This is a genomic window from Vibrio tasmaniensis, from assembly GCF_024347635.1.
GTDB lineage: Bacteria > Pseudomonadota > Gammaproteobacteria > Enterobacterales > Vibrionaceae > Vibrio > Vibrio tasmaniensis.
The window spans coordinates 57,672-115,342 of sequence record NZ_AP025510.1 but is presented as its reverse complement, the minus strand read 5'-3'; the positions used below and the strand labels follow the sequence as shown (position 1 = coordinate 115,342).

General features: G+C 46.0%; 37 protein-coding genes, 3 tRNA genes and 9 rRNA genes (2 of these 49 cut by a window edge). 13 read left to right on the top strand and 36 right to left on the bottom strand.

Translation table 11 applies throughout. The features are described from left to right. On the top strand, nt 1-134 hold the 3' end of the coding sequence (locus OCV44_RS00510) for a DUF2500 domain-containing protein (protein ID WP_139685696.1). It extends 196 nt beyond the left edge of the window; the window shows 134 of its 330 coding nt (coding positions 197-330); its start codon lies off the left edge, out of view; the stop codon is at nt 132-134. A gap of 60 nt (nt 135-194) precedes the next feature. Here OCV44_RS00510 and OCV44_RS00505 read toward each other — a convergent pair whose 3' ends face one another. The 7 genes from OCV44_RS00505 to rhtB form a co-directional block, all read right to left on the bottom strand. Beyond that, a complete protein-coding gene (locus OCV44_RS00505) occupies nt 195-1,208 on the bottom strand; it encodes an acyltransferase (protein ID WP_139685697.1) in 1,014 nt (337 codons plus the stop codon). Nucleotides 1,209-1,392: 184 nt separating this feature from the next. After that, nucleotides 1,393-2,613, bottom strand: a complete 1,221-nt coding sequence (arsJ, locus tag OCV44_RS00500) for an organoarsenical effux MFS transporter ArsJ (RefSeq protein ID WP_139685698.1) — start codon at nt 2,611-2,613, stop codon at nt 1,393-1,395. A gap of 97 nt (nt 2,614-2,710) precedes the next feature. After that, on the bottom strand, nt 2,711-3,217 hold the full coding sequence (locus tag OCV44_RS00495; RefSeq protein WP_139685700.1) for a cyclin-dependent kinase inhibitor 3 family protein: 507 nt from the start codon (nt 3,215-3,217) through the stop codon (nt 2,711-2,713). Nucleotides 3,218-3,240: 23 nt separating this feature from the next. Beyond that, a complete protein-coding gene (locus tag OCV44_RS00490) occupies nt 3,241-4,242 on the bottom strand; it encodes an ArsJ-associated glyceraldehyde-3-phosphate dehydrogenase (RefSeq protein ID WP_139685701.1) in 1,002 nt (333 codons plus the stop codon). A 101-nt stretch (nt 4,243-4,343) separates the two neighbouring features. Then, a complete protein-coding gene (locus tag OCV44_RS00485) occupies nt 4,344-4,685 on the bottom strand; it encodes a metalloregulator ArsR/SmtB family transcription factor (protein ID WP_009848223.1) in 342 nt (113 codons plus the stop codon). 98 nt (nt 4,686-4,783) lie between these two features. After that, nucleotides 4,784-6,004 (bottom strand): EAL and HDOD domain-containing protein, encoded by a 1,221-nt coding sequence (locus OCV44_RS00480; RefSeq protein ID WP_139685702.1) that lies wholly within the window; start codon nt 6,002-6,004, stop codon nt 4,784-4,786. 45 nt (nt 6,005-6,049) lie between these two features. Next, a complete protein-coding gene (gene rhtB / locus OCV44_RS00475) occupies nt 6,050-6,667 on the bottom strand; it encodes a homoserine/homoserine lactone efflux protein (RefSeq protein ID WP_009848221.1) in 618 nt (205 codons plus the stop codon). An 81-nt stretch (nt 6,668-6,748) separates the two neighbouring features. Between rhtB and OCV44_RS00470 the strand changes: the two genes are divergently transcribed. Further along, on the top strand, nt 6,749-7,729 hold the full coding sequence (locus tag OCV44_RS00470; protein ID WP_139685703.1) for an alpha/beta fold hydrolase: 981 nt from the start codon (nt 6,749-6,751) through the stop codon (nt 7,727-7,729). A 186-nt stretch (nt 7,730-7,915) separates the two neighbouring features. Next, on the top strand, nt 7,916-8,743 hold the full coding sequence (locus tag OCV44_RS00465; protein WP_139685704.1) for a Cof-type HAD-IIB family hydrolase: 828 nt from the start codon (nt 7,916-7,918) through the stop codon (nt 8,741-8,743). Nucleotides 8,744-8,835: 92 nt separating this feature from the next. On the opposite strand, the gene OCV44_RS00460 is transcribed toward OCV44_RS00465, so the two are convergent. Then, a complete protein-coding gene (locus tag OCV44_RS00460) occupies nt 8,836-9,303 on the bottom strand; it encodes an EVE domain-containing protein (protein ID WP_139685705.1) in 468 nt (155 codons plus the stop codon). 39 nt (nt 9,304-9,342) lie between these two features. On the opposite strand from OCV44_RS00460, the gene OCV44_RS00455 reads away from it, so the two are divergent. Both OCV44_RS00455 and OCV44_RS00450 read left to right on the top strand, forming a co-directional pair. Further along, nucleotides 9,343-10,887, top strand: coding sequence for a COG3650 family protein (locus OCV44_RS00455; protein ID WP_139685706.1), 1,545 nt, complete (start codon nt 9,343-9,345; stop codon nt 10,885-10,887). 2 nt (nt 10,888-10,889) lie between these two features. After that, nucleotides 10,890-11,486, top strand: coding sequence for a tRNA-uridine aminocarboxypropyltransferase (locus tag OCV44_RS00450; RefSeq protein ID WP_139685707.1), 597 nt, complete (start codon nt 10,890-10,892; stop codon nt 11,484-11,486). Nucleotides 11,487-11,666: 180 nt separating this feature from the next. Here OCV44_RS00450 and OCV44_RS00445 read toward each other — a convergent pair whose 3' ends face one another. The 8 genes from OCV44_RS00445 to lptM all read right to left on the bottom strand — a co-directional run bounded on the left by OCV44_RS00445 (nt 11,667) and on the right by lptM (nt 21,637). Further along, nucleotides 11,667-14,147 carry a bifunctional diguanylate cyclase/phosphodiesterase gene (locus OCV44_RS00445; RefSeq protein ID WP_139685708.1) on the bottom strand — a complete coding sequence of 827 codons (2,481 nt, stop codon included), beginning with the start codon at nt 14,145-14,147 and terminating at the stop codon, nt 11,667-11,669. A gap of 192 nt (nt 14,148-14,339) precedes the next feature. Further along, a complete protein-coding gene (locus OCV44_RS00440; protein WP_139685709.1) occupies nt 14,340-16,838 on the bottom strand; it encodes a bifunctional diguanylate cyclase/phosphodiesterase in 2,499 nt (832 codons plus the stop codon). A 170-nt stretch (nt 16,839-17,008) separates the two neighbouring features. Continuing rightward, nucleotides 17,009-17,725: a 5-amino-6-(5-phospho-D-ribitylamino)uracil phosphatase YigB gene (gene yigB, locus OCV44_RS00435; protein ID WP_139685710.1), complete on the bottom strand. Its 717-nt coding sequence runs from the start codon at nt 17,723-17,725 to the stop codon at nt 17,009-17,011. Between the two features lie 15 nt (nt 17,726-17,740). Continuing rightward, entirely contained in the window at nt 17,741-18,673 is a 933-nt protein-coding gene (gene xerC / locus OCV44_RS00430; RefSeq protein WP_139685711.1) for a tyrosine recombinase XerC, read from the bottom strand. Next, complete coding sequence (locus OCV44_RS00425) at nt 18,642-19,340, bottom strand: DUF484 family protein (protein WP_086048530.1); 699 nt, start codon at nt 19,338-19,340, stop codon at nt 18,642-18,644. The genes xerC and OCV44_RS00425 overlap by 32 nt, the downstream gene beginning before the upstream one ends. 43 nt (nt 19,341-19,383) lie before the next feature. After that, on the bottom strand, nt 19,384-20,214 hold the full coding sequence (gene dapF, locus OCV44_RS00420; RefSeq protein WP_139685712.1) for a diaminopimelate epimerase: 831 nt from the start codon (nt 20,212-20,214) through the stop codon (nt 19,384-19,386). 11 nt (nt 20,215-20,225) lie between these two features. Then, nucleotides 20,226-21,479 (bottom strand): diaminopimelate decarboxylase, encoded by a 1,254-nt coding sequence (lysA, locus tag OCV44_RS00415; RefSeq protein WP_009848209.1) that lies wholly within the window; start codon nt 21,477-21,479, stop codon nt 20,226-20,228. 41 nt (nt 21,480-21,520) lie between these two features. Further along, a complete protein-coding gene (gene lptM / locus OCV44_RS22325) occupies nt 21,521-21,637 on the bottom strand; it encodes an LPS translocon maturation chaperone LptM (RefSeq protein ID WP_407829960.1) in 117 nt (38 codons plus the stop codon). A 75-nt stretch (nt 21,638-21,712) separates the two neighbouring features. Here lptM and cyaY point away from each other — a divergent pair, with 75 nt between their 5' ends. Continuing rightward, entirely contained in the window at nt 21,713-22,027 is a 315-nt protein-coding gene (gene cyaY, locus OCV44_RS00405; protein ID WP_139685713.1) for an iron donor protein CyaY, read from the top strand. A gap of 71 nt (nt 22,028-22,098) precedes the next feature. Here cyaY and OCV44_RS00400 read toward each other — a convergent pair whose 3' ends face one another. After that, entirely contained in the window at nt 22,099-24,627 is a 2,529-nt protein-coding gene (locus OCV44_RS00400; protein WP_139685714.1) for a class I adenylate cyclase, read from the bottom strand. A 344-nt stretch (nt 24,628-24,971) separates the two neighbouring features. On the opposite strand from OCV44_RS00400, the gene hemC reads away from it, so the two are divergent. The 5 genes from hemC to OCV44_RS00375 all read left to right on the top strand — a co-directional run bounded on the left by hemC (nt 24,972) and on the right by OCV44_RS00375 (nt 30,935). After that, nucleotides 24,972-25,910, top strand: coding sequence for a hydroxymethylbilane synthase (gene hemC / locus OCV44_RS00395; RefSeq protein ID WP_009848205.1), 939 nt, complete (start codon nt 24,972-24,974; stop codon nt 25,908-25,910). A 2-nt stretch (nt 25,911-25,912) separates the two neighbouring features. Next, nucleotides 25,913-26,641 (top strand): uroporphyrinogen-III synthase, encoded by a 729-nt coding sequence (locus OCV44_RS00390; RefSeq protein WP_139685715.1) that lies wholly within the window; start codon nt 25,913-25,915, stop codon nt 26,639-26,641. Nucleotides 26,642-26,660: 19 nt separating this feature from the next. Beyond that, on the top strand, nt 26,661-27,887 hold the full coding sequence (locus OCV44_RS00385; RefSeq protein WP_139685716.1) for a uroporphyrinogen-III C-methyltransferase: 1,227 nt from the start codon (nt 26,661-26,663) through the stop codon (nt 27,885-27,887). After that, nucleotides 27,887-29,068: a heme biosynthesis protein HemY gene (locus tag OCV44_RS00380; RefSeq protein WP_139685717.1), complete on the top strand. Its 1,182-nt coding sequence runs from the start codon at nt 27,887-27,889 to the stop codon at nt 29,066-29,068. The genes OCV44_RS00385 and OCV44_RS00380 overlap by 1 nt, the downstream gene beginning before the upstream one ends. Before the next feature lie 831 nt (nt 29,069-29,899). Then, a protein-coding gene (locus OCV44_RS00375; RefSeq protein WP_157665725.1) for an IS630 family transposase occupies nt 29,900-30,935 on the top strand; the annotation gives its coding sequence in 2 pieces (ribosomal slippage) (nt 29,900-30,358 and nt 30,360-30,935; 1,035 coding nt in all). 138 nt (nt 30,936-31,073) lie between these two features. Here the strand turns inward: OCV44_RS00375 and OCV44_RS00370 are convergent. From OCV44_RS00370 to trxA, 18 genes are all read right to left on the bottom strand, one after another. After that, nucleotides 31,074-31,150, bottom strand: a tRNA-Asp gene (locus OCV44_RS00370). A gap of 67 nt (nt 31,151-31,217) precedes the next feature. Further along, nucleotides 31,218-31,333, bottom strand: a 5S ribosomal RNA gene (gene rrf / locus OCV44_RS00365). Nucleotides 31,334-31,433: 100 nt separating this feature from the next. Continuing rightward, nucleotides 31,434-34,327, bottom strand: a 23S ribosomal RNA gene (locus OCV44_RS00360). A 300-nt stretch (nt 34,328-34,627) separates the two neighbouring features. Continuing rightward, nucleotides 34,628-34,703, bottom strand: a tRNA-Ala gene (locus OCV44_RS00355). Nucleotides 34,704-34,724: 21 nt separating this feature from the next. Next, nucleotides 34,725-34,801, bottom strand: a tRNA-Ile gene (locus tag OCV44_RS00350). 68 nt (nt 34,802-34,869) lie between these two features. Beyond that, nucleotides 34,870-36,424 (bottom strand): 16S ribosomal RNA (locus tag OCV44_RS00345). Nucleotides 36,425-36,813: 389 nt separating this feature from the next. Beyond that, nucleotides 36,814-36,929 (bottom strand): 5S ribosomal RNA (gene rrf / locus OCV44_RS00340). Nucleotides 36,930-37,052: 123 nt separating this feature from the next. Further along, a 23S ribosomal RNA gene (locus OCV44_RS00335) occupies nt 37,053-39,946 on the bottom strand. 403 nt (nt 39,947-40,349) lie between these two features. Then, nucleotides 40,350-41,904 (bottom strand): 16S ribosomal RNA (locus OCV44_RS00330). Between the two features lie 389 nt (nt 41,905-42,293). Continuing rightward, nucleotides 42,294-42,409 (bottom strand): 5S ribosomal RNA (gene rrf, locus OCV44_RS00325). Between the two features lie 100 nt (nt 42,410-42,509). Continuing rightward, nucleotides 42,510-45,403, bottom strand: a 23S ribosomal RNA gene (locus tag OCV44_RS00320). A 355-nt stretch (nt 45,404-45,758) separates the two neighbouring features. Next, nucleotides 45,759-47,313 (bottom strand): 16S ribosomal RNA (locus OCV44_RS00315). Together the 16S, 23S and 5S rRNA genes with 3 tRNA genes alongside form the textbook arrangement of a ribosomal RNA operon. 564 nt (nt 47,314-47,877) lie before the next feature. After that, nucleotides 47,878-48,591: an NAD(P)H-flavin reductase gene (gene fre / locus OCV44_RS00310; protein WP_139686179.1), complete on the bottom strand. Its 714-nt coding sequence runs from the start codon at nt 48,589-48,591 to the stop codon at nt 47,878-47,880. A gap of 20 nt (nt 48,592-48,611) precedes the next feature. Then, nucleotides 48,612-48,881: a 2Fe-2S iron-sulfur cluster-binding protein gene (locus OCV44_RS00305; RefSeq protein WP_017081534.1), complete on the bottom strand. Its 270-nt coding sequence runs from the start codon at nt 48,879-48,881 to the stop codon at nt 48,612-48,614. Next, complete coding sequence (gene ubiD, locus OCV44_RS00300) at nt 48,878-50,719, bottom strand: 4-hydroxy-3-polyprenylbenzoate decarboxylase (protein ID WP_139686180.1); 1,842 nt, start codon at nt 50,717-50,719, stop codon at nt 48,878-48,880. The genes OCV44_RS00305 and ubiD overlap by 4 nt, the downstream gene beginning before the upstream one ends. Before the next feature lie 98 nt (nt 50,720-50,817). Continuing rightward, the gene (locus tag OCV44_RS00295) at nt 50,818-51,813 is read right to left on the bottom strand and encodes a hypothetical protein (protein WP_139686181.1); all 996 of its coding nucleotides are present in this window, start codon (nt 51,811-51,813) and stop codon (nt 50,818-50,820) included. 110 nt (nt 51,814-51,923) lie between these two features. Continuing rightward, nucleotides 51,924-53,183, bottom strand: coding sequence for a transcription termination factor Rho (gene rho, locus OCV44_RS00290; protein ID WP_009848197.1), 1,260 nt, complete (start codon nt 53,181-53,183; stop codon nt 51,924-51,926). 199 nt (nt 53,184-53,382) lie between these two features. Beyond that, on the bottom strand, nt 53,383-53,709 hold the full coding sequence (trxA, locus tag OCV44_RS00285; protein WP_009848196.1) for a thioredoxin TrxA: 327 nt from the start codon (nt 53,707-53,709) through the stop codon (nt 53,383-53,385). Between the two features lie 111 nt (nt 53,710-53,820). On the opposite strand from trxA, the gene rhlB reads away from it, so the two are divergent. Together rhlB and gppA are read left to right on the top strand one after the other, a co-directional pair. Continuing rightward, nucleotides 53,821-55,131 (top strand): ATP-dependent RNA helicase RhlB, encoded by a 1,311-nt coding sequence (gene rhlB, locus OCV44_RS00280; RefSeq protein WP_009848195.1) that lies wholly within the window; start codon nt 53,821-53,823, stop codon nt 55,129-55,131. 6 nt (nt 55,132-55,137) lie between these two features. Then, on the top strand, nt 55,138-56,631 hold the full coding sequence (gene gppA / locus OCV44_RS00275) for a guanosine-5'-triphosphate,3'-diphosphate diphosphatase (RefSeq protein ID WP_139686182.1): 1,494 nt from the start codon (nt 55,138-55,140) through the stop codon (nt 56,629-56,631). Nucleotides 56,632-56,685: 54 nt separating this feature from the next. On the opposite strand, the gene OCV44_RS00270 is transcribed toward gppA, so the two are convergent. Then, nucleotides 56,686-57,671, bottom strand: a protein-coding gene (locus OCV44_RS00270) for an IS3 family transposase (RefSeq protein ID WP_139686333.1) whose coding sequence is annotated in 2 segments (ribosomal slippage) — nt 56,686-57,551 and nt 57,551-57,671 — 1,239 coding nt in all (it continues 252 nt past the right edge of the window). Because the reading frame shifts where the segments join, the coding sequence is not laid out codon by codon here.

Below are 57,671 nucleotides of genomic sequence, written 5' to 3'. Positions count from 1 at the left end.
TTCAACGTGGTGTGGTTGGTCCAAAACGAGAGTTCCAAGTCGGAATCCACTACTTCCACGCCCTGAACCCTGGCGACAAAGGTACCTTAACCTACCAAGGCGATAAGTTCTTACACTTTGCATTGAAGCGCTAAACATTAGGTACTTCAACTGTATCTTCTAAGCAATCCATCAGAAAGCCTTAGCACCCACCGCTAAGGCAATAACCAACGTGTTTTCTCTGACTTAGAGACCAACCAGCTCATCCATAACGCGCCAGCTCCGCTGATCACGATCCATAATGGAATAACCCAAGCAGGGTGTCCTTGGTACCAACCGAACTCTTTCATTGGCCATAAGAAAATCGGGTGCAGCAGATAAATACCTAAGCTGTGTTTACTGATAAAACCAACCACTTGATTGCTCTTCTCAGACAAGCCTTCACCATAGTAACGGCACACCATAAACACCATGCTCGCCGCTAATACGGTGTTCAACGTCTTGTAAGATAACCAACGCCCTACCGTGTACTCTTCTGCGACCAAACTTGCATCAACCACCATATAAACCGTGGTCAGTAACGCTAATCCACCAAGTAACACACTCACGCCGACAGTCATCTTGTTAAGTGGAACCATCTTATACAGCAGGTAACCCAACGGTAAGTACCCGGTGTACAACCACAACTCGTGACTCCAAGGGCCATCGATTTTCAATAAGAACAATAGCGTTGTGAACAACCATACAGCCGTAAAGGCATAGACAGATCTATCACCGTACTTTCTGACCATGATCTGTAAAAAAGGAATCACAAAGTAGAGTGGGATGAAGTAATAGAAGAAACCAAGGTGATAGTACGTGTAGTGATGATAACTATTGAGCAAAACCTCCCAACTGACGTCCGCATCAAAACCCATTAGCGACCAACCTGATAGGTAGGTATAGAAAAGCGACCAAACAATGAATGGGATCAGTACCTTACCCAGACGGCGCTTGAGGTAGTATTTAGCGTCAAACGGGCGCTGATCACTCAGCATCAATGCACCAGAAATCAAGATGAACACAGGCACTGCCCAGCGACTGAAACCATTCACCGTAATGGCAGTCAGCCACTCACCGAAAGGAATGGAGCTTAATTCATTACGATAAGGCGCCAAAACATGAATCGCGATAACAGCTATGGCCGCGACACATCGTGCTAAATCAAAAAAGAAAATTCGCTGCTTCATGTAAATGCCTGATTAATATTCAATCATTCTACTATAGCAATAAAAAAGCTGACCGGAATAAATACCAAGTCAGCTAAGTGTTAAAGAAGATACTTATCGCGAATTTAACTTATTCGACTCTAAGTTATCCGACTTAAGCTTATGCGACTTTCACTCTTACAAATGAGGCTCATGCGGCTGAAGCTTATGCCGCTGAGATTTGCGGCACTTTAGGTAAACGCAGAGAGATCACCGTTGTTATCGCTAAGAATACGAAGGATACCCACAGACACGCAGACAAACCGGCCATTTGGAATACCAAGCCCGACAATATCGTGCCAATCAATCGACCCATCGCGTTTGCCATGTAGTAGAAACCGACATCAAGAGAAACCCCATCGCCTTTCGCATAACTCACAATCAGGTATGAGTGAAGTGATGAGTTCACCGCAAAGATGGCACCAAATACCATCAATCCACCGATGATAACTAGCTCTGGTTGCCAGCCAATTTGCACCGCATAGGCAATACCGGCAGTCACGATAGCCAATGCACCCGCCCACAATAGCGCTGCATGTCCATCTGGCACCTTGCCTTGCGCTTTACCGGTAATCTTAGGTGCGATGCCCTGTACAAAACCGTAAGCAATAGTCCAGGCCGCCAAGAAGCCACCGACCCATGAGTGGTCCCAACCAAACACGCTGCCCAGATAAATCGGTAGAGCAATCACAAACCACACGTCACGAGCACCAAATAGGAACATACGCGCCGCCGATAGGATGTTGATGGATTCAGACTTAGAGAAGATCTGTTTGAATTTGGGTTTGGTTTTCGCTTTACCCATGTCTGCTTCTAAGCTCACCAAGCTACCTATGAAAACTAATGTCAGCACAGCAGCCATTGCTAGCACTGCGTATTGGAAGCCAATCGTCGAAAGCAGTAAACCTCCAATAAAGAACCCTGCACCTTTGAGTGCATTCTTAGATCCAGTCAGAATCGCAATCCACTTATAAAGCGCACCTTGTTGTTCATCAGGGACTAAGGTTTTGATTGAGCTCTTAGCACTCATCTTATTGAGGTCTTTAGCAATACCAGACAAAGCCTGCGCCGCCATAACCCAAGGGATAGTCAACATTTCGGTTGGCACCGCGAGCATACCCAAGGCGACGACTTGCATCCCGAGCCCAATATTCATGGTTTTATTGAGGCCAAGACGTGCCCCTAACCAGCCGCCAATTAGGTTAGTTACCACACCAAAGAATTCATAGAAAAGGAACAGTGAGGCGATCTCTAACGAGCTGTAGCCAAGGTCATAGAAATACAAGACCACCAGCATACGAAGTGCACCATCAGTAATGGTGAAGTTCCAGTAGTTAAAGGTCACCAACATGTATTGGCGAACGCTCTTACTTAGATTTGAAAACATAACGCTATCTCTGCAATCTAAACAAAAAGAGCTTTTGGATCATGATAAGTTCAACACTCCAGATACCAAAAGCCCCTTGTATAACAACAATGGTTTATTAGCTGTTCGCTACGCCATTAATGTATTCAACCTGAATGGGCTTAGTAAATGCGCCCGGACGCAGTGCCTGCACCTCTTGAACAATCTTGTTCATGTCCCAGCTCTTCTCTAACAACAGGTGTGCAGCCAGTAAACCAGTGCGGCCAGAACCGCCCATGCAATGCATCGCTACCTTACCGCCGTTATCCACAATTTGGTGTAGCACAGGGCTCACCGCTTGCCATTTCGCAGCAAAATCGGTACCCGGTGCACAATCGTCTTCGATTTCGATTTGGAACCACTGCATGCCTAGCGCACGTGTCTTCTCACCAAGTGCCGCAACGTCTTTGCTTGCAAGCTCATGGTCATCAAGTGCTGTCACGATAGCTTCAACGCCTTGTGCTTTCAGTTGCGTTAACGATGCATCGAGATCAGCGCCTTTAGTGCCTGGGCACGGAGTAAGCACTAACGCACCAGTTTCTAGATCTAGTTGCCATGTTGGGTGTACTTGAGAGTTTGTCATCATCTATCTCTTAAAAATCTTGTAAATTAAGCCAGACCAACGGTGCGAACTAACTCAGCAGTACGTGTTGCGTAGCCCATCTCGTTGTCGTACCAAGCGTAGATCTTAACCATGCGCTTACCGACTAGCATGGTTGATAGCGCATCTACGATCGTTGAGCGTTGATCGCCTTTGTAATCGATAGAAACCAGGGGACGCTCTTCAAAGCCAAGAATGCCTTTCAATTCATTCTCAGACGCTTCTTTCAGCATCGCGTTGACTTCTTCAGCTGTGGTGTCTTGCTTCACTTCGAAGATGATGTCGGTCAGAGAAGCGTTCGCTAGTGGTACACGAACCGCATGGCCATTAATACGATTTTCAAGCTCCGGGAAAATCTCAACAATCGCTTTTGCACTGCCCGTTGTTGTCGGGATAAGGCTCATGCCACATGCTCGTGCACGGCGTAAGTCTTTATGGGGCGCATCAAGAATAGTTTGCGTATTGGTGAGATCGTGAATAGTGGTAAAGGCTGCGTTTTCGATACCCAACTTCTCGTTAATCACTTTAACCACTGGCGCGAGACAGTTAGTTGTACAAGATGCTGCGGTTACGATTTTATGTACTGCTGGATCGAAGATAGCGTCATTCACACCAACTACGATGTTTGCAATGCCTTCTTCTTTTACTGGTGCCGATACCACAACACGCTTCACGCCTTGCTCTAGGTATTTATTAAGGAAAGAGGTTTTACGGTGAACACCGGTCGCTTCAAGAACAACATCGCAACCAGACCAATCAACAGCATCAATATCGCGCTCTTGCGTAGTTCTAATGCGTTGACCATTGATGATCATCTCATCGCCTTCAACCGTGACTTCGTGGTTCCAGCGACCTTGAACCGAATCGAACTCAAGAAGGTGCGCCAGTGTTGCTGTATCGCCTGCTACATCGTTAATTTGAACAAACTCTAGCTCAGCCCAATCGAATGCTGCGCGAAGTGCTAGACGGCCGATACGGCCAAAACCATTAATACCTACTTTGACTGTCATACTCTTTTCTCTCAGTTAATTGCCTTCATATCTGAAGCCGCAGCGTTGTTGTCTATGCCTAACTGCAATCTCAACGATTTTGGCAATAAATTTAAATGTATTTAAACGCAACATTGAGGGCGTGAAGTCATGGCTTCTAGGCGCTCAATATCCTGTTGGTATTCAGTTTTCAAACAGTTCGATGCGATAAGGTCATCAATTAACTTTAGCATCCAACCCGGTAAATCTTGTGACAGACGGTAGAACACCCACTGCCCTTGGCGAACGTCAGTTAAAATTCCGTTTGAACGCAACTGCGCAAGATGACGGGAAATCTTTGGCTGACTTTCTTGTAATGCCTGAGTCAACTCACCAACAGATAGGCACTCTTGGCGCACAATCAACATTAAGCAACGCACTCGCGTTTCATCAGACAGTAATTTAAAAAATTGGTGAGGAAGCATAACTACATACTCATATATGGATATGCATATATATTAGTTGTAAAAAAACGCACGTCAAGGCGTGCGTTTTCATTGTCATAAAAGTTTAACGAAGAATATCAGAGTTTGTTGGTAACAATATGGCTCCACCGTCGCGCTTCGGTAAGCTCTGTTTTTACTTGCTCGACATTAAGTCCTAGATCAGCGCAATGCTCATCAATTTGTTGCCAATCTGCATGTTCAAAACTTTCTTCAAGTGCCAGTAGGGTGCCGTATGGCCCCTCTCTTCGAAGCAAAGCAACCTTGATACTTGCGCATAACGGTAATTGTTCAATTAAGTTCTCTAACGACAGATCGAGCAACGCATCAAGTAATGAGAACAAACCAATCATAAAGGCTTGTTCAGTATGCCCTTTAAATACTTGGTAACGAGACATCCGTTGGCAAAACTGCGCACGTTGCAAAGACAGGCCATACAGCTCTTTGGGCTTTTTATCAGAGACATAAGACGCTACTGCTAGCGAGACAAACATTTTCAATTTCTCTTGCCCTAAATAAACCAAGGCCTGACGAAATGAAGAGATGGTGACCTCAAGGCGGGGTGACATAGTGTTCACAAAGCGCAGAAGCTTATAGGATAAGGCAATATCTTTCGCGACGATGCTTTCAACACGTTGGAAGTCGACATCCGGCTTACAGACCTCTTGGAATAGCTCCATCGCTATCACTTGCTCTGGGCTAATATACTTAGTCTTTATAATTTCGGGCTTACTAAAGAAATAGCCTTGGAAAAACTTAAACCCTGCTTCTTTCGCTTGTTGGAACTCTTGTTCCGTTTCAACCCGCTCAGCAAGAAAACTATACTTCTTCCCTTCGTGCTTTTTGACTAACTCACACGCCGAATCCAACCCCATCTGCATGATATCAAGCTTAACAATATGCGTATATTGAAGGAAACGTTCCCACTCAGGTGTCGAAGTAAAGTCATCTAGGGCAATCATATACCCTGCTTGATAAAGCTCTTTGATTACCTCTAATAGCTCATCGGTCGGTTGGCAGGTTTCAAGAATCTCAACTACGACCTTATCTTTCGGTAAGCTCATTGGAAGACGACGAATCAAGCTTTGATACGGAAAATTAATAAAGCAGCGTGAAGATGGGATCGAAGGGTTAAGCCCAACTGACAAGAAGTTTTCAACGATCAGGCGATACGTTGCTCGGTTAGACTCAATATGCGCGGGGTAGGCATTCCTATCACCGTCACGAAACAGCAGCTCATAACCAAGCGTGTTCTTGTTACGGTTTAAGATAGGTTGTCGAGCAACGTACGTAGCGGTCATTTATTGATAACTCTAATTAATTTAACTATAACTCTGTTACTTTCATTAAGCTTTGGCAGCAGCCAGCAAAGCGCCGCAGCCCATGAACATACCACCAAATATTTTATTTATCTTACCCATTATGCGATCTGAGCGAATAAAACGTCCCATTTGTGAAGCTAATGAGGTGTAACCCAACATAACCACGCTATCAATAAATACAGTGGTCACTCCGAGCACCAACAACTGCGGTGCTTGCGGTTGTGTCGGATCGATAAATTGCGGAAACAGAGCAACTAAGAACACGATAGATTTTGGGTTAGTCAAATTGATAAGCACTGCATTTCTGAGCAGCTTGCCACTCGATAGCGTTGATTTTTCTTCTGAAGCCACCAAGCTAGACTTATCACGCCACTTTTGAATGCCTAACCATAGAAGATAAACCACGCCCACCCATTTGATGATGGTAAATGCCAAGGCGGATTTTGCCACTAGTGCACCAATACCCGCTCCCACCAGCATAATATGAAATGCAAGACCGAGCTGTAAGCCTACGATCGACGCAAGTGACTTCTTGGTGCCATAGCTGAGCCCATTGCTGATTGAGTTAACGGTACCTGAGCCCGGTGCCAAACTAAACAAAATCGCCGTGACGACATAAGCAAGCCAAACATGAGTATCCATTTGCATTTCCTTACTAGTTCTTTAATCTAACAACATTAGTAGCGATGACGCTCTCACATGCATCAGTTCAGGTAATTTCCCATGGAAAACCACAGTCCCACCCTGTTTTCATACACGCAAGAACCTGAGTTCGAGCAAGCGATTAAACACCCGATCTCCACCCTTTGGCAACAACGAAAGGATGGTTATGTTACATCATCTGGTAAAAAAAGATTGTACTGGTGTAGCTTAACTTCTCCGACACACACCAAAGCTATTGTTATTTCAAATGGTCGCATCGAGTGCTGCTTAAAATACCAAGAGCTCTTTTATGATTTCTATCAGCAAGGTTATGACGTTTATTCATTTGACCACCAAGGTCAAGGTCAGTCGGAACGTATGGTAACAGACTCTGACATTGGTCACATTCACGAGTTTGATGATTACGTATCAGATATGTCTGACATTATTGCCAGTTTTGATCTTAGCAAGTATTCCAATCGCTACCTGCTCGCACATTCGATGGGCAGTACAATCGCCACTCGCTACTTGCAAACTCATCCCAACCACCCGTTTGACAAAGTCACTCTGTGCGCTCCGATGTTTGGGATCAATACTGAATGGTACTTCAAGCCTATCGCAATGCTTGTTGGGCAAGCACTCACCGCTTTCTATGCCAAGCCGACTTATGCACCCGGGCAACAGGCGTACTACTCGAAGCCCTTCGAAAATAACTTACTAAGCCACAGCAAGGTGCGTTATCAGTGGTTCCGTTGCTTATATGACGGTTCCCCTTCTTTGCAGGTTGGCGGACCAAGTACTCGCTGGGTATGGCAAGGGTTAATGGCAGCCAAGCAGGCGATACAACAAACTCGTCAAATCAAGATCCCTCTGCTATTAATTCAAGCTGGGGAAGAAAAAATTGTCAGTAACGATGCTCAAATGAAGTTCATCAATAAGCTGAAAAAAACCAACTCTGATTGCCAGTTTAAGGTGATTGAGGGCTCTCGACATGAGGTGCTGTTTGAGCAAGATAAATATCGCAATCAGACACTGGATGCTATCAATCAATTCTTTGCTTAACGAGGACGATTAAAAAGACAAGCCTTTAAGAATTGAGGTGCTAAAGAGGAAGAGAAGTAAGCAAGCTTTGCCCTCTTTTCTTACGCAAATTTGGCATACAATTTCCAAGTAAAGATATTGTAGTTAAAGAGAATGCTAGCGTTGGCTAGTGTCGATTTTAGTTAAGCATTTTGCAATGAGGGTTAAATGACTATTCCTGCACTAAAAGATTCCGTGAAAATTGTTGCCTCCGATTTAGATGGTACGCTGTTAGCGCCAAACCATCAGCTCAGCGACTTTACTAAGCAGACACTCACGAAGTTACATGGACAAGGTTATACCTTTGTCTTCGCTACTGGCCGACACCATGTTGATGTTGCAGGCATTCGTAAACAGACAGGCATCCCCGCTTACATGATCACCTCGAACGGCGCGCGTGTGCATGATCAAGACGACAACCAGATGTATGCCAAAAACCTGCCAGTGGATCTTGTACAAAGCGTAGTTGATGTTCTCAAACAAGACCCTGAGATCTTTATTCATATCTACATGAACGATGAATGGTTGCTAAACCGTGAAGACGAAACCATGAAGAATTTCCACGATCAAACTGGTTTTACATACCGACTGTATGACGTCGACAATGCGCCGACCGAAGGCATTGCTAAAATCTTCTGTACTCACCCAAATCAAGAACATGAACACCTTGTTCCGTTCGAAGATAAATTGAACGAGCAGTTTGGTGACAAACTGAATATCGCCTTCTCAACACCTTGGTGTTTAGAAGTGATGGCCGCTGAAGTGTCTAAGGGTGATGCGCTACAAGCCGTTGCACAATCTATAGACCTAGAACTTGAGAACTGTATTGCCTTTGGTGATGGCATGAACGATGTCGAACTCCTTTCAATGGCTGGAAAAGGCTTAGTGATGGGTACATCGCATGAGAAAGTCCTCAAAGCTTTGCCACACAATGAAGTAATTGGCAGCAACGCAGACGACGCCGTTGCTCACTACCTAGAAAAGCACCTGCTATAATCTTGTCTTGTCTCGTCGAAGAGATCTAAATAAATAAAATGGCAGCCAGTGGCTGCCTTTTTTGAACCTTACGCTAAAAGCTTCCTCTAACGCTAACGAGAGCCGAGTACTTCTTTTCCTAAGATCGCCTGCCACTCCTGTTCAGTAACAGGCATGATGGATAAGCGGTTGCCTCGTTTAACCAGAGGCATTTCGGCGAGCTCAGGCATAACTTTAAGCGTCGCCAGAGGGATCAAGCGCTCAGTCACTCGCACAAACTCGACATCCACCATAATCCAGCGCGGATTATCGGGTGAAGACTTGGCATCGTAGTAATCACTCTCGGGATCGAATTGAAAATGGTCTGGGTAGGCTTCTCTGGTTACCTTTGCGATCCCTGCTACGCCAACTTTTTTGCATGATGAATGGTATATCATCACCAGATCGCCAAGCTTGACGTCATCACGCATCATGTTTCGAGCCTGATAGTTGCGTACACCCTCCCAACAAGAGGTTTTTTGCACTCTAAGAGTCTGAATAGAGAAGGTGTCGGGTTCTGTTTTAAATAACCAATATGCCATAATAAATCCAATTAACGGTTGCTCCGAGGAAGATATAACATGAAGGTAATGAAAAACCCAATGACATGGCTAGTCGCATTCGCTTTACAAGGCTGTGTATCGGCGCCAGATACGCCACAACAACCTGAATTACCACCAGCAACCCTAGATGAACCACTGAGCATTCAACCGCAAACCTTCATCATGCGTGGTCAAGTTGTGGTTGGTCATGAAAGTAGAACTTTCACGCCTTGCGGCAGCCAACAACAATACTGGTTAGATTTATCACCAGAGTTAGCGCTAGAAGCACAAGGGCTGACTACTAGACCTTATCAAGCCTTATACGGCGAGCTTATCGGCCATCTCACCGTGCCGAGCCAAACGGGATACAATGCCGATTTCACCGCACGCTTCGTGGTTGATCAAGTGAATATCCTAACCGCAGAAAACCCTAATCGTTGTGACCAACCACTGCGTTCAACACGAGTATTCGGTAATGAACCCTTCTGGTCAGCAACCTTCGATAAAGATCAGCTGAAATACACCAAGATGGGCGAACAGCCACAGAACCTCGATATTGAATCAAGCCGCACCACACCAAGCAGTCGTGATTACCAATTAGAAGGTAAAGCAGCGCAAGGCAAACTCAACCTTACCAAAGAGAGTTGTAGCGACGGCATGAGTGATTCTATCTATGGATGGCATGCCAAGCTTAACCTCAATGACAGTAACTATAATGGCTGTGCGACAGTCTCTAACCAAGACTCAACGCTGGACTGGAGTGGGCTCTACTTCGCGATCTCAACGCAGAACACTGGATTCTCTATCAACCTTGAGCTCAACGATGACCACAGCGCCATTACGACATACTCTTACAGCAATGGAGACCCTTCTATTGTTGAACAGGGCTTCTGGCAGCAACTGAACCAAAATCAGGTACAAGTGGTTATGACTCGCCACCAGCAACAGTATTTGATCTCTGAGCGCATCTTCACGCTCGATAAAGGAAAGCTCGTCGCTGAGAAAGAGAAAGTGGGCAACGTGGTATATCCGATTGCCAATGGCGGTCTGGTGCTATTCGAAGCTAAGAGTGCGCAAGCGCAAGCAAACACCCCCGCTAACGTTGATCTAACCGCTAAGCAGGTCAACTCCAGTGATCAACTTGATCCAAAAGTCGACCAAGCGATCCGCGAGTATTTTAAGATCAACAACAGCTCACCTGACGACACCAAATACCGCTGGTTAACTTACGACCTCAACGGCGACGGCAAAGAAGAGCTGTTCGCCCAGCTCGATTGGTGTGGTTCTGGTGGCTGTACCCTGCTAATTTTCGAAAACCATCAAGATAACTGGCGCTTCAATAGCCGAGTGACACTGGTTAAGGGCGACATACGCTTAGGTAAATCGCAAAACCACGGCTGGCAGGATCTGATCTTCAATGTCAGCGGCGGCGGTGCAACACCTGCGAAACACACATTGTCCTACTCTGGTGTCAGCTACCCGCTAAACCCAAGTGTTGCTCCAATTGCAAATGATGCTGATATCAGCGATGTGGTTTTGTTTGCTGATGGTATCTCACCCGCACAAAGTGGAGTGAAGCTGTAAACATGAGTAACCAAAAAGCTTGCCATGGTTGTGGCTTCACTCACCAGTGCGTTTGTCATCTCATACCGACGGTCGAAAGCCAAACCGATCTTGTACTATTAACTCATGAGAATGAGCTGTCACGAGACACCAACACCGGAAAGTTGCTTCAGCAATCCCTTGAGCAGTGTCAGTCCTTGGTATGGCAAAGGAAAACACCACAAGCAGAGCTAGTGGCACTGCTTGAAGATGAAACACGACAACCATTTCTTTTATTCCCAAGTGACAAGAGTATTGAGTGTCAGCAAGCAGTGATGACCCAACCCATGAGTCGAAAACCGCTATTCATTATCTTGGATGGCACATGGCAAGAAGCGAAGAAGATGCTTAACAAGAGCTCGTGGTTACAAGCTGTCCCACAAGTTCACCTCGACATCACCAGCGAATCCTCTTACACCTTGCGCCGCAATCAAGACAGTGGCCATTTGTGCACTTGCGAAGTGGGCATTGAATTGCTCAAATCTTTAGGTGAAAGCGAACCTGCCAAGCTCATTGATGACTACTACCAACAGTATCTAAAAGTTTTCCACGCCGACAAATGTGGCCATGCTCTCAAATAGATCAAGCAAGAGCGCGGGAAGACAATAGACACATTTCAGGAAGGGACAAATACTGAAAACAAAAAGGGTGAGCCATGAGCTCACCCTTTTTACATCGTACTTTAATCTACTGAACCATTTAGTGTTTCACGTGAAACGCACACTCTGGCTGTTCGTTGAAAAGAGATTTTACTCTCCCTATCAGAATAAGCGTTGAGGCTGACCAAAGTAGTAACCTTGCAGGTAATCGACACCCATATCCTCTGCGATTCGACACACCTGTTCATTATGTACGAACTCCGCAACTGTTTTAGCGTTCAGTATCTGGCACAAACTCACCAGTTGCTGAGCGATCTTACGCTGTTTCTTATCTTTATCAATATTCCGAATTAAACTGCCATCAAGCTTTATGACTTGTGGTTCCAGTTTCAATATCTCATCAATGTTCGAGTAGCCCGACCCAAAGTCATCGACAATAATATTCACACCAAGATCTCGGAAGTGATTACACACCTCGATCAAGCGACCGTAATCCTGAATTTGTTCGGTTTCTAACACCTCTAAACCAATACGCTGTGGGTGGCTGATTTTTTTGATGGCTTGTTCAAGGTGAAGAATGGTTTTCTCATTGCTGAAGCCTTGTGGCGCTAAATTAATTGAGAACGAATCGGTTCGCTGACTCATAAAGTCAAAGGTGCGCGTTATCATCTGACGACTCAGACGTGTATAAAGATGGGTACCTTCAATGATTGGCAAGAACTTACCCGGCGCAATCAACTGACCATCCTCTTCAATTCGAACTAAGCACTCATAACTTTCTACCTGATGACTGTGCGCTGAGACAATAGGTTGGGAACACGCCACAATATTCTGATTGAGCACCGCGCGACTGACACACGACAGCCAACCAAGCTGTTCTTGCCGATGCTTCTCCAATTGAATGAGCGTCTTGGCACTCACTAGATGCTTATTCTGACTCACGGCACTGCGCCTTGCATCAATCGCCTTTAACAATAAGTCATCAATAGAGGTCGTAGGAAAATCTCGACGGCTGGCAATACCTGCACAAACCGAAACCGAAAGATAATCGATATCCGGTAATCCCGTTGGTTCAAAATTCACATGTTCGGTTTGATCTGCAAATTCCGAGAATCGCTGATGAATATGTTCTTGGCTCGCCCAGCTATCAAACACCACCGCCCACTCACCAATACCAATGCTATAGAGCTGGCATCCCTCATCAAAGAACTGCCACAGCGCCTTTTGAAAATACTCGCTTAAATCATGCAGAAGCTTGTCACCGACTCGATAGCCATACTTCTCATTGATTTGGCCAAATGTGGTGACTTTCAAAGCCAACAAATGACTATCGGTACTCATTTTTGACAGTTTTTCACGCAGTACGCTTCGGTTAGGCAAACCAGTACGGTGATCAATTCGGTAGCTCGCAGTCAATGCCGTTGCTTGGTGTTGAATCTTACTCGCCATACTGTTGTTCATGTCATCAACATCAAGCAGAGCATTTCGTATCAATGAGAACAGAGGAGAAATATTGGTCGCGGGTTGTGTCTCTAATGGCAATACCGCCTTGCCTACACCTTCCCTCAGTGCAAGATATGTGAGGCTATGATGCAAGATTCGTTGCTGGCCATTATCTTGATAAAGCTCTCCCATGCAATACACACCATGTGTGTCCGCCAATGTTTGGAAAACCTCAACCTCTTGGTTGCCATCAATGAAATCAATACGAGAGGTACAGTTGTAGATAAAAAACTGTTGTGGTTTATGGGAAGCAACCTGTTGAACGCCCAATCGGACTTGCTCTAGGGTCAATGACGGGTGGTCATAACAAAACCGGACCTCATCACCAATCTGAAACGACCCACTGAATTCTATCTCTCCACACTCTGTCACCTTGAGCGGTAAGTAAGTGTTCTGGTCCTTTGGATCGCCAACCATCAAGGGGAAGTTATACAGTTGCTCAAAAGGAATTTCGAGACCATCAGCGAGATAGCGGTTATAGACTTCTCGGACTGGCATGCCGTCCAATTCAGCAAGCCGATTATCTTGAGCACCAGTCACTCGGAAGGTACGGCCGATCGGGTTCCATTCGCAGTAATAACCTTTACAAATTGCGAGATCAACACTGTGCAGCGCCAACATGACATAGGCATTTTCATAGCAAATACCGTCTAGCATCACCCATCGCCCATGATCTGTGATAGTCGATGCACCACCACAAATAGGTAATGAATATATCGACTGCTCAAACGCTGAAAATAGATCTTGGTTATTTATCTGTAAGCGATCGGCGAAACAAATGATGCTTTGAGTATCAGCATTACATTCAAGCTGCTGCCACATCGCTTGGCTATCTCGTCGAGGCTGCTCGCTATATTCGACAACACCATAAGTGTAAGACGTCGCCTCAAAGCGAGTAATAATAACATAGAGACCTTGATGTAGGATTTCACCTTGGCTGATGTAGTGATTAGCACTACAACCAATCAATTTAGCATTGGGGAAATTCGACTGAATTACTTGGCAGGCAGCCAACACCGAATCTTTCTCGAAAGAAGAAAACACCTGAATCAGTAGATCTTCATGTTGATGAAAATCTATCTTTTCCAATTCACGCTGGGTGTGCTTAATGTCTTGTATCTGGAAAGAGGTCGATTGCATATTCACATTAATCGTTACGTTAATGATTTGTTATTGTGCTTATTATAGATAAAGCTTGCACGGAATACTTACAATCGTCTTATAAATAATGTGACGTTAGTTAGACATCATTCATTTCACTAAAAAGCCACCATCTGTACCAGTGAAGCACTTTAAAAGCAAGTAACGTTAACGTCTTGATAGCTTTAATAACTAAAACAGTCGCTTAGGCTCACCAAAGTAATAACCTTGTAGATAATCGACACCCATTTGCTCTGCAATCTCACAAACCTGTTGGTTATGGACAAATTCGGCAACTGTTTTGGCGTTAAACACCTGACACAAGCGTACTAACTGAGAGGCGATATTTCTTTGCTTATGGTCTTTGTCGATATTGCGAATCAGGCTGCCGTCGAGCTTAATAATCTGCGGTTCAAGCTTAATGATCTCATCAATATTAGAATAACCAGAGCCAAAGTCATCAACAATGATTCTCGCCCCGAGAGCACGGAAGTGATCACACACTTCTATCATGCGACCATAATCTTTGATCTGCTCAGACTCGAGAACCTCTAGGCCAAGTCGAGTAGGATCGTTCATACCACTGATCGCGGACTCAAGAACTTCAAGCGTCTTGTCACTCAGCAAATCTTGTGGGGATAGGTTGATTGAAAAAGAGCTTTGCTTATTCGCCATGTAGCCAATGGTGTTTCTAATCATGTGTCGGCTAAGGCGCGTATAGAGATGTGTGTCAGCAATGATAGGCAAGAACTTACCTGGTGGCACAATAGTACCGTCTGACTCCATGATTCTAACCAAACACTCTTGGCCAATCATTTCGTGAGAACCAGACGCCACAATCGGTTGTGAGTAAGTGATGATGTTCTGATCTAAGATTGCACGGCTTACACAGCTCAGCCAGCCTAGTTGCTCTTTACGGTCTTCCTCGCTCACCTGAATATTTTTAGCATTAGTGATGTGAGTATTATTCCGCACCCCGTAGCGTCGAGCTTCAATCGCTTTCAATAAGATCTCATCGCCGCTATCCGCTAAAAAATCACAACGACTAGCGAAACCACCACACAGGGAAACCGAAAGATAGTCTATGTCGGTTAATCCATATGGTTCAAAATTAATGTGTTCAATGCCATCAGCAAACTCAACGAAACGTTGTTCTATCTTCACGCTATCAATACTCGCGTTAAAGATGATCGCCCACTCACCGACACCAATACTGAACAGCTCAACCTTTACCTTGGATTCCTTAGCCACACTAAGGTGTAACCGTTCGACAAAATGATTCGACAGATCAAGCAGTAATTGATCACCCACTTGATAACCGTATTTTTCGTTAACTTGATGAAAATTAGTCAGCTTCAGCGTCAACAGATGTTCATTGAACAAAATCGTATTGAGGCGTTCTTTTAATACGATACGGTTGGGTAGCCCGGTGCGGGAGTCAATACGATAACTTTCAGTTAAGCGACGTGCTTGTTGATGGAGTTTATTCTCCATCTGAGTGTTCATACTGTCGAGGTCAGCGACCGCATTTCTGACTAGGTTTAGCAGTGGCGATACCGTTGACTCACGCTGGAAATCTTCACAACGAAACTCATTAATCTCGTCCGACTCTCTCATCGCAATATAAGTGAGGCTGTGATGCAGTATCTCTTGGCGATCGTCGTTGCGATATAGCTCGCCCATACAATATGCACCACACGCGTTGACTATCCCCTCAAATGGCTTTAACTCAAGTTTACTATCAATAAATTCAAGTCGAGAGACACAATTATAGATGATCACAGATTCAGGCTGATGCATGGCAAGCATCTCTGCGCCGTGACGTACTTTTTCTGCGGTCAAAGAAGGGTGGTTATAACAAAACTGGGCCTCTTCGCCGACATGCCAAGGGCTATCAAATTCGATACTGCTATCATCATTAATACGTAAAGGCGTCGAGATGCCCTTCTTTCTGCCGATTTCTCGATACAGTGGGAAGCTCATTAGCTGACTGAAAGGGAGATCTTTACCATCAGCAAGGTAATGCTTGAATACCTCGATAGCCGGCTTGTCATTCAACGCATATAAACGATTTCCGACTGCGTGTGTCACTCGCAGTTTCATCCCAATTGGGTTCCACTCAGAATACGCATCCGACCAAACCTTCAAGCTAGGGTTAGTCAGAGCCACCGCCACACAAGCGTGTTGGTAGATCTGTCCGTTATGCATAACCCAGCGCCCGTATTCATTCTCATGACACAAGCCACCAGCAACAGGCAATGTATAGGGTAGGTTTTCAAAGGCGCTATAGATAGGGTAATCACGCCCTTCAACCTGATCGCACAAGCTGATAACCGTTTTGGTTTTTTTAGTAAGGCTTAAATGAGAAACGAGATCTAGGCTGTCTTGGTTTGGGATTCCGGTAAATTTCTGAACGGTAGACGTTAAATGGGTATCATTAAATTCACTGACAACGACTAAGGTACATTGACTCTTGAGACCGTTATCACTAATAACATAGCGGGCGCTCTGACCAATTAACGTCGCATGCTCTATGCGATTGAGGGCTGCATTCGCTATTCGACGAGCGATATCTGGGGATTGAGCAGAGAAAATTTGAATAAGGTACTGTTTGCTGTCACACCACTCTCGCCGATCAAATTGAGACTTAAATAACTCCTCAGTATTTGCGAGAAATGTAAATGTTTGCATGCCAACCCTTGTTCTAAGTTGAGTGAAGTGAGAACCCACAACTACTGCTACAACTGTAAAGTTTCAATAAAAAGTAGTTGCCAAATATCCTAGCCTAAACAGGCATTAAATTGTGACTAATGTAACAATTCAATCTCATAAATGCGACACAATAAGCTTACAACAGCCCACTAAATTAATCGTATTAGATCACTGAGTTGCTCTATTTCAACATCAGGCAACAGTGTTGCCTTTGGGGAGTGGTATAAATTGGAACCAGTGTCATTAAACCAGCATGCTTGGAAACCATTTTGCTTAGCTCCGTAAACATCCGTTCTAAGATGATCGCCGACATGAAGAATATTCTCAGCGTCACAATCTAGGTATTGCTGCGCTTTTTCAAACATATCTGGGTAGGGTTTTGCTCTGCCGTCAGGACCGGCTTTAAGGATTAATTGGAAGTACTGCCCCAAGCCAATTTTATGTGGGTCGACATTGCCATTAGTAATCGCAACTAAAGGAATACGTAGGCTCAGCTCAGTCATCACTCGATGCGTTTCTTGTGGCACATCGACTTGATTACGCAGCCACAAGGCATGTTCGATCCCCTCACGAGCAGCTTGCTCTGCTTGCTGCTGAGAATACCCCAGTTGCAGCAAACCACGCTTAATCTGTGTTTCACGCCAGACAGTGACATCATGTTTTAACGCTGGGTTTTCAAAGGCGACTTGCTGTTTGATACCTTGCCACTCTTCTAACGAAAGAGAAGCAGACACAGGATGCTTTTGATAAAGCCACTGCGCCATCTCTTTCTCAACCTTCATGATCACAGGCCAGTTGTCGTACAAGGTATCATCCAAATCAAAGGTCATGGCTTTGATGGGCTTTAACCCTCGATAAATTCGCATAGTTAAACCTTTAATCTAATCTTTATTCTTCTTACGAGCTCGCGGGTGAGCCTGATCATAAGCTTGTGCTAAATGTTGGAAATCTAAGTGAGTGTACACTTGGGTTGTCGAGATGTTTTCATGCCCGAGCAACTCTTGAACCGCACGAAGGTTTTGGCTCGACTCCAGTACATGCGTTGCAAAGGAGTGACGCAGTTTATGCGGGCTGATGTGACTCGCGACAGATTGCTTCTTGCCCCACTCTTCCATGCGCTTTTGCACGCTGCGATGAGAGATACGAGTCCCTAACTTCGATACAAACAGAGCGGTTTCACCCGGCGAAGCGAGTTCACCACGAACTTTGAGCCATTTATCAACCCACTCTTTCGCTAAACCAGAAAAAGGGGCTTTGCGTTCTTTGTCGCCTTTACCAATCACTCGGATTTCGCCTTGTCGACCCAACACATCTTTAAGATTGATACCGACCAGCTCGGCCAGTCGTAATCCAGCACCGTACATCACTTCCATCATCGCTCGGTCACGAATTGACAGTGGGTCGTCCTCATTCACATCGAGCAGCTGCCCGACTTCATCAACATCAAGGTTTTTAGGCAAAGGACGTTGTTTGCGAGGTGCTGAAACCCCTTTGGCTGGATTGGCGGTCATTTCACCACGCAAGACAAGGAAATCAAAGAAGCTGCGCAGTGACGATAAGCGAGTAGCAATACTGCTCGCCTTCATTCCCTCACGCATGCCTTTACTTGCAAGTTGTCTTACCCACGCTGCATCGACTTGAGCCCAATCCGTTAGTCCGAGAGTGACTAAATGAGCGGCCATGGTTTCAAGTTGTTGTTTGTAGTTACGTTGGGTGTGTAAGCTGAGTCCCTTCTCGCTTCTGAGATATTCATAGAAGCGAGAAAGCGGCTTTTGAAGGCTGTTAGGAAGAGGTATTTTGGGCTCTAGGCTCATTATTTATCTGCCAAGGTAAAGTGTCCGCCAAATGAGCGACAACAAGTGCTAAATGGCGTAAAAAGAGCGTATCCATATGAGGCTGGAAGTGTCCGCCATCTTCACTAGAAAAAGCGAGTACACCCAGTGGAGATCGCTTAGCAAGGGGTAGCACTACATAAGAGCCTAGTTCTGGAACTGGATAATCACCAAACAAATCGTGTCTGTCTGCCTTTCTCAATCGCCCTAGATAAGCATCTTTGCCATTGAAATGGTTAAGTGAAAATTTAGAGTAACGCTCTTCATTCAGCTGATAAAAACCTAATTGTGAGAGAACTCGTACATGAGCCTTAAGCCCTAGTTCCAACGCTTTTTGTTCAACAGCCTTGATAACCTGAATGAAGTCACTGCATTTCAACACTTGAGTTTGCAGATCCATGAATTCATAGAAAGTTTTATCGTTATTCGCCGCTAGTGACATCAAGCCAGTGATCTCTTCTTCCAGCTCTTCGATTCTATGACGCTGGCGTTTAAGCTGAACCTCAACTAGAGAAACAGCGCCCTGCTCAACATTATTAATAGCAAGGCGATCAACCAAATCTTTCCTGTTTTGAAAGAAATCTGGGTTATCACGTAAATATTCCGCAACCACTTCTGCAGTCAGAGTGTCGCCTTCAACGTAAGACAAAACCTATCCTTTATTTTTTATAAATCTATTTGTTATATCGTTATTAGCAAGAAAGTTGACCATCAAACACATGCGTTGCTGGACCAGTCATCAACAGAGGTTTCCCAGGGCCTTGCCAGCTAATGTGTAAGTCACCACCAGGTAGACGAACCTTCACATTCTCAGCCAGTAAGCCTTGAGTAATACCAACGGCAACTGCGCCACATGCACCACTACCACACGCCTGAGTTTCACCCGCACCGCGTTCATAAACACGCAGGCGAACCTCTTCACGATTAACCACCTGCATAAAGCCAGCATTAACACGTTCAGGAAAACGTTCATGAGATTCAAGCAGTGGACCTAAGGTATCCACATCTGCGGTATCGACGTCATCAACCACGGTAACCACATGTGGGTTACCCATGCTAACCGCACCACAGAACAAGGTGTGTACATCCGTTCTGAGGATATACGTCTTTTCTGGCTGCTTCGCCTTAAATGGAATCTTGCCCGGTTCGAACTCAGGAATACCCATGTTGACAGTGATTAAATCATTCTCTTCAATTTTGAGAACCATTTTTCCTTTCTTGGTGCTCACGTTGATACTGTACTTATTCGTTAAGCCTTTCATACGAACAAATCGAGCAAAACAACGCGCACCATTGCCACACTGCTCCACTTCACTGCCATCTGCATTGAATATGCGGTAATGGAAGTCAGTTTCAGGGTCATAGGGAGCTTCAACGACAAGTAGCTGGTCGAAACCCACACCAGTGTGACGATCCGCCAAACGACGAATCAAATCTGGAGAAAAGAAAATATTTTGAGTAATGCAGTCCACGACCATGAAATCATTGCCCAAACCATGCATTTTAGAAAAGTGGAAGTGCATAACGCTTAAAATTACTCCGGAAGAATGTTTTCAAGTTCCCACAGACTCGTAAGCTCTTCACGCTGACGAACCAAGTGAGTTTTATCGCCATCAACCATCACTTCTGCCGCACGCGAACGAGTGTTGTAGTTAGATGACATTGCGAAGCCATAAGCACCTGCTGAACGAACAGCGAGTAAATCGCCCTCTTCAAGAACAAGGTCACGATCTTTACCTAGGAAGTCACCCGTTTCACAGATAGGGCCAACTAAATCGTAAGTCACAGCTTCACCCTGACGTGGGCTAACTGGAACAATATCTTGCCAAGCTTGGTAAAGTGCAGGGCGCATCAGGTCGTTCATTGCCGCATCGATAATGGCAAAGTTCTTATGCTCTGTTGGCTTAAGGAACTCAACTTTTGTTAATAATACACCAGCGTTAGCCGCAATCGCTCTTCCAGGCTCGAAAATCAGCTCTAGATCAGAATGATTGTCTAGTCGCGCCAACAAGGCTTTCGCGTAATCCGAAGGCTGTGGTGGTAATTCATCACGATAAACCACACCCAAACCACCGCCAACATCAAGGTGCTTGATATTGATATCGTTAGCTCGTAGTTGGTCGATCAACGCAAGCAAGCGATCAGTGGCATCGATGAAAGGTTCGATATCCGTTAACTGAGAGCCGATGTGGCAATCAATACCATGGATAGACAAGTTATCGAGTGTTTTTGCAAACGCATAAACAGCAGGAGCGCGATCGAAGGCGATGCCAAATTTGTTGTCACGCAGACCTGTAGAAATATAAGGGTGAGTATTGGCATCAACATCTGGGTTTATTCGCAGTGAAATCGGCGCTTTAACTCCAAGTTCACCGGCAACTTTATTCAGTCGCTCCAGTTCTGGTTCAGACTCTACGTTGAAACATTTAATGTTCAACTCAAGCGCTCGCTTCATTTCTGCGGCAGTTTTGCCGACACCAGAGAAAACAACTTTCGCCGGATCGCCACCTGCAGCAACCACACGCTCTAGCTCACCACCGGAAACGATGTCAAAACCAGACCCCAAACGAGCTAAGGTATTCAACACACCTAGATTCGAGTTAGCTTTAACGGCGTAACACACCAAATGCGGGTGCTCACCTACCGATGAGTCAAACGCGTTCCAGTGACGTTCTAATGTGGCACGAGAATATACATACAACGGTGTACCATATTGCTCTGCTAGTTGTGAAAGTGCGACGTCCTCAGCCCAAAGCTGGCCATCTTCCTGATAGTTGAAGTAATCCAAAGTTCTTATCCCTTATAAATAACGATTTCTGCGTGTTTCACTTATTGTGATTGTTCGGTCTGTTGAACTTCATCAGGATCATACAAAGGACCCGTTTGACCACAACCAGAAAGTCCAATAACGGACACCATAAACAGAGCGGTAATTAGTTTTTTCATTTTGCACATCGTGATTATTAACTCAATGCCCCCTATAATCGCACCACACTCAGGAAAAGCAATAGGATAGAAAGGATGAACGAGACTGAATTTCATAAGTTGGTCGATATACAGATGCAAAACATCGAAGAAGCAATCGATGAATCAGAGGCAGATATTGATTACGAAGTGACTGGTAACGTGATGACGTTAGAGTTTGAAAACCGCAGCCAAATTATCATCAATCGCCAAGAACCAATGCGTGAGATCTGGTTAGCCTCTAAATCAGGCGGCTTTCACTTCAAGTTGGTTGACGACAAGTGGACATGTTCAAAGACGGGCATGGAGTTGTTTGAGATGGTCAAAGAAGAATGCGAAAAGCACGCAGATGAAGAGATTAATTGGGTCTAATCATTTGTAAGCAAAACTAAAAAGGAGTGAATCAATCACTCCTTTTTTAATATCAATCAATCTTAGTAAGACTAGATATTGACTATCTTTGAGCTCCGAGAAGCTAAAGTCGCATCGTTACGATATGGCACCACATAAGAGTTGCCTTCTTCAGGATGAACAATTTGGTAGTACTGAGGTAAATTAAAGTTAATCAACTTAGATGACACCTTCGACTCATCTTTTACTGAAGTGTAGAAAGAATTCACGCTCGCGATCATCTCATCTTTTTCACCGCTGTACTGATGATACACCTCAACCTGATTCGACTCGTCCAATACATAAATATTGAAACCTTTGTCAGTATCTTCGAAGAAAAACTGGATTAAGCCTTCACTCGCAAAACCATCAACCACCTCAGGCAGCTGATACTCCTGTTCTTTATCAAGCATCAGTAAAGGAGAACCCTTCAACTTATTCGTTGAGATACTGCGATAGAAATCGACCGAGTTTTCTAGCATCTGTACCGATACACCGCGACGTTCGAAGAATAGACCAAACATCTTATTAGCTAAGCGAATAGCTTTAAAACGGCGACGCTTCTCTGGTTCAATCGGTTTTAATCGCAAGTCGATACACTCAGCAAGCAGTTGATACACCATATTACGCATCACACCGCGTAGGTTTTTGCTGTAACAGAACACATCGACCGACTCTGGCGGCAACGCATCCTGGTGCATTTTACCCAGTACTGTCTTCAACGCGTCCAACATCGCGGTTTCGCCTTGGAAATGAAGTGTACGAACTTCGTGCCAAGAGTTGCGGTAAACTAAATCAACACTGCCGACTAAGCTTTTACCTTCTTCACCAAAACTGAAGATATCCGCATTTTTGAGATCAACTTTTAACTCTCGACCACTTAACTCGGAAGTCGGGTCATTTTCAAAGTTGATGAACATCGCCAGTTGGCTAATCTCACACGGGCTCGCGAGCGCTTGCATACTAGGACGTCGCTTACGCAAAGAAAACGTATTACGGAGGTCGCTCACCATTTGATAAAATTTATCAATGTCAATATGAGCATCACGCACCACAGAGTGCAAACGCGTCGACTCCGTAATCAGGCCATTAAAGAACGACCAAGCAACCAACTTACTCAAATACTCATGGTGCTCAAGAGAAGGCTGACCAAGAATGCGATGTGCTACCAGCGGCTGCTTATACAAATACCAACCAGCCTTGTTCGACTGGCCCTGACAAACTTCGATAAAACTCAAGTCTGGCTCATGAAGATCCGGAGATATTTGTGGATTCAATAGCGTCACTTTGCCTGGTAACACCTCAAACGCAGCATAAAGCTTACGAGCCAAGATACTGATATCTTGTGGGCTGATTGCTGAAGTGATGTCGTTACGACGCGCAAATTGAATCAGGTTACGGTAGCTCAGCATCAAGGCATCAAGCAGTGCATGGTGCACCACCTTAACCTGTTCAACCTTCCAGTTACGGCGGTTGTCGAGCTCAACAATGGTTTCATGTCCCCAATTCCAAGACTTAGTCATCTCGGTTAAGGCTTCACGGCGCCATGCGACAGAACCATTACCCGCATCTCGTGACAATTTCTCATGGGTCTTAAGATAGAAACAGCGTCTCACCAAATCCAATCGAGTGTGGTCATTAATACGTTCTAGGTAGCGCGTTACCTTCTCAAGCATCAGATAGTAGCTATCCATGCCATACAGATCAGGTTCATCTGCAAAGAAACGACGCTTGGTATCAATACTAAGCAGCTGGGTGTTTGGGTATTCCCATGAATACGCTTCTAACAGGATCGCCTTCAATACCGATTTATACGGTGAGTCGATACTCTTATAGAGCTGCCATAGATTTGAACCAAAGTACTCTTCGGCAGGAATACTGTTCAGCTTGCCGAAATCGATCCACTGCGAGCAATCAAGATAACCATCATTACATAAACCTTGGACATACTCGTCGTAACACTCCTCCATTTCTGGCGGAATGATTTGCCACAACAAACGCTGGCCAGCCAAACGCACGGCTGAGCGATAGAACTCATCAAGCAGTAGTAAGTGCTGTGAAGAACCACAGTTATCACCGGTCATCTCTTCAGAATGATTCGAGCGGAAACGCTCTTCATCCATCAAAAAGAAGTTCGCTTCAACCCCTAAGGTTTCAGCCCAATCAGTAATAAGCAGACATTTATTGGTCAGGCTATCGCGAGATGCGCCATCCATATCTGGAGATACACACACCCAGATATCAAGATCACTTGAGGTACTTTGACCAATAGACGAAGTACTGCCCATGGTGTACAAACCCAAGATTGCTGGTTCAGCGGCCTCGGTAAGTTTTCCGCCCAGAGTTAATTCAGTATCAGAGACAAATTGCTTTTGGAATTCATTAAGCGTGAAGCTACGAATTCCAAAAGGAACTTGTTGGTCATAATAACCAGGCATCATAGGGTGATTGAAGTGAAGCAGCGCGGGGATAAGGTTAAAAACTCGCTGGCCCTGCACATTCATCAACGCCAACGCACGATCAATGCGCTGCTGATTTAGATTGTCTAATCGTTGAATCAAAGTTTGAGTGTAAGCCTGCAAGGTAAGTCCTTGGTTTGAGATTAAGTGTACTTCTGTTTAGTTACTGAACGAAAGCAGCAACAAAACGTGATCAATTTAACACTTTTACCCTTATCGGTAAAGCAAAGGACGCCGTCATACTTACGAATCCCTTGATGACTGAAAGTAAAACTCGCGGCGCCGTAGTGTCCTCTTTATTGACTATTTCTAATAATAGCCCATGTTTCAAATGAGATACCAATCACACTATTTTGGTGAACTCATGAAATTCCCCCTGCTATCAAAGTATCGAATGATCAAACAGTAAGAATTTTCGCCTCACAATGGTAGGATTAGCCTATTACAGAACCTATATCGGAAACACCATGACAAATTCAGCACCAATCCGTATCGCGACCAGAAAAAGCCCTCTTGCCCTTTGGCAGGCATACTTTGTAAGGGATGCACTGCAAGCTGCTCACCCTGGTTTAGAGGTTGAGTTGGTAACTATGGTGACCAAAGGTGACATCATCCTAGACACGCCACTTGCTAAAGTAGGCGGTAAAGGGCTATTCGTTAAAGAACTTGAAGTAGCAATGCTAGAAGGTCGTGCTGACCTAGCGGTTCACTCAATGAAAGACGTACCGGTCGACTTCCCTGAAGGTCTAGGTCTAGTAACTATTTGTGAGCGCGAAGATCCTCGTGATGCTTTCGTTTCAAATACATACAACAACATCGATGAATTACCACAAGGTGCTGTCGTAGGTACATGTAGCCTACGTCGTCAATGTCAGTTGCTAGAATACCGCCCAGATTTAATCATCAAGGAGCTGCGCGGCAACGTTGGTACTCGTTTAGGTAAACTCGATGATGGTCAATACGATGCGATCGTACTCGCTGCTGCCGGCCTTAAGCGTCTAGAACTGGAAGAACGCATCCGCAGCTTTATCGAACCAGAACAGTCTCTACCTGCTGTAGGGCAAGGCGCTGTTGGTATTGAGTGTCGTCTAGATGATGAACGTCTAATCAAGCTTCTTGAGCCGCTGAATCACAAAGACACAGCTGATCGCGTACTTTGCGAGCGTGCTATGAACCTTACTCTGGAAGGCGGTTGCCAGGTGCCTATCGGTAGCTATTCACTATTAGATGGCGACAACATCTGGCTACGTGCATTAGTTGGTGAACCGGACGGTTCTAAGATGGTTCGTGGTGAGATCTCTGGCCTTCGCAAAGATGCAGAAGCACTTGGCGTGACTCTGGCAAATCAATTGCTGGATGATGGTGCAAGAGAAATCTTAACCAAGCTTTACGCTGACCAAGAATAATCATGACTGTGTTGGTGACTCGTCCCGGCCTAGAGGGACAATCGCTTTGCCAACAACTAGCGGATGAAGGAATTCAAGCAATCCATCATCCGCTGATTCGTATCGTTGATAATCCAAACTCATCGGATTTAAGCACCAAGCTTAATAACAGCGATATCATTATTGCAGTCAGTCACCACGCCGTGACCGCAGCTCAAAACATCCTTTCAAAAACCTCATCCATTTGGCCAATTTCGCCGCTTTATCTTGGCGTTGGTCAAAAAACTGCGCACGTTTTAAGCAAAGCCTGTAAACAAAAAGTAAACTATCCTCAAGTGAGTGATAGTGAACATCTTCTCAAACTTACTGAACTTAATGGCGTAGATAATAAATCCATTTTGATACTGCGTGGAAATGGTGGACGTGAGCTCATTCGAGATTCTTTACTTAATAGGGGTGCACAAGTCTCTTATTGTGAGACCTACCGTAGAGAATATATTCCTATTAGCGACCACAATACCTATCAAACATGGGTAAACAATAAAACGTCCAAAATTGTCATCACTAGTCAGGAACAATTGGAGTATCTCTGCTCAATTACCCCTGATGAGTATTTGGCTTGGCTTTCAACAAGACATCTATTTGTCCCAAGCCAGCGCATAGTAGAACGAGCACAACAACTCGGCTTCTCGAACGTGACCAATACTCACAGTGCTACGAACCAAATATTACTGGCTGCTCTCCGGCCCTAGCTAGAAACAGGAAATAAGCATGACAAGCAAAAAAAATAATGAGCATATTGAACCTGAAAAGAAACAAGACACTCAGCCAGTAGTTGTTGAAAACGAAAATGCTGAATCTACAGAGACGAAACAACCTGAACAAAAACTTGATGCCTCTGCGTCAAATACTGCTCAAAGTGATCAACCTCAAGCAGAACATAAAGAGCAAATTGAGAAAGCAGAAAAGCAAGGTAAGCGCGGTGTCAAACTAGGCGCTATTGCGATCGCTATTTCTATTATTTTCAGTGGCGGTATCGCATTTCAAATGCAGCAAAAGAACGCTGAGTACTCGGCTCAAATCTCGGCTCTTCAAACACAACTGCAAAATACCCAATCTGCAGTAAATAAAGACCTGCAAACCATCAAGCAAGAGACTATCCAAGAAGCTTCTCACGCAGTGGAGAAAACTCAGGTCGTACAATCCCAGCAACAAAAAAGTATTCAAAGCCTGCAGTTAGCAGTAGCTGACGTTAAAGGCCGTCGACCGAATGACTGGTTGCTTGCTGAAGCCGATTACCTAGTAAAACTAGCAGGCCGTAAACTGTTCCTTGAGCATGATGCCGTTAGCGCAACCAAACTAATGGAAAGCGCCGATCAACGTATCGCAGCACTAAATGACCCAAGCTTGGTATCACTGCGCCAATCAATGACCAATGATATTACTAAGCTTCGCACTATTCCTCTTATCGACCGCGATGGCTTAGTTCTACGCATCACAAGCCTACAACAGCAAGTCGATACGCTACCGCTTGCCAATGCAATTCTTCCAGAAGCTGCAGTTGTTGAGAAAAAAGCGGTATCGAAAGATATTAATGATTGGCAGAACAACCTGATGACGTCGATGAAAGACTTCTCAGAAAACTTCATCACCTTCCGCAGTCGTGATGGTGAAGTCATCCCTCTACTCTCTCCCGAGCAACACTTCTACCTACGTGAGAATATCAAGGGCAAATTAGAGACCGCAATTCGCGCTGTCTACAAAGAGCAAGGTGATATCTACAGTGCAGCACTTAATACCGCTAACGAGTGGTCGAAAGCGTACCTAAACCAAGATAACAACTCAGTGATTGAATTTGAGAAAGCGGTTAAACAGTTAAGTGAACAAAACATCTCTGTGAAATACCCTGTAAAACTTGAGTCTCAAAATGAGTTGTCAGATGTGATACGTGAGCGCCTACGTCGTGAAGTCACCGTTATGACCACGGAGGAGAAATAATGATTCGTTGGATTTTTCTTTTTCTCGTTCTAGGTGCTGGGTTAATTGTTGGAACTCAGTTCTCAGGTCAACAAGGTTATGTCCTGATCTCGATAGCAAATAAGACCATTGAAATGAGCGTGACAACACTGGTTATTTTTGTCATTGCTCTTCTAGCGGCTCTATTCGGCTTAGAGTACCTATTTAAAAAGCTTATGTACGCAAGCTCAACTACTTGGAACTGGTTCAGTGTTCGTAAACTGAAACGCTCTCGTCGTTATACAAATGAAGGCATCATCAAGCTTCTTGAAGGTGACTGGAAAGGCGCTGAGAAGAAAGTAACTCGTTGGGCTAACCATCACGACATGCCTCTACTTTGTTATTTAGTCGCTTCTCAAGCGGCGCACGAGCAAGGTAATACGAGTGAGCGTGATAAGTACATCGAGCTTGCTAGCCAACAAGAGGACTCTCTACTGGCCGTTGAGCTAACTAAAGCAAAACAACAGATCAGTGAGTCGAACTACGAAGCGGCTTTCGATACACTTTCAACATTGAAAGGTTCGTACCCGAATAACACTGCTGTACTTGGCCTGCTAAAAGCCACTTACATGCAGCTTAAGTTGTGGCAGCCATTGTTAGAGCTAACGCCTAAGTTGGCTAAGAACAAGCTTCTTACAGCTGAAGAGCAAGTTGAGTTGGAACAGAAAGCACAATGTGGCTTACTTCACGATGTCGCACAGCAGCAAGGTAGCGAAGGTTTAATCAGCCATTGGAACAAGCTTTCAAGAAAACAGAAACAAAGCTCTCACCTTGTTTCCTGCTTTGTGAAGCAACTGATCGCTCGTAAAGCTGACTCAGAAGCCTTCACAGTGATCAAAGAGAACATTGCGAAGAGTGGTTCAAATGAGCTCTACATGTTGCTTCCAGAGCTTAACCTTGCCGATCACCACCCAGTCGTTGTGATGCTAGAGCGCGCCATCAGTAAAGATTGTGGCAATGCCGAAGCACACAGCGCATTGGCTCAGTTCTACCTAAGAGAACAGAAGTGGGCAGAAGCACAAACCCACTTCGAGAAAGCACTAGCACTTCGCTCTAATGTTTCAGATTACGGATACCTATCTGATGCGCTAGAGAAGCAGAACCTGACCAAAGCAGCTCATGAAGTTTCCCGTAAGGCACTCGCTCTAGTTCAACCAGCTTAATTTAGTACATCTAAAATGAAGCCGATGCTAAGCATCGGCTTTTTTATGTCTGCAGTTTGCCCTAGATAACTTCCGAAGTACCGATAGTCAAAACACTTAGGAGAAAGAACAATAGTCATCCTTCTAATAGCCTTCAAATCCTCCAACCTAAGTTGATCGAAGCTTCATCAACATAACAGTCCATTCCTAATTAAACCTACCTAGCTCTTAACTACCTACAACGAATACATATTGCTCATTGCCTTTCAAATATCATTAACGCTCTATAAGTACTGATTTTAAGTCGCAAAGTTAAATCACCATGAAATCACTCACAAGGTCTCCCAAAAAGCACAGGGAGACACTTTAGGTCAATGCGTAGATAGCTTAGTCAATTATGAAAAAAGCACGGTAGAAGCCATTAGAGTTGGCTGAAACCTATGTATAAGTTATTGAGGAATGAGGAACAGGTAGCTGGAGGGTTGTAGCGAAGAAAGAGAAAACGTTTCGCGGTGGTAGTTATCACTTAATCGAAGTGAGATCGATATTAGAGTGGGCTTAGCTATTGTAATTACTAGGTGAAAAACCCACATCCCAGCAATACGCCTCAACGCGATGGATCTTTTACGCACGCTCAATCTTCGTAACTAATCTATTGATTCAAGCCTAAAGAAAGGTGTGTATAGCAGCGGACTTAAAACTCTAGATGAAACCAATGCTGCGATACAACAAAGCCTCCCAGTTTAAAGCGAGACTTAGTCATTACACAGAGTGCGCTTAATGTAGAGCTTATACCAATTAAAGTAAAAATATGATCTAATTAAGGCCGTCGAACTCTTACAGAAAATCGCCATGGATAGCCTTAATAATACTGATTTTAAAAAGCTAGCAAGCCAACAAAAAACCATTCAAATGAAGGTTCGCTTGCTAGCACTTGCCCACTTCAAAGAAGGTCACTCGCGCACTCAAATTGCCAAATACCTTAAAGTCAGTCGAACTAGTGTAAACAAATGGGTTCAAGTATTTCTTGAAGAAGGATTGGAAGGGCTTCAAGAAAAACCTCGCACAGGCAGACCTGCATACCTCAATGCAGAACAACGAAAACAACTCAGTGCATTCATTAAGAAAGAAGCAGAGTCCCCTTCAGGCGGGCGCCTTGTCGGGAGCGATATACATGACTACATCGTGAAAAACTTTGATAAATACTACCACCCTAATTCTATCTATTATCTCCTCGACCACATGGGCTTCTCTTGGATAACTTCTCGCTCCAAACACCCTAAACAATCACAGCAAATCCAAGACGATTTTAAAAAAATTCAAAATAGAAACGATCCTTAAGATCCCCGGCCATATTGGGCTAGAGAGTGTTGATGTCTGGTTTCAAGACGAAGCTAGGTTTGGCCAACAGAACACAACGACACGTCTTTGGGCGACTCGTGGAACGAGGCCTCGCGTGGTAAAACAACAGCAATTTGAATACGCTTATTTGTTTGGTTCGGTATGCCCTGAAAGAGGAATTGGCGAAGCCATAGTGGTTCCTTGGGTTAACAAGGACATAATGACAAATCACTTAGAGCAGATATCTAAAGCTACTGAAAAAGGACGTCATGCTGTCGTTATAATGGATGGTGCAGGCTGGCATACCGATGATATTGCGAGAGAGTTTAATAACGTCAGTACTATTAAGCTTCCTCCCTACTCGCCAGAGCTTAACCCTATAGAGCAAGTTTGGAGTTGGTTGCGACAACATTATCTAGCGAATCAAAGTTTCACTGATTATAACGACATTGTTTCCAAGGTTTGTCGCGCTTGGAATGAATTTCTTGAGTGCAAAGATCGTGTCACAAAAATGAGCAGAAGGGATTGGATAAACCTGATCAGTTAATTTTCCGGATTGGTATAATCAATGGTTGATCGTGGGTTACTGGCCATAAACAACCTTTACGGAAGTCGTAACCAAGAGTTAAAACTCATACGCCAGAAACGACGAAAGCCTAGTCGTAAGACTAGGCTTTCTGATAAGTGGCGGAGTGGACGGGACTCGAACCCGCGACCCCCGGCGTGACAGGCCGGTATTCTAACCAACTGAACTACCACTCCGCAGTGGTCAACTCACTAAGTGAGCGTCCATATCTCCAGGTCGGTCAACCTAAAGATTTAATTTAAAGCCTGGCGATGTCCTACTCTCACATGGGGAAGCCCCACACTACCATCGGCGCTATTGTGTTTCACTTCTGAGTTCGGCATGGAATCAGGTGGGTCCACAATGCTATGGTCGCCAAGCAAATTTTAAAATTCGGAAAGCTTATTTAAAAGTATTTCTCTTCAAACGCATTCAAGGTCTGGTCTTTCTATTGAGTCCACAAAACCCCTTGGGTGTTGTATGGTTAAGCCTCACGGGCAATTAGTACAGGTTAGCTCAATGCCTCGCAGCACTTACACACCCTGCCTATCAACGTCGTAGTCTACGACAACCCTTTAGGACACTTATAGTGCCAGGGAAAACTCATCTCAAGGCTCGCTTCCCGCTTAGATGCTTTCAGCGGTTATCGATTCCGAACTTAGCTACCGGGCAATGCCATTGGCATGACAACCCGAACACCAGAGGTTCGTCCACTCCGGTCCTCTCGTACTAGGAGCAGCCCCTTTCAATTTTCCAACGCCCACGGCAGATAGGGACCGAACTGTCTCACGACGTTCTAAACCCAGCTCGCGTACCACTTTAAATGGCGAACAGCCATACCCTTGGGACCGACTTCAGCCCCAGGATGTGATGAGCCGACATCGAGGTGCCAAACACCGCCGTCGATATGAACTCTTGGGCGGTATCAGCCTGTTATCCCCGGAGTACCTTTTATCCGTTGAGCGATGGCCCTTCCATTCAGAACCACCGGATCACTATGACCTGCTTTCGCACCTGCTCGAATTGTCATTCTCGCAGTCAAGCGGGCTTATGCCATTGCACTAACCACACGATGTCCAACCGTGTTTAGCCCACCTTCGTGCTCCTCCGTTACTCTTTGGGAGGAGACCGCCCCAGTCAAACTACCCACCAGGCACTGTCCGTAATCCCGATTCAGGGACCAACGTTAGAACATCAAAACTACAAGGGTGGTATTTCAAGGACGACTCCACCACATCTAGCGACGCGGTTTCATAGTCTCCCACCTATCCTACACATGTAGGTTCAATGTTCAGTGCCAAGCTGTAGTAAAGGTTCACGGGGTCTTTCCGTCTAGCCGCGGGTACACTGCATCTTCACAGCGATTTCAATTTCACTGAGTCTCGGGTGGAGACAGCGTGGCCATCATTACGCCATTCGTGCAGGTCGGAACTTACCCGACAAGGAATTTCGCTACCTTAGGACCGTTATAGTTACGGCCGCCGTTTACCGGGGCTTCGATCAAGAGCTTCGACCGAAGTCTAACCCCATCAATTAACCTTCCGGCACCGGGCAGGCGTCACACCGTATACGTCATCTTACGATTTTGCACAGTGCTGTGTTTTTAATAAACAGTTGCAGCCACCTGGTATCTGCGACTCTCGTCTGCTCCATCCGCAAGGGACTTCACTGATAAGAGCGTACCTTCTCCCGAAGTTACGGTACCATTTTGCCTAGTTCCTTCACCCGAGTTCTCTCAAGCGCCTTGGTATTCTCTACCCGACCACCTGTGTCGGTTTGGGGTACGATTCCTTACAATCTGAAGCTTAGAGGCTTTTCCTGGAAGCATGGCATCAATGACTTCACTACCGTAGTAGCTCGACATCGTATCTCAGCGTTAATGAAAGTCCGGATTTACCTAAACTTTCCGCCTACGTACTTGAACCTGGACAACCGTCGCCAGGCCCACCTAGCCTTCTCCGTCCCCCCATCGCAATTGTAAGAAGTACGGGAATATTAACCCGTTTCCCATCGACTACGCCTTTCGGCCTCGCCTTAGGAGTCGACTTACCCTGCCCCGATTAACGTTGGACAGGAACCCTTGGTCTTCCGGCGAGGGAGTTTTTCACTCCCTTTATCGTTACTCATGTCAGCATTCGCACTTCTGATACCTCCAGCAGCCCTTACAGACCACCTTCAACGGCTTACAGAACGCTCCCCTACCCCACATACCCTAAGGTACGTAGCCGCAGCTTCGGTGTATAGCTTAGCCCCGTTACATCTTCCGCGCAGGCCGACTCGACCAGTGAGCTATTACGCTTTCTTTAAATGATGGCTGCTTCTAAGCCAACATCCTGGCTGTCTGAGCCTTCCCACATCGTTTCCCACTTAGCTATACTTTGGGACCTTAGCTGGCGGTCTGGGTTGTTTCCCTCTCCACGACGGACGTTAGCACCCGCCGTGTGTCTCCCGGATAGTACTTACTGGTATTCGGAGTTTGCAAAGGGTTGGTAAGTCGGGATGACCCCCTAGCCTTAACAGTGCTCTACCCCCAGTAGTATTCGTCCGAGGCGCTACCTAAATAGCTTTCGGGGAGAACCAGCTATCTCCAGGTTTGATTGGCCTTTCACCCCTAGCCACAAGTCATCCGCTAATTTTTCAACATTAGTCGGTTCGGTCCTCCAGTTGATGTTACTCAACCTTCAACCTGCCCATGGCTAGATCACCTGGTTTCGGGTCTAATCCTAGCAACTGTACGCCCAGTTAAGACTCGGTTTCCCTACGGCTCCCCTAAACGGTTAACCTTGCTACTAAAATTAAGTCGCTGACCCATTATACAAAAGGTACGCAGTCACACCACGAAGGTGCTCCTACTGCTTGTACGTACACGGTTTCAGGTTCTATTTCACTCCCCTCACAGGGGTTCTTTTCGCCTTTCCCTCACGGTACTGGTTCACTATCGGTCAGTCAGTAGTATTTAGCCTTGGAGGATGGTCCCCCCATATTCAGACAGGATATCACGTGTCCCGCCCTACTCGTTTTCACTGATTATGAGATGTCGATTACGGGGCTATCACCCTTTATTGCGGCACTTTCCAGAGCCTTCATCTGTCTCATTAAAAGCTTAAGGGCTAATCCAATTTCGCTCGCCGCTACTTTCGGAATCTCGGTTGATTTCTCTTCCTCGGGGTACTTAGATGTTTCAGTTCCCCCGGTTTGCCTCCTGTTGCTATGTATTCACAACAGGATACTTACTTATGTAAGTGGGTTTCCCCATTCAGGAATCCCAGACTCAAAAGGTTATTACTACCTAATCTGGGCTTATCGCAAGTTATTACGCCTTTCATCGCCTCTGACTGCCAAGGCATCCACCGTGTACGCTTAGTCACTTAACCATACAACCCGAAAGGGTCTTAGTGTATGGCAACTAACCAAGGTTTTTGGTTGTCATTAAGAAGGGTTAATTCTCAATGACTGTTTGCCGGACTCAATTGTGAATCAAACTAACGTTTGATTCGAATACAAGACACTTGAATGTGTTTGTTGTGTTTATCTAATGAAAGATAAACATTGAGAACTTTTAAATTTGATTGAATTACTCGTAAGTAATCAATCAGTCAGCTTTCCAAATTGTTAAAGAGCTAGATTTCTTTCGAAACCATTTTTAAATATTTTCAGATAAAAACACTTAAAGATGGTGGAGCTATGCGGGATCGAACCGCAGACCTCCTGCGTGCAAGGCAGGCGCTCTCCCAGCTGAGCTATAGCCCCATCTTTGTTTCTAGTCGATATTGGTGGGTCTGAGTGGACTCGAACCACCGACCTCCCGCTTATCAGGCGAGCGCTCTAACCAGCTGAGCTACAGACCCAATATCGTCTCTTTTACTTTTCTAAACCTAATCAATCTGTGTGGACACTCATCGTGACTATCTTCGTATAAGGAGGTGATCCAGCCCCAGGTTCCCCTAGGGCTACCTTGTTACGACTTCACCCCAGTCATGAACCACAAAGTGGTGAGCGTCCTCCCCGAAAGGTTAAACTACCCACTTCTTTTGCAGCCCACTCCCATGGTGTGACGGGCGGTGTGTACAAGGCCCGGGAACGTATTCACCGTGACATTCTGATTCACGATTACTAGCGATTCCGACTTCATGGAGTCGAGTTGCAGACTCCAATCCGGACTACGACGCACTTTTTGGGATTCGCTCACTATCGCTAGCTTGCTGCCCTCTGTATGCGCCATTGTAGCACGTGTGTAGCCCTACTCGTAAGGGCCATGATGACTTGACGTCGTCCCCACCTTCCTCCGGTTTATCACCGGCAGTCTCCCTGGAGTTCCCGACATTACTCGCTGGCAAACAAGGATAAGGGTTGCGCTCGTTGCGGGACTTAACCCAACATTTCACAACACGAGCTGACGACAGCCATGCAGCACCTGTCTCAGAGCTCCCGAAGGCACACCTGCGTCTCCGCTGGCTTCTCTGGATGTCAAGAGTAGGTAAGGTTCTTCGCGTTGCATCGAATTAAACCACATGCTCCACCGCTTGTGCGGGCCCCCGTCAATTCATTTGAGTTTTAATCTTGCGACCGTACTCCCCAGGCGGTCTACTTAACGCGTTAGCTCCGAAAGCCACGGCTCAAGGCCACAACCTCCAAGTAGACATCGTTTACGGCGTGGACTACCAGGGTATCTAATCCTGTTTGCTCCCCACGCTTTCGCATCTGAGTGTCAGTGTCTGTCCAGGGGGCCGCCTTCGCCACTGGTATTCCTTCAGATCTCTACGCATTTCACCGCTACACCTGAAATTCTACCCCCCTCTACAGCACTCTAGTTCACCAGTTTCAAATGCAGTTCCGAGGTTGAGCCCCGGGCTTTCACATCTGACTTAATGAACCACCTGCATGCGCTTTACGCCCAGTAATTCCGATTAACGCTCGCACCCTCCGTATTACCGCGGCTGCTGGCACGGAGTTAGCCGGTGCTTCTTCTGTTGCTAACGTCAAGATGCGCAGCTATTAACTACACACCCTTCCTCACAACTGAAAGTACTTTACAACCCGAAGGCCTTCTTCATACACGCGGCATGGCTGCATCAGGCTTGCGCCCATTGTGCAATATTCCCCACTGCTGCCTCCCGTAGGAGTCTGGACCGTGTCTCAGTTCCAGTGTGGCTGATCATCCTCTCAGACCAGCTAGGGATCGTCGCCTTGGTGAGCCATTACCTCACCAACTAGCTAATCCCACCTAGGCATATCTTGACGCGAGAGGCCCGAAGGTCCCCCTCTTTGGCCCGTAGGCATTATGCGGTATTAGCCATCGTTTCCAATGGTTATCCCCCACATCAAGGCAATTTCCTAGGCATTACTCACCCGTCCGCCGCTCGACGCCCATTAACGCACCCGAAGGATTGTTAGTGTCGTTTCCGCTCGACTTGCATGTGTTAGGCCTGCCGCCAGCGTTCAATCTGAGCCATGATCAAACTCTTCAATTTAAGATTTTGTGACTCAACGAATACTGACTTCAAAACTAATATTTACCGAAGTAAACATGTAATTCTAAAGCTATTACCATTCCAACAGAATGGTAATGAATTGACTGTGCCAAATAACCGAAGTTATTCGTATTGGTCACTCAGTTCATTGAAATCAATTTTGATTCCGAAGAATCTGTTTTATCTAACGATAAAACGTTTTGATATTCATCAACGAGTGCCCACACAGATTGATAGGTTTAAATTGTTAAAGAGCTTTGCTTTCAGTGCCTTAGCAAGTAAGCAGGACGCGTATAATACGCTTTCCACTTTGAAAGTCAACATAAAACTCTAAGAAACTTAGAACTCTATGGTGACTTGTCTATTAAATAGACAAAGTCGAAATTAAAGCCTGGCGATGTCCTACTCTTACATGGGGAAGCCCCACACTACCATCGGCGCTATTGTGTTTCACTTCTGAGTTCGGCATGGAATCAGGTGGGTCCACAATGCTATGGTCGCCAAGCAAATTTTGTTTAATTGACGCGCTAGCGGCAATTAATAATTCGGAAAACTGATTTAAAAGTCTCTTCAAACGCATTCAAGGTCTGGTCTTTCTATTGAGTCCACAAAACCCCTTGGGTGTTGTATGGTTAAGCCTCACGGGCAATTAGTACAGGTTAGCTCAATGCCTCGCAGCACTTACACACCCTGCCTATCAACGTCGTAGTCTACGACAACCCTTTAGGACACTTATAGTGCCAGGGAAAACTCATCTCAAGGCTCGCTTCCCGCTTAGATGCTTTCAGCGGTTATCGATTCCGAACTTAGCTACCGGGCAATGCCATTGGCATGACAACCCGAACACCAGAGGTTCGTCCACTCCGGTCCTCTCGTACTAGGAGCAGCCCCTTTCAATTTTCCAACGCCCACGGCAGATAGGGACCGAACTGTCTCACGACGTTCTAAACCCAGCTCGCGTACCACTTTAAATGGCGAACAGCCATACCCTTGGGACCGACTTCAGCCCCAGGATGTGATGAGCCGACATCGAGGTGCCAAACACCGCCGTCGATATGAACTCTTGGGCGGTATCAGCCTGTTATCCCCGGAGTACCTTTTATCCGTTGAGCGATGGCCCTTCCATTCAGAACCACCGGATCACTATGACCTGCTTTCGCACCTGCTCGAATTGTCATTCTCGCAGTCAAGCGGGCTTATGCCATTGCACTAACCACACGATGTCCAACCGTGTTTAGCCCACCTTCGTGCTCCTCCGTTACTCTTTGGGAGGAGACCGCCCCAGTCAAACTACCCACCAGGCACTGTCCGTAATCCCGATTCAGGGACCAACGTTAGAACATCAAAACTACAAGGGTGGTATTTCAAGGACGACTCCACCACATCTAGCGACGCGGTTTCATAGTCTCCCACCTATCCTACACATGTAGGTTCAATGTTCAGTGCCAAGCTGTAGTAAAGGTTCACGGGGTCTTTCCGTCTAGCCGCGGGTACACTGCATCTTCACAGCGATTTCAATTTCACTGAGTCTCGGGTGGAGACAGCGTGGCCATCATTACGCCATTCGTGCAGGTCGGAACTTACCCGACAAGGAATTTCGCTACCTTAGGACCGTTATAGTTACGGCCGCCGTTTACCGGGGCTTCGATCAAGAGCTTCGACCGAAGTCTAACCCCATCAATTAACCTTCCGGCACCGGGCAGGCGTCACACCGTATACGTCATCTTACGATTTTGCACAGTGCTGTGTTTTTAATAAACAGTTGCAGCCACCTGGTATCTGCGACTCTCGTCTGCTCCATCCGCAAGGGACTTCACTGATAAGAGCGTACCTTCTCCCGAAGTTACGGTACCATTTTGCCTAGTTCCTTCACCCGAGTTCTCTCAAGCGCCTTGGTATTCTCTACCCGACCACCTGTGTCGGTTTGGGGTACGATTCCTTACAATCTGAAGCTTAGAGGCTTTTCCTGGAAGCATGGCATCAATGACTTCACTACCGTAGTAGCTCGACATCGTATCTCAGCGTTAATGAAAGTCCGGATTTACCTAAACTTTCCGCCTACGTACTTGAACCTGGACAACCGTCGCCAGGCCCACCTAGCCTTCTCCGTCCCCCCATCGCAATTGTAAGAAGTACGGGAATATTAACCCGTTTCCCATCGACTACGCCTTTCGGCCTCGCCTTAGGAGTCGACTTACCCTGCCCCGATTAACGTTGGACAGGAACCCTTGGTCTTCCGGCGAGGGAGTTTTTCACTCCCTTTATCGTTACTCATGTCAGCATTCGCACTTCTGATACCTCCAGCAGCCCTTACAGACCACCTTCAACGGCTTACAGAACGCTCCCCTACCCCACATACCCTAAGGTACGTAGCCGCAGCTTCGGTGTATAGCTTAGCCCCGTTACATCTTCCGCGCAGGCCGACTCGACCAGTGAGCTATTACGCTTTCTTTAAATGATGGCTGCTTCTAAGCCAACATCCTGGCTGTCTGAGCCTTCCCACATCGTTTCCCACTTAGCTATACTTTGGGACCTTAGCTGGCGGTCTGGGTTGTTTCCCTCTCCACGACGGACGTTAGCACCCGCCGTGTGTCTCCCGGATAGTACTTACTGGTATTCGGAGTTTGCAAAGGGTTGGTAAGTCGGGATGACCCCCTAGCCTTAACAGTGCTCTACCCCCAGTAGTATTCGTCCGAGGCGCTACCTAAATAGCTTTCGGGGAGAACCAGCTATCTCCAGGTTTGATTGGCCTTTCACCCCTAGCCACAAGTCATCCGCTAATTTTTCAACATTAGTCGGTTCGGTCCTCCAGTTGATGTTACTCAACCTTCAACCTGCCCATGGCTAGATCACCTGGTTTCGGGTCTAATCCTAGCAACTGTACGCCCAGTTAAGACTCGGTTTCCCTACGGCTCCCCTAAACGGTTAACCTTGCTACTAAAATTAAGTCGCTGACCCATTATACAAAAGGTACGCAGTCACACCACGAAGGTGCTCCTACTGCTTGTACGTACACGGTTTCAGGTTCTATTTCACTCCCCTCACAGGGGTTCTTTTCGCCTTTCCCTCACGGTACTGGTTCACTATCGGTCAGTCAGTAGTATTTAGCCTTGGAGGATGGTCCCCCCATATTCAGACAGGATATCACGTGTCCCGCCCTACTCGTTTTCACTGATTATGAGATGTCGATTACGGGGCTATCACCCTTTATTGCGGCACTTTCCAGAGCCTTCATCTGTCTCATTAAAAGCTTAAGGGCTAATCCAATTTCGCTCGCCGCTACTTTCGGAATCTCGGTTGATTTCTCTTCCTCGGGGTACTTAGATGTTTCAGTTCCCCCGGTTTGCCTCCTGTTGCTATGTATTCACAACAGGATACTTACTTATGTAAGTGGGTTTCCCCATTCAGGAATCCCAGACTCAAAAGGTTATTACTACCTAATCTGGGCTTATCGCAAGTTATTACGCCTTTCATCGCCTCTGACTGCCAAGGCATCCACCGTGTACGCTTAGTCACTTAACCATACAACCCGAAAGGGTTTCTATTTGCTTTCACTTTAAAAAGTGAAGACAAATAAGCGTATGGCAACTAACCAAGGTTTTTGGTTGTCATTAAGAAGGGTTAATTCTCAATGACTGTTTGCCGGACTCAATTGTGAATCAAACTAACGTTTGATTCGAATACAAGACACTTGAATGTGTTTGTTGTGTTTATACCGTTCTTATTAACTAAGAGCAGATAAACATTGAGAACTTTTAAATTTGATTGAATTACTCGTAAGTAATCAATCAGTCAGCTTTCCAAATTGTTAAAGAGCATAAAGCAAAAAGCTTTAATCAATAACTTACGTTATTAATTAAAGCTCTGGCTTTAACTAAATCTAAACCATCAATCTGTGTGGACACTCATCGTGACTATCTTCGTATAAGGAGGTGATCCAGCCCCAGGTTCCCCTAGGGCTACCTTGTTACGACTTCACCCCAGTCATGAACCACAAAGTGGTGAGCGTCCTCCCCGAAAGGTTAAACTACCCACTTCTTTTGCAGCCCACTCCCATGGTGTGACGGGCGGTGTGTACAAGGCCCGGGAACGTATTCACCGTGACATTCTGATTCACGATTACTAGCGATTCCGACTTCATGGAGTCGAGTTGCAGACTCCAATCCGGACTACGACGCACTTTTTGGGATTCGCTCACTATCGCTAGCTTGCTGCCCTCTGTATGCGCCATTGTAGCACGTGTGTAGCCCTACTCGTAAGGGCCATGATGACTTGACGTCGTCCCCACCTTCCTCCGGTTTATCACCGGCAGTCTCCCTGGAGTTCCCGACATTACTCGCTGGCAAACAAGGATAAGGGTTGCGCTCGTTGCGGGACTTAACCCAACATTTCACAACACGAGCTGACGACAGCCATGCAGCACCTGTCTCAGAGCTCCCGAAGGCACACCTGCGTCTCCGCTGGCTTCTCTGGATGTCAAGAGTAGGTAAGGTTCTTCGCGTTGCATCGAATTAAACCACATGCTCCACCGCTTGTGCGGGCCCCCGTCAATTCATTTGAGTTTTAATCTTGCGACCGTACTCCCCAGGCGGTCTACTTAACGCGTTAGCTCCGAAAGCCACGGCTCAAGGCCACAACCTCCAAGTAGACATCGTTTACGGCGTGGACTACCAGGGTATCTAATCCTGTTTGCTCCCCACGCTTTCGCATCTGAGTGTCAGTGTCTGTCCAGGGGGCCGCCTTCGCCACTGGTATTCCTTCAGATCTCTACGCATTTCACCGCTACACCTGAAATTCTACCCCCCTCTACAGCACTCTAGTTCACCAGTTTCAAATGCAGTTCCGAGGTTGAGCCCCGGGCTTTCACATCTGACTTAATGAACCACCTGCATGCGCTTTACGCCCAGTAATTCCGATTAACGCTCGCACCCTCCGTATTACCGCGGCTGCTGGCACGGAGTTAGCCGGTGCTTCTTCTGTTGCTAACGTCAAGATATGCAGCTATTAACTACACACCCTTCCTCACAACTGAAAGTACTTTACAACCCGAAGGCCTTCTTCATACACGCGGCATGGCTGCATCAGGCTTGCGCCCATTGTGCAATATTCCCCACTGCTGCCTCCCGTAGGAGTCTGGACCGTGTCTCAGTTCCAGTGTGGCTGATCATCCTCTCAGACCAGCTAGGGATCGTCGCCTTGGTGAGCCATTACCTCACCAACTAGCTAATCCCACCTAGGCATATCTTGACGCGAGAGGCCCGAAGGTCCCCCTCTTTGGCCCGTAGGCATTATGCGGTATTAGCCATCGTTTCCAATGGTTATCCCCCACATCAAGGCAATTTCCTAGGCATTACTCACCCGTCCGCCGCTCGACGCCCATTAACGCACCCGAAGGATTGTTAGTGTCGTTTCCGCTCGACTTGCATGTGTTAGGCCTGCCGCCAGCGTTCAATCTGAGCCATGATCAAACTCTTCAATTTAAGATTTTGTGACTCAACGAATACTGACTTCAAAACTAATATTTACCGAAGTAAACATGTAATTCTAAAGCTATTACCATTCCAACAGAATGGTAATGAATTGACTGTGCCAAATAACCGAAGTTATTCGTATTGGTCACTCAGTTCATTGAAATCAATTTTGATTCCGAAGAATCTGTTTTATCTAACGATAAAACGTTTTGATATTCATCAACGAGTGCCCACACAGATTGATAGGTTTAAATTGTTAAAGAGCTTTGCTTTCAGTGCCTTAGCAAGTAAGCAGGACGCGTATAATACGCTTTCCACTTTGAAAGTCAACATAAAACTCTAAGAAACTTAGAACTCTATGGTGACTTGTCTATTAAATAGACAAAGTCGAAATTAAAGCCTGGCGATGTCCTACTCTCACATGGGGAAGCCCCACACTACCATCGGCGCTATTGTGTTTCACTTCTGAGTTCGGCATGGAATCAGGTGGGTCCACAATGCTATGGTCGCCAAGCAAATTTTAAAATTCGGAAAGCTTATTTAAAAGTATTTCTCTTCAAACGCATTCAAGGTCTGGTCTTTCTATTGAGTCCACAAAACCCCTTGGGTGTTGTATGGTTAAGCCTCACGGGCAATTAGTACAGGTTAGCTCAATGCCTCGCAGCACTTACACACCCTGCCTATCAACGTCGTAGTCTACGACAACCCTTTAGGACACTTATAGTGCCAGGGAAAACTCATCTCAAGGCTCGCTTCCCGCTTAGATGCTTTCAGCGGTTATCGATTCCGAACTTAGCTACCGGGCAATGCCATTGGCATGACAACCCGAACACCAGAGGTTCGTCCACTCCGGTCCTCTCGTACTAGGAGCAGCCCCTTTCAATTTTCCAACGCCCACGGCAGATAGGGACCGAACTGTCTCACGACGTTCTAAACCCAGCTCGCGTACCACTTTAAATGGCGAACAGCCATACCCTTGGGACCGACTTCAGCCCCAGGATGTGATGAGCCGACATCGAGGTGCCAAACACCGCCGTCGATATGAACTCTTGGGCGGTATCAGCCTGTTATCCCCGGAGTACCTTTTATCCGTTGAGCGATGGCCCTTCCATTCAGAACCACCGGATCACTATGACCTGCTTTCGCACCTGCTCGAATTGTCATTCTCGCAGTCAAGCGGGCTTATGCCATTGCACTAACCACACGATGTCCAACCGTGTTTAGCCCACCTTCGTGCTCCTCCGTTACTCTTTGGGAGGAGACCGCCCCAGTCAAACTACCCACCAGGCACTGTCCGTAATCCCGATTCAGGGACCAACGTTAGAACATCAAAACTACAAGGGTGGTATTTCAAGGACGACTCCACCACATCTAGCGACGCGGTTTCATAGTCTCCCACCTATCCTACACATGTAGGTTCAATGTTCAGTGCCAAGCTGTAGTAAAGGTTCACGGGGTCTTTCCGTCTAGCCGCGGGTACACTGCATCTTCACAGCGATTTCAATTTCACTGAGTCTCGGGTGGAGACAGCGTGGCCATCATTACGCCATTCGTGCAGGTCGGAACTTACCCGACAAGGAATTTCGCTACCTTAGGACCGTTATAGTTACGGCCGCCGTTTACCGGGGCTTCGATCAAGAGCTTCGACCGAAGTCTAACCCCATCAATTAACCTTCCGGCACCGGGCAGGCGTCACACCGTATACGTCATCTTACGATTTTGCACAGTGCTGTGTTTTTAATAAACAGTTGCAGCCACCTGGTATCTGCGACTCTCGTCTGCTCCATCCGCAAGGGACTTCACTGATAAGAGCGTACCTTCTCCCGAAGTTACGGTACCATTTTGCCTAGTTCCTTCACCCGAGTTCTCTCAAGCGCCTTGGTATTCTCTACCCGACCACCTGTGTCGGTTTGGGGTACGATTCCTTACAATCTGAAGCTTAGAGGCTTTTCCTGGAAGCATGGCATCAATGACTTCACTACCGTAGTAGCTCGACATCGTATCTCAGCGTTAATGAAAGTCCGGATTTACCTAAACTTTCCGCCTACGTACTTGAACCTGGACAACCGTCGCCAGGCCCACCTAGCCTTCTCCGTCCCCCCATCGCAATTGTAAGAAGTACGGGAATATTAACCCGTTTCCCATCGACTACGCCTTTCGGCCTCGCCTTAGGAGTCGACTTACCCTGCCCCGATTAACGTTGGACAGGAACCCTTGGTCTTCCGGCGAGGGAGTTTTTCACTCCCTTTATCGTTACTCATGTCAGCATTCGCACTTCTGATACCTCCAGCAGCCCTTACAGACCACCTTCAACGGCTTACAGAACGCTCCCCTACCCCACATACCCTAAGGTACGTAGCCGCAGCTTCGGTGTATAGCTTAGCCCCGTTACATCTTCCGCGCAGGCCGACTCGACCAGTGAGCTATTACGCTTTCTTTAAATGATGGCTGCTTCTAAGCCAACATCCTGGCTGTCTGAGCCTTCCCACATCGTTTCCCACTTAGCTATACTTTGGGACCTTAGCTGGCGGTCTGGGTTGTTTCCCTCTCCACGACGGACGTTAGCACCCGCCGTGTGTCTCCCGGATAGTACTTACTGGTATTCGGAGTTTGCAAAGGGTTGGTAAGTCGGGATGACCCCCTAGCCTTAACAGTGCTCTACCCCCAGTAGTATTCGTCCGAGGCGCTACCTAAATAGCTTTCGGGGAGAACCAGCTATCTCCAGGTTTGATTGGCCTTTCACCCCTAGCCACAAGTCATCCGCTAATTTTTCAACATTAGTCGGTTCGGTCCTCCAGTTGATGTTACTCAACCTTCAACCTGCCCATGGCTAGATCACCTGGTTTCGGGTCTAATCCTAGCAACTGTACGCCCAGTTAAGACTCGGTTTCCCTACGGCTCCCCTAAACGGTTAACCTTGCTACTAAAATTAAGTCGCTGACCCATTATACAAAAGGTACGCAGTCACACCACGAAGGTGCTCCTACTGCTTGTACGTACACGGTTTCAGGTTCTATTTCACTCCCCTCACAGGGGTTCTTTTCGCCTTTCCCTCACGGTACTGGTTCACTATCGGTCAGTCAGTAGTATTTAGCCTTGGAGGATGGTCCCCCCATATTCAGACAGGATATCACGTGTCCCGCCCTACTCGTTTTCACTGATTATGAGATGTCGATTACGGGGCTATCACCCTTTATTGCGGCACTTTCCAGAGCCTTCATCTGTCTCATTAAAAGCTTAAGGGCTAATCCAATTTCGCTCGCCGCTACTTTCGGAATCTCGGTTGATTTCTCTTCCTCGGGGTACTTAGATGTTTCAGTTCCCCCGGTTTGCCTCCTGTTGCTATGTATTCACAACAGGATACTTGCTTATGCAAGTGGGTTTCCCCATTCAGGAATCCCAGACTCAAAAGGTTATTACTACCTAATCTGGGCTTATCGCAAGTTATTACGCCTTTCATCGCCTCTGACTGCCAAGGCATCCACCGTGTACGCTTAGTCACTTAACCATACAACCCGAAAGGGTCTTAGTGTATGGCAACTAACCAAGGTTTTTGGTTGTCATCAAGAAGGGTTAATTCTTGATAACTGTTTGCCGGACTCAATTGTGAATCAAACTAAAGTTTGATTCGAATACAAGACACTTGAATGTGTTTGTTGTGTTTATCTAATGAAAGATAAACATTGAGAACTTTTAAATTTGATTGAATTACTCGTAAGTAATCAATCAGTCAGCTTTCCAAATTGTTAAAGAGCATAAAGCAAAAAGCTTTAATCAATAACTTACGTTATTAATTAAAGCTCTGGCTTTAACTAAATCTAAACCATCAATCTGTGTGGACACTCATCGTGACTATCTTCGTATAAGGAGGTGATCCAGCCCCAGGTTCCCCTAGGGCTACCTTGTTACGACTTCACCCCAGTCATGAACCACAAAGTGGTGAGCGTCCTCCCCGAAAGGTTAAACTACCCACTTCTTTTGCAGCCCACTCCCATGGTGTGACGGGCGGTGTGTACAAGGCCCGGGAACGTATTCACCGTGACATTCTGATTCACGATTACTAGCGATTCCGACTTCATGGAGTCGAGTTGCAGACTCCAATCCGGACTACGACGCACTTTTTGGGATTCGCTCACTATCGCTAGCTTGCTGCCCTCTGTATGCGCCATTGTAGCACGTGTGTAGCCCTACTCGTAAGGGCCATGATGACTTGACGTCGTCCCCACCTTCCTCCGGTTTATCACCGGCAGTCTCCCTGGAGTTCCCGACATTACTCGCTGGCAAACAAGGATAAGGGTTGCGCTCGTTGCGGGACTTAACCCAACATTTCACAACACGAGCTGACGACAGCCATGCAGCACCTGTCTCAGAGCTCCCGAAGGCACACCTGCGTCTCCGCTGGCTTCTCTGGATGTCAAGAGTAGGTAAGGTTCTTCGCGTTGCATCGAATTAAACCACATGCTCCACCGCTTGTGCGGGCCCCCGTCAATTCATTTGAGTTTTAATCTTGCGACCGTACTCCCCAGGCGGTCTACTTAACGCGTTAGCTCCGAAAGCCACGGCTCAAGGCCACAACCTCCAAGTAGACATCGTTTACGGCGTGGACTACCAGGGTATCTAATCCTGTTTGCTCCCCACGCTTTCGCATCTGAGTGTCAGTGTCTGTCCAGGGGGCCGCCTTCGCCACTGGTATTCCTTCAGATCTCTACGCATTTCACCGCTACACCTGAAATTCTACCCCCCTCTACAGCACTCTAGTTCACCAGTTTCAAATGCAGTTCCGAGGTTGAGCCCCGGGCTTTCACATCTGACTTAATGAACCACCTGCATGCGCTTTACGCCCAGTAATTCCGATTAACGCTCGCACCCTCCGTATTACCGCGGCTGCTGGCACGGAGTTAGCCGGTGCTTCTTCTGTTGCTAACGTCAAGATGTGCAGCTATTAACTACACACCCTTCCTCACAACTGAAAGTACTTTACAACCCGAAGGCCTTCTTCATACACGCGGCATGGCTGCATCAGGCTTGCGCCCATTGTGCAATATTCCCCACTGCTGCCTCCCGTAGGAGTCTGGACCGTGTCTCAGTTCCAGTGTGGCTGATCATCCTCTCAGACCAGCTAGGGATCGTCGCCTTGGTGAGCCATTACCTCACCAACTAGCTAATCCCACCTAGGCATATCTTGACGCGAGAGGCCCGAAGGTCCCCCTCTTTGGCCCGTAGGCATTATGCGGTATTAGCCATCGTTTCCAATGGTTATCCCCCACATCAAGGCAATTTCCTAGGCATTACTCACCCGTCCGCCGCTCGACGCCCATTAACGCACCCGAAAGATTGTTAGTGTCGTTTCCGCTCGACTTGCATGTGTTAGGCCTGCCGCCAGCGTTCAATCTGAGCCATGATCAAACTCTTCAATTTAAGATTTTGTGACTCAACGAATACTGACTTCAAAACTATTCTTTATAAATAAAGAGTGTAATTTTAAAGCTATTACCATTCCAACAGAATGGTAATGAATTGACTGTGCCGAATAACTACAAGTAGTTAAACGTATTGGTCACTCAGTTCATTGAAATCAATTTTGTTACCGAAGTAACTGTTACTACCTAAGTAATAACGTTTTGATATTCATCAACGAGTGCCCACACAGATTGATAGGTTTAAATTGTTAAAGAGCTTCACTTGTTGAGCGTTCCTTTTAAGTAAGGAGCCTCTCGAAGTGGACGGCCATTCTAGCGAATTAACATTCAGTGTCAAACACTTTTTGAAAATTAATTATTGTCGCTTTCCGTCTGACTGATTATTGCTGAAGCCTTGTGGCGTCTGCCGTCTCAGTGGTGTCGCATTATAGGGAACCCTCTCAGCTTAGCAACTACTTTTTCATGAAAAATGAATAAACAGAGCTTAAGTGCCTAATAGTTCACCTAAACGGAAAAAAGAGAGCATTTCTACTCTCTTTTTACTCTAAATCTAAAAGTATTCTTAAATAAACGCGTAAGCATCTGCATACATATGGTCACGCTTTGCTTCTTTATTCTGAGTAAACAAGTCTCTTGCAGCACCTGCCATTTCGAAACGACCCGCAATGTAGATATCAAAATCAGCTAATGATTCGAAACTTTGCGTGATTGCTTCAAGTACATTACCCGTTTGACCGTGCCAAACTTCAGGTGCTTCTTCTACTACTGGTACAAAATGCACATTGCTGTGTTTTGCTGCAATGTCGACAAGCTCTTCTTTCGCATACAGTTGGCACTCATCTTTTGCGCCCCAGTATAGATGAATCTCTTTTTTACTGTTCTGAGCAATACAGTGATCGAGAATAGAGCGCACGTAGCTAAAGCCAGTACCACCAGCAATGAGTAACAGAGGACGATCGCTTTCTTCTTTAATCCACGCATCACCGTGCGGAGCATCAATAGCTATGTCGCCATCTTCAGCTTGCGCTTTCTTCATTACCTCAACAACTTCTGAAGCGTAAGCATTGTGCTCAGCTGCACCAATGTGTAACTCAAGCTCACCTTCATGACGACAAGGGCTGCTTGCAATCGAAAATGGACGCTTGTCTTTTTCACCCATTTCAACCATCAAGTATTGGCCCGCTTTAAAAGCGACCGGTGTTTCTGGGTGAAGTAGGATTTGGTAAGTATTACAAGCCAAAGGCTCGATAGACTTCACTTTACATTTAATAGTCATGTTCTTCCTCTTACTAACCCTTAATCGGCAAAGGTTAGAACTAAATTACTTTCTGCAAATGCTTGGCAAGCAAAAATCCAGCCTTGTTGCTGCTCTTTCTCTGTGAGCATGGGTTCAAGATGGTAACTCACTTGCCCTTCTAATTTTCTGCACATACACATCGCGCATGCGCCGACTTGGCAACGGTTTGGGAAATAGATATCGCTGTTGAGCGCAGCATCCAAGACCGTTTGCCCTTTTTCCACGGTAAAACTGATGTTTTCTGGGTATAAGACTACTTGGTAGCTCATGAAATTCCTAGCTGTTCCCAGATGCTATCAATCTTTTTAACGACATCAGGATCTTTTGTGATTGGAACACCCCACTCACGCAGGCATTCGCCTTCCCACTTATTGGTCGCATCTAGACCCATTTTTGAGTGTCCTGTTTCATTCTGTAGGAACAACGTATCTCTAGCCGGATCCATTCTTGTGGTCACCGCCCAAATAATGTCATTCCAATCACTCACGTTGACATCGCCGTCGCACACGATAACAAACTTGTTCTCATCAAATTGAGACCAAACCGCTTCCATGATTTTCTTACCATTACCTGCAGCTTGCTTATCAATAGACACCACAACCATGTTGGCATTATCGTTTTGCAGGTGAACATCAATAATTTCAGGTTGAGTCTTGGTTAACTCAGCTAAGCTGCCCTCTATATGTTCACTATTTACAGGTGCTGATTCGACATCTGGCGATAGTGCTAACTCGGCATCCCACTTCTTAGTGATGTCTAGGCCCATCTTAGAACCTAACCCAACCACAGGTGATGCAAAATCCAATGAATCGATCGGCGTGTGCTCTATCATCAAGCTATCGCGTGACGGATCCATATGTTCACACATAGCAGCGGTCACTTGAGACCAGTCTCGTGCATTCACACCTTCATCGCACACCAATACAAACTTGGTGTACATGAATTGGCGTAAGAAAGACCATACACCCATCATCACTCGCTTAGCGTGACCTGGGTATTGCTTCTTCATGGTCACTACTGCCATTCGGTATGAACAACCTTCAGGCGGTAGATAGAAGTCTTCAATCTCTGGGAACTGCTTTTGAAGAATAGGAACAAACACTTCATTGAGCGCAACACCCAATACCGCAGGCTCATCAGGTGGACGGCCAGTATAGGTGCTGTGATAGATAGGGTTTTCGCGCATGGTTACATGAGTAATAGTGAACACATGGTGCTTTTCTTTCTCGTTGTAGTAACCAGTATGATCTCCGTAAGGCCCTTCGTCCGCGAACTCATTCGGGTCGATGTAACCTTCCATCACGATTTCCGCACTTGCAGGAACGTCTAAATCATTGCTGATTGATTTAACAACCTCAGTTTTACTACCGCGTAGTAAGCCTGCAAACGCGTATTCCGATAAAGTATCCGGCACTGGCGTAACCGCACCAAGAATGGTGGCAGGATCTGCTCCAAACGCTACAGAAACTGGGAATGGTTTACCTGGGTTAGTTTCCATCCAATCACGCAGATCAAGCGCTCCACCACGGTGGGCTAACCAACGCATAATGACCTTATTCTTGCCGATTTTTTGCTGGCGATAGATGCCTAAGTTTTGGCGTCTCTTATTAGGACCACGAGTAACCGTTAACCCCCATGTTAGCAATGGTGCGACATCATCGGCCCAACAGCTCATCACGGGGATTTTATCTAGGTCGACGTCATCACCCTGCCATATCACTTGTTGGCATGCCGCTTTACGAAGACGTTTAGCTGGCATATTTAAGACTTGCTTAAACACCGGCAGTTTATCAAGAGCATCTTTAAAGCCTTTTGGAGGCTCAGGTTCCTTTAGGTAAGCTAACAACTTACCCACTTCACGCAGTTCTTTCACTTCCTGACGACCCATACCAATAGCCACACGATTAGGTGTACCGAATAGATTGGTCAAAACAGGCATGTCATAGCCTATTGGATTTTCAAACAAAAGAGCCGGGCCACCAGCACGTAGAGTACGGTCGCTAATCTCGGTCATTTCATAGTTTGGATCGACTGGGTGAGAAATGCGTTTCAACTGACCAATACTTTCAAGATGGTCGATAAAATCACGTAAATCTTTAAAACTCATAGGACTTCTACATGCTGATTATTCTGCGCTCAGTATATCAAAAAGGGTGACACTGAGATCCCCCTTTTTATTGTGGTTATTGAGAGGCAAAATCCACTTTACGGTAATGCTTGTTCGATCAAAGAGCTCTTCACCTGAGGGTTATCATTCACAAGATCTTGCAACCATCGCGTATGACCTTGCTTGGCTAATTCACGGGCGACTAATGGCGCTTCATCGGCAATCGCCATCCTAGAGACAAGAAACTCCTTCACCTCTTCTGATAGCGGGTTAACTTTAGTAAGCAAAGTAATCGCTTCATCTTTCAAACGAGGGTTCTTAGTCGCAGCCATGACTTGTTCAAGTGCGAACGCTTGTTTGGTTTCAGCAAGGCGGACTAGCTCAGCTTGGCTATGATAATCGGCCTTCATTCGCCATAGAATCTTGTAGACCTCTGGGTCTTCGCTCACTTGCGCTAATCGAACCACAACCTCAGTAGAAGGGAGCCAGCTAACAATAGAGGATGCCGTGAGTTGCTTAGTCAGATAATCAACCGCTTCAGGAGACAGACTATCTAGCTCTCTTATTAACAGAGCTTCTCGCGTTTGAACTTGATGCTCAGGGCCAGATAACCACTCATTAAGGTTGAGCTCCTGCTTTTCTGCATCCAATACAAACACCAGTGTCTTCTGGTCTTGGTGCCATTGCTTGATCAATCGATTAGCAATAGAAGGGTAATTAAAAGCAGGTACCGTAAACTCATAGCCATCACCACGCTCTAATACTTGGTAGGTCGGCGTGATCGCGAGTTGCTGTTCTATGAAGATAGACATCTTAGGGGTGAGAACGATCTTTTGCTGTTCGATCTTCTTCAAGAGCCGGTAACGAGCCACCTCTTGTTGGGGAAATGTCAGACGCTCAAGCGCAAAGCGTAGCGAATTGACTTCGTCACGCACGACAAGCTCGAGTAATTCAGCAGTTTTCAGTTTTACTTGATCATTCTCAAGCCAAGACTCTACTGTAAGTGGAGACATCTCGGTGGCATAGCTCATGCCAACCGGTGAAAGTAACAGTGAAGTAGACAGGAGTAATGATGACAACAGTCCATGTTGCATTTTAACTTCCTCGTAACACTTTTGCTCATTCTGCAAGCTGTCGCTACAAAATGCAAATAAAAAGCGCCACCCGAAGGCAGCGCTTTTTAATAACAATCAGCTAATCAAGACTACTGACGACGCATTGCGTCAAAGAACTCATCGTTCGTTTTAGTCATTGCTAGCTTGTCGATAAGGAATTCCATCGCATCAATTTCGCCCATTGGGTGAACAATCTTACGCAGGATCCACATCTTCTGTAGTTCATCGTTCTTAGTAAGAAGCTCTTCACGACGAGTACCAGAGCGGTTGAAATCAATCGCTGGGAATACGCGTTTTTCCGCAATCTTACGGTTAAGGTGCAGTTCCATGTTACCTGTACCTTTGAATTCTTCGTAGATAACTTCATCCATCTTAGAACCAGTATCAACTAGTGCTGTTGCGATGATAGTTAAGCTACCGCCTTCTTCTACGTTACGCGCCGCACCGAAGAAACGCTTTGGACGATGTAGAGCATTCGCGTCAACACCACCAGTAAGAACTTTACCTGATGAAGGAATCACAGTGTTGTAAGCACGAGCTAGACGAGTGATTGAGTCCAGTAGGATAACCACGTCTTTTTTGTGTTCAACAAGACGCTTCGCCTTCTCGATTACCATTTCTGCTACTTGTACGTGGCGAGATGCTGGTTCATCAAACGTCGATGCGATTACTTCGCCTTTAACTAGGCGCTGCATTTCTGTTACTTCTTCTGGACGCTCATCGATAAGTAGAACCATTAGTTCACACTCAGGATGGTTACGAGCAATGCTTTGAGCAATATTTTGCAGAAGCATTGTCTTACCCGCTTTTGGCGGAGCAACAATCAGACCACGCTGACCTTTACCAATTGGAGAAGCAAGGTCAAGAATACGAGCTGTGATATCTTCAGTTGCACCATTACCCGCTTCCATCACCATACGTTCGTTGGCGTGAAGAGGAGTCAGGTTTTCGAAAAGAATCTTGTTACGAGCGTTATCTGGTTTATCGTAGTTAACCGTATTTACTTTAAGCAGAGCAAAGTAACGTTCGCCATCTTTAGGTGGACGGATTTTACCGCCAATAGAGTCACCGGTACGAAGGTTAAAACGACGAATCTGGCTCGGTGATACATAAATATCATCAGGACCAGCAAGGTATGAGCTGTCTGCACTACGTAGGAAGCCAAAACCGTCTTGAAGAATTTCTAGAACACCATCACCAAAGATGTCCTCACCACTTTTTGCGTGTGCTTTAAGGATGGAGAAGATAATGTCTTGTTTTCTTAAGCGAGCTTGATTTTCAAGACCTAGGCTTTCGCTAAGTTTAACAAGTTCAGACACAGGTCTGTTCTTCAGTTCAGTAAGATTCATAGTGGTGGAAGTTTGTTTAGTCAAAATAGGGTCTGTTTTCTTAAGTTAAGAAGGATTTGGTCACAGGCTCGACCAAGAAGAGAATTTGTTCAATTAACGTGCGATAAATTAGCACTAAAACTAAGACTAGTCCATAGCTTAGAAAAAACAAAACCGCGCATTTGTTAACTGCGCGGTTTCTTTTCAAATACTCACCTGATTATAGGTTAGCGTCTAGGAACTCTTTAAGTTGAGTTTTAGACAATGCACCAACTTTAGTTGCTGCTACGCCACCGTCTTTGAAAAGAAGTAGCGTTGGAATACCGCGAATACCAAACTTTGGTGGAGTACCAGCATTTTGGTCGATATTTAATTTACCGATTGTGAGCTGACCTTCGTACTCGTTTGCGATTTCATCAAGAATCGGCGCAATCATTTTACATGGACCACACCATTCTGCCCAAAAATCAACAAGAACAGGGCCTGCAGCGTTGATTACATCGTTATCAAAACCGTCATCAGTTAGCTGCAAAATCTTATCACTCATCTTCCACTCCAATGTATTTTTTAGAACTGGTTGGATGATAACCAGTAAATAGATGCCCTATTGGAATGTATTTACTTTCGTATTGCAAGCTTAAGCTGATATTCTATAGCAATGAAAAAGACGCATATCACAGAGCAAAAGTTCGCCGACTTGGATTTACTTCCGCAAGTCATTGAAGGATTGGAGAAAAAAGGGTTCGACTATTGTACCCCTATCCAAGCCTTGGCGCTCCCGGTACTGCTCACCGGCCAAGACATTGCAGGCCAGGCCCAAACGGGTACTGGTAAAACGCTTGCGTTTCTTACTGCTACTTTTAATCACCTGCTAAAAACACCTGAGCATGAAGGCCGTAAGCCTAACCAGCCACGTGCAATTATTATGGCACCAACGCGTGAACTCGCGATTCAGATCTACAACGATGCTGACTCTCTGGTTGCAAGCACAGGTATCAAGGCAGCACTTGCTTACGGTGGCGAAAGCTACGACAAGCAACTAGGTAAGATCGAAGAAGGCGCAGATATCTTAATTGGTACGACTGGCCGCATCATCGATTTCTACAAACAAAAGGTATTTAACCTTAACCACATTCAAGCTGTTGTTCTTGACGAAGCTGATCGCATGTTCGATCTTGGTTTCATCAAAGACATCCGCTTCTTGTTCCGTCGTATGCCAGAACCTAAAGATCGCCTGAACATGCTGTTCTCTGCGACGCTGTCTTACCGCGTACAAGAACTTGCGTTCGAACACATGCACAACCCAGAGCATGTCGTTGTTGAACCTGAGCGTAAAACAGGTCACCGCATTCAGGAAGAGCTGTTCTACCCTTCTAACGAACATAAGATGGCTCTTCTACAAACGTTAATCGAAGAAGAATGGCCAGATCGCGCAATCATCTTCGCTAACACTAAGCACAAGTGTGAATCAGTTTGGGGCCACTTGGCTGCCGATGGTCACCGTGTTGGTTTGCTAACGGGTGATGTTCCTCAGAAGAAACGTGAAAAAATTCTTGAGCAGTTCACCAAAGGTGATGTTGACCTTCTTGTCGCAACGGATGTTGCAGCTCGTGGCCTACACATCCCTCAAGTAACACACGTATTCAACTTCGACCTACCTGATGATTGCGAAGATTACGTTCACCGTATCGGTCGTACAGGTCGTGCTGGTGAAAGCGGTCACTCGATCAGCTTTGCTTGTGAAGATTACGCAATCAACTTGCCACCAATCGAAGAATACATTGAGCACGCTATCCCAATGTCTGACTACGATGCTTCTGCACTACTAGAAGATCTGCCAGCACCAATGCGCTTACGTACACGTAACCCGCAACAACGCCGCTCAAACAACAATGGCCCACGCAACGGTAACCGTAAACCAAACCAGAACCGTCGCCCACGCCAACCGCGTCATAACAAGGAAGCTTAGTCGCTTATGAGTCAAACAGTGTCACCACCGCTTTACGCTGCAATCGACCTCGGGTCGAACAGTTTTCATATGCTCGTTGTGCGTCATATCGATGGCAGCGTACAAACCATGGCTAAAATTAAGCGCAAAGTTCGTTTAGCTGCAGGCTTAGATGAAAATAATGCGCTTAGTACTGAAGCCATGCAGCGCGGTTGGGACTGTTTGAGTCTCTTTGCAGAGCGACTGCAAGATATTCCGAAAGAAAATATCCGCATTGTTGGTACAGCGACCCTACGTACCGCTATCAATGTGGATATATTTCTCGAGAAAGCGAACCAGATCCTTGGTTACGACATCAATGTTATCTCTGGTGAAGAAGAAGCTGCGACTATCTATAAAGGCGTAGCACACACTTCTGGTGGCAGCGGCCGCCGACTGGTTGTTGATATTGGTGGCGCAAGCACCGAGATGATCATAGGTGAAGGCTTCTCAGCGAAAGCACTAACTAGCCTGAAAATGGGCTGTGTTACCTGGCTTGAGCGCCACTTTAAAGATCGCCAATTAACCGCAACCAACTTTAACAATGCCATTGAAGCGGCTAAGTCTACGTTGGCTCCTATCCTAGATAGCTACACTGATATCGGATGGGATGTGTGTGTTGGTGCCAGTGGTACCGTTCAAGCACTGCAAGAAATCATGTTGGCGCAAGGCATGGATGAAGTCATTACTCATGCCAAACTTAAGCGTCTACAAAAACAAGCAATGATTACAGAGCGCTTAGAAGAGCTTGAGATTGAAGGCTTAACCCTAGAGCGAGCATTAGTGTTCCCAAGTGGCCTTTCTATTCTTATCGCTATTTTTGAGCTACTTGAAATAGATTCAATGACACTCGCTGGCGGCGCACTGCGTGAAGGCCTAGCCTACGAGATGGTGGATGAACTTCGCCAAGAAGATATTCGCGCTCGTACCATCAAGAGCGTGCAATCACGCTACCAAATGGACGTAAGCTACGGTGAACAAGTTGCTGTAGTCGCACAAACTCTGTTAGAGCAAGCGGGCGCCGAAACATGGGTTTTTGAACCTCAAGCAGGTGTGCTATTGCAAACTGCAGCTAAGCTTCATGAGATTGGTTTAACGATCGATTTCAAAAAAGGCGGCGAGCACAGCGCTTACCTACTGCAAAACTTAGACCTGCCAGGCTTTACTCGAGCGCAAAAGCACTACTTGGGTGAGTTAACTCGCCGCTACCGTGAACAGTTAACCTCATTGCCAGAGCAACATGCAATCTCAGGCACCAGTAGCAAGCGTATTTTGCGAATTCTGCGCTTAGCCATTTTGCTGACTCACCGTCGCAATCCAGCGCTAGAGCCTGAGTTTAAGCTTGCAACCGATGGTAACAACCTGACCTTGACGCTTTCTAAGCAATGGCTAGCAGAAAACCCGCTTACCGCTGCTGAGCTAGAGATCGAATCGAATAGACAAACCGATATTGGCTGGCCATTGAATATTGAATGCCTCTGATATTAGTATCTGACGCTAGATGTCTCGTCCTAAAATACGTTGACAGTTTTTCTACTAAGCCAACAGCGTCAGCTGTTGGCTTTTTTCATGCACCTCATTTGGAGTTTTCATCCTGAGACTAAGGTGCGGCCTCATGTTGTTATAGGTACTTATAGACTCTTTTACTAGTTGTTTAAGCTCTCCGAGGTTTTTACACTTATCAAGTAAGAACTCTTGTTTCAGGATTCCATTTATCCTCTCTGCCAAGGCATTTTGGTAGCAGTCATAACCATCTGTCATCGAAGGCATTATGCCGCTACTTTTCAACTTATCTTGATAAACACCTGAGCAATACTGCAGACCACGATCTGAATGATGGATACAAGGGCGATGATATCGACGCCCTTTGATAGCCATATCCAGCGCTTTCACGACATCCGTCGCTTTCATTTCATTGCTCAGCTCATAGCCCATTATTTTTCGACTAAACGCATCCGTAACCAATGATAGGTAGTGAACCCCTTCATCAGATTGAACATAGGTTATGTCGCTCACCAACACACTCTCCGGACTACATGGTTGGTAGTCCTTTAATAAATTCGGGTGTTTCTTCATCCAATGTCTACTATTGGTCGTTTTTGTAAAACTACGTTTAGGTCTTATCAATAATCGTTCATCGCGTAAGTAGTTGAAAAGCGCATCTCGACCTAACTTGATACCTTGTTCTTGTAGTTTGGGTTTAAGCAAAAAATAGAGCTTTCTAGTACCAACCCGAGGCATATAGCGCCTAATATCCAACACCATTTTTTTAATCGGTTTAAGCTCTAACTGACGATGATGAATTCGCTTCTCTCGTTGATAAACACTCTGCCTCGTTATACCGCATAGCTTACATATTCGAACTAAACTTATTCCTTCCTGTTTTTGAAGGCTTCTTGCTCCTTGGCTAGATACTTTTTTCTGAGACTGGTTCCGTGCTCAGCATCAAGAATATCAACCACTCTATTTAAAAAGAGATTCTTGATTTTTTCGTCTTCTAACTCTTTCTCAAGACGTTTTAT

Coding starts and splice junctions, on each gene's coding strand:
- OCV44_RS00505 (WP_139685697.1), bottom strand. CDS start 1,208: ATGAAGCAGCGAATTTTCTTTTTTGATTTAGCACGATGTGTCGCGGCC.
- arsJ (WP_139685698.1), bottom strand. CDS start 2,613: ATGTTTTCAAATCTAAGTAAGAGCGTTCGCCAATACATGTTGGTGACC.
- OCV44_RS00495 (WP_139685700.1), bottom strand. CDS start 3,217: ATGATGACAAACTCTCAAGTACACCCAACATGGCAACTAGATCTAGAA.
- OCV44_RS00490 (WP_139685701.1), bottom strand. CDS start 4,242: ATGACAGTCAAAGTAGGTATTAATGGTTTTGGCCGTATCGGCCGTCTA.
- OCV44_RS00485 (WP_009848223.1), bottom strand. CDS start 4,685: ATGCTTCCTCACCAATTTTTTAAATTACTGTCTGATGAAACGCGAGTG.
- OCV44_RS00480 (WP_139685702.1), bottom strand. CDS start 6,004: ATGACCGCTACGTACGTTGCTCGACAACCTATCTTAAACCGTAACAAG.
- rhtB (WP_009848221.1), bottom strand. CDS start 6,667: ATGGATACTCATGTTTGGCTTGCTTATGTCGTCACGGCGATTTTGTTT.
- OCV44_RS00470 (WP_139685703.1), top strand. CDS start 6,749: ATGGAAAACCACAGTCCCACCCTGTTTTCATACACGCAAGAACCTGAG.
- OCV44_RS00465 (WP_139685704.1), top strand. CDS start 7,916: ATGACTATTCCTGCACTAAAAGATTCCGTGAAAATTGTTGCCTCCGAT.
- OCV44_RS00460 (WP_139685705.1), bottom strand. CDS start 9,303: ATGGCATATTGGTTATTTAAAACAGAACCCGACACCTTCTCTATTCAG.
- OCV44_RS00455 (WP_139685706.1), top strand. CDS start 9,343: ATGAAGGTAATGAAAAACCCAATGACATGGCTAGTCGCATTCGCTTTA.
- OCV44_RS00450 (WP_139685707.1), top strand. CDS start 10,890: ATGAGTAACCAAAAAGCTTGCCATGGTTGTGGCTTCACTCACCAGTGC.
- OCV44_RS00445 (WP_139685708.1), bottom strand. CDS start 14,147: ATGCAATCGACCTCTTTCCAGATACAAGACATTAAGCACACCCAGCGT.
- OCV44_RS00440 (WP_139685709.1), bottom strand. CDS start 16,838: ATGCAAACATTTACATTTCTCGCAAATACTGAGGAGTTATTTAAGTCT.
- yigB (WP_139685710.1), bottom strand. CDS start 17,725: ATGCGAATTTATCGAGGGTTAAAGCCCATCAAAGCCATGACCTTTGAT.
- xerC (WP_139685711.1), bottom strand. CDS start 18,673: ATGAGCCTAGAGCCCAAAATACCTCTTCCTAACAGCCTTCAAAAGCCG.
- dapF (WP_139685712.1), bottom strand. CDS start 20,214: ATGCACTTCCACTTTTCTAAAATGCATGGTTTGGGCAATGATTTCATG.
- lptM (WP_407829960.1), bottom strand. CDS start 21,637: ATGAAAAAACTAATTACCGCTCTGTTTATGGTGTCCGTTATTGGACTT.
- cyaY (WP_139685713.1), top strand. CDS start 21,713: ATGAACGAGACTGAATTTCATAAGTTGGTCGATATACAGATGCAAAAC.
- hemC (WP_009848205.1), top strand. CDS start 24,972: ATGACAAATTCAGCACCAATCCGTATCGCGACCAGAAAAAGCCCTCTT.
- OCV44_RS00390 (WP_139685715.1), top strand. CDS start 25,913: ATGACTGTGTTGGTGACTCGTCCCGGCCTAGAGGGACAATCGCTTTGC.
- OCV44_RS00385 (WP_139685716.1), top strand. CDS start 26,661: ATGACAAGCAAAAAAAATAATGAGCATATTGAACCTGAAAAGAAACAA.
- OCV44_RS00380 (WP_139685717.1), top strand. CDS start 27,887: ATGATTCGTTGGATTTTTCTTTTTCTCGTTCTAGGTGCTGGGTTAATT.
- fre (WP_139686179.1), bottom strand. CDS start 48,591: ATGACTATTAAATGTAAAGTGAAGTCTATCGAGCCTTTGGCTTGTAAT.
- OCV44_RS00305 (WP_017081534.1), bottom strand. CDS start 48,881: ATGAGCTACCAAGTAGTCTTATACCCAGAAAACATCAGTTTTACCGTG.
- ubiD (WP_139686180.1), bottom strand. CDS start 50,719: ATGAGTTTTAAAGATTTACGTGATTTTATCGACCATCTTGAAAGTATT.
- OCV44_RS00295 (WP_139686181.1), bottom strand. CDS start 51,813: ATGCAACATGGACTGTTGTCATCATTACTCCTGTCTACTTCACTGTTA.
- rho (WP_009848197.1), bottom strand. CDS start 53,183: ATGAATCTTACTGAACTGAAGAACAGACCTGTGTCTGAACTTGTTAAA.
- trxA (WP_009848196.1), bottom strand. CDS start 53,709: ATGAGTGATAAGATTTTGCAGCTAACTGATGACGGTTTTGATAACGAT.
- rhlB (WP_009848195.1), top strand. CDS start 53,821: ATGAAAAAGACGCATATCACAGAGCAAAAGTTCGCCGACTTGGATTTA.
- gppA (WP_139686182.1), top strand. CDS start 55,138: ATGAGTCAAACAGTGTCACCACCGCTTTACGCTGCAATCGACCTCGGG.